Below are 56727 nucleotides of genomic sequence, written 5' to 3' on the forward strand. Positions count from 1 at the left end.
GCGGCTCGTCGACCCAGGTGCCGCGGCAATACGAACCGAAAAGCAGAATCTTTAAGATCCGGCCGCGCTTCTTGAAGGCGGCCGACGTCCCTGACAGCGCATCGGCGAACTCCTCATGGATGATCGAAACGACGCGGGCAAGCTCGCGTTGCTTTTCTTCCGGCAGATGTTCCAGGGACGATCGCATGGGTCCATCGATAGGCCAAAGACGATTCGCCGTCTACTACTGGAAACGGTAGGCGGTGCGGCCGCTCGCAAGCCGCCGAAATCTCCTTCGGCCTGCGGTGGAGCGGAATGATTCCTAGCTTTTTCAGGGGCGACCTGAAGATAGAGCACGTCCGCTGATCGCGGAATCGGAATCGTGATGACAGCGTCGCTCGTCGCCCACGAGAATTTTCTCGGACCGTCCGTCGGCTCCGCTCCGATGACTTTTCTGCCCCGCGCTTTTACCCGCTGGAGCGCTGGAACTGAAATCGCGGGAGTTGATCTGCGCCGTCTGCGCACTTGGCGATGAGGCGAAGCTGGCCTGTGCAGCGATCCAGACTCCTCCAACGGCGCGCCGCCAAAAAGCGAACAGAAATGAGTAGCTACTATGGCGTCAACCTATCTTGCGCTCGGCCTGTTCGCCCGCGTGTCGATGGGACAGCCTGCAGAGTGCGGAACAGTCACCATCGCTGCTATGAACTGATTGAGTGCCGAGGCTCTTTCGAGCGCCGCTGAGGTAATCCTTGCCTAGGGGCTACGGGTGACCGGATTTGATCACGGGCAGACGGCTCCAGAAACCGGCATATCGCGGCGGCGATCATCTTCGGGCATCCTAAACTCGCTGAATGGAGATCACGCTACCCTGCATAATCCGTGGAAAGGAAACGACAATGAGCAATAGCGACAGCAAAGAGTTCATTCTTGCAGGCGTCGTCATGAAGCGTCTGCTGTCTGGAGAACAGACCGCGGGGCAGTTCTGCCTCTTCGAAAACAACAGCGGTGGAAACACGCGGACGCCGATCCATGTCCACGCCAGGGACGACGAGACGGTTTACATCATCGAAGGCGAGCTGACTGCGGTGATCGGCGGCGAGCCTCGACGCCTAACCGCGGGCGAGAGCATCCTCCTGCCGCGCAGCATTCCGCACCAGCTTATGAACATGAGCGGCAATCCTTGCAGATACATCCTGATCGGGACGCCTGCGCTGTTCGACCGGTTTCTCGAGGAAGGTGGCCACGAACGTCAACCGGACGAAGTCGCAGGACCGCCGACACCCGAGGAGACCGAGCGTCTCCGCGAAGCTTCGCCAAGGTTCGGCATTACTTTGCTCGCGGATTGGCCGCCCCCCAAGTGACGCACACCCGTCCTCGCCTCGAGGGCCGCTGCGCTTTCGCCTCAGCGTGAGGGCTGGGGTTTGCGCTCTCCGCTCCGCTCCCAAGGGCGGTAGGCAATAGCTGTCAGTGGCTGTTGTAAAGCGGCGGCGACACATCTTCGGCAGCCAGATCGGGATAGAGCCTAAGCCTGATGCGTTCCAGCTCCTCCACGTTCCGCCGCTCCCGCTCCATCACCTCAATCGTTACATTGCGCCATGAAGCGCCGGCCGGCTGGTCCCACACCATTCCGCCGGATGCAATGAACTCGCAGAAGCTCCTGCCCGATCTGATGCGGCTGGTGATCTCTACGTAGTGGTTGAAACGGTGATCCATGGAAGCCTCTCAAGCTCGTCCATGCCGAACGGTCGCTCTTAAAAATGACGAGATGATGACGCCTGCGCGGACGCCGCTATTCGCCAATCAGCAACAGCTGCGCTTTTTGTCGCCATCCATGGTGCTCATCGCGGAAAACGGATCATCTGCGTCTCTTGCCGCCTCTCTGCAATCCCGCCTATTCCATCGGCACGGCGATGAACCGCAGATCGCCGTTTGCCGCGGCGATCATCAGCTGCGCGTTACGCCGGCCTTCCTGCTTCAGCGACTGCACCTTCGCCGCGACGGCATCCGGCGACTTCATGAATTCCTGGGCGACCTCGACGATGACATCGCCGGCCTTCAGCCCTTTTTCGGCAGCGGCCGAACCGGGCGCCACCTCCGTCACCACGACGCCGTCCACGCTTTCTGCAATGCCGAAGGTCTTGCGGATCTCGGGGCTGAGCTGCGACAGCGAGAGGCCGAGCACATCCTTCGGCGTCTTGGCATCGGGCGTCACCTGCCCCTGCTGACCGTTCTGGCCATTGCCGGGTGGCGACGGCGCCTGATCCTGATCCTGATCCGGCTCGTCCATATCGTCATTCTCGTCCGGATCCGGGTTGATCACGCCATCCGGCGAAGCGTCGTCGGAAGCAGCCTGATCGCTGTCCTCCAGACGGCCGAGCGTCACCTTGACAGTCTGCTCCTTGCCGTCGCGCATCACCACGACATCCACCGCCTTGCCGACAGGGCTTTCGGCCACGACGCGTGGCAGGTCGCGCATCTCGTTAACCGGCTTGCCGTCGAATTTCAGGATGACGTCGCCCGCCTTGATCGAACCGTTATCGACTGGCCCGCCCTTGATGACGCCGGCGACGAGCGCGCCTTTGGCGGTATCGAGACCCAGGCTGTCGGCCACGTCGTCGGTGACCGGCTGGATACGCACGCCGAGCCAGCCGCGGCGCGTTTCCCCAAATTCACGAAGCTGGTTGACCACGCCCGCAGCAAGCTCCGAGGGCACCGAAAAGCCAATACCGATCGAGCCGCCGCTCGGCGAAATGATTGCCGTATTAATGCCGATTACCTCGCCCTTCATGTTGAAGAGCGGGCCGCCGGAATTGCCCTTGTTGATCGCCGCATCCGTCTGGATGAAGTTGTCGTACGGGCCTGCGTTGATGTTGCGGCCGCGGCCCGAAATAATGCCGACGGTCACCGACCCGCCGAAGCCGAACGGATTGCCGATCGCCATGACCCAGTCGCCGATGCGCATGTCGGCGGAATCGCCGAATTTCACGGCCGTCAGCGGCGTCTTCGGCTCGACCTTCAGTACCGAAAGGTCGGTCTTCGTGTCCGTGCCGATCAGCTTCGCTTTCAGCTTGGTGCCATTGGCGAAATTCACCTCGATGTCGTCCGCGCCCTCGATCACGTGGTTGTTGGTGACGATGTAGCCCGATGGATCGATGACAAAGCCGGAGCCGAGCGAGCTCACATTATGGTTGCTGCCCTGGCCGCCTTGCTGCTTGTTGAAGAAGTCGTTGAAGAATTCCTGGAACGGTGAGCCGTCTGGTGCGCGCGGTGCCGGGCCGGCACCTTCGTCGCCCTTGACGTTCTGCGAGGTGGAGATGTTCACCACCGCATCGAGAAGCCCTTGAGCAAGATCGGCAACAGAGGCCGGACCATTCAACGGAGGCGCGCTCTGCGCTTCAGCAGCGCCGGTAAGACCAATATTTGCCAGAAGTGCAACCCCGGCCAGGAGCGCGAGCGATCGTCTGAAGGTCGGGCGTGTCGTGGGGGCCATCAAGCTTCCTCTATGCGGTCAAAGCGGCAGTCTGACCATCAACATAGGGCGGAATGATGGAGCGTGAAATCACCTTTTCGAGAAATCCCGTGCAATCTGCGTCAGTGTCTGACGAGCCAGACGAGCACGACGCCAAGCACCACGGCGCCAAGTCCGAAGATGCGAAGCTGGCGCTCGGGAACCATTGGAAGCAGCCGCGCCATCTCGACAAGAAAACGAGGGGCCAGTGCGTAGACCAGCCCCTCGATGATGAGAAAGAATGCGATTCCGGTCAGGAAATCCTGCATCCGTAACGTGTCAGTTTGACGGGGCCAAAGGGGCCGTCGTTTGAGGCGGAGCCGGAGGCGTCGTACCGGCCGGATTGTCGAAATAACGGAAGAATTCCGAATTCGGCGACAGCACCAGCGTCGTATCCTGGGACGACAGAGCTGCGGAATAAGCCGCCATCGAGCGGTAGAACTCGAAGAACGACGGATCCTTGCCGAAGGAGTCAGCGAAGATGCGGTTGCGTTCCGCATCTCCCTGACCGCGGATGATTTCCGCATCGCGCTGGGCTTCCGCCGTGATTTCGACCACCTGGCGATCGGCGATGGCGCGGCGGCGCTGGCCCTCTTCGGTGCCTTGCGCGCGAAGCAGCTCGGCCTCGGCAAGACGCTCGGCACGCATGCGGCCGTAGGTTTGTGGCGCCACCTGCTGCGTCAGATCGGTCCGGCGGATACGCACGTCCTGGATATTGATGCCGAGATTTTCGGCGTCGCCATGCAGGTCGTCGCGCACTTCGAGCATCATGGCCACGCGCTCGTCCGAAAGGGCGGCATCAAAGTCACGCAGACCGTAGACACGGCGGAGAGACGAATCGAGCTGGGTGCGAAGACGCGCTTCGGCGGCCTCGCGGTCGCCCGACACCGTCTCGCGGAACTTGCGTACGTCCTTGATGTCGTAGATCACGAAGGCATCGACGTCGAAGGTCGATCCACCGCGAACCTGGACGCGGATATTGTCGAGGTCGAAGCGCAGCGCCTGCTTCTCGACGATCTGAACGCGATCGGCATCCATGAAGGCTAAGGGCAGCTTGAAGTAGATGCCCGGCTCCGTCTTCACCGACTGGATCTGGCCGAAGCGCACGACGATTGCCTGCTCGCGCGCATTGACCACGAAGATCGAGGAATAAACGACGACAAGCACAACGGCGAGCAGAATGATGATAACGGGAAGTCTGTTCGAATTCATGGCTCAACCTCCCTGCCGTGCGGGTTTGCCAATCTCGTTGAGCGGCAGATAGGGAACGATCCCCTGCTTCTCATCGATCACGACTTTCTTGGAATTCTTCAACACCTGTTCCATCGTCTCGAGGAATAGCCGCTTTCGGGTCACTTCGGGAGCCTTCGAATATTCTTCGTTGATGGCAGTGAAGCGCTGCGCCTCACCGTCCGCTTCATTCACGACACGGTTCTTGTAGGCCGCTGCCGCTTCGCGAATCTGTGCCGCATCGCCTCGTGCTTGGCCGAGCTTCTGGTTGGCGTACTGGTTCGCCTCTTCGACGAGACGCTGCTTGTCCTGTTCGGCGCGCTGCACCTCTTCGAAGGCATCGGCGACATCGCGTGGTGGCGCTACGTCCTGAATGGTGACCGCGGTGACGGCAATGCCCGAGTTGTAGCGATCCATCGTGCCCTGCACGATAGCGGCAACTTCCGTCTCGATCGGCTGGCGGTTGTTGCGGAACGCATCCTGGGCCGGCCGTCGGCCGATGATTTCGCGCATGGCGCTTTCGGCGACCTGCTGCAGCGTTTCGGCCGGGTTTTCAACGTTGAAGAGATAGGCCTTGGGGTCGATCACGGTGAAGAAGACCGAGAACTCGACGTTCAGGATGTTCTGGTCGCCAGACAGCATGAGACCCGTCGAAGCCGAGGCGGAGGTCGAGCCGATATTCTGCTGCTGCACCGTTACCTTGACGATCTCGACGGTTTCCATCGGCCAGAAGTGGAAATGCAGACCGGGCGTCGAAATCTCTTCCTTCGGCTGGCCGAAGCGAAGCTCGACCCCGCGCTCGTCCGGCTGGACGATATAGATGCACTGGAAAAGCCAGAAGACGACGAGAACCGCAGCGATGATCACCGCAACGCCGCCGTTGAACCCGCCGGGGACGATGTTGCGCAGCTGATCCTGGCCGCGCCGGATGATGTCTTCGAGATCGGGAGGCCCGCCCCGGCCGCCGCGTGGACGCTTCGGTCCCTGCCCCCATGGTCCCTGATTGTTACCGCCGCCGCCGCCCCATGGGCCGCCGCCGCCATTCTGATTGCTCCAGGGCATCAAAACCTCGTTGTTTGTTAAACTCCCAATCACATCGTGCCCGCGGGGGCGGCAGGCCTTAAGCGATTGTGACCGTTATAGGTATCACCGCTGCCGCTTTCAACGCGGCATGAAGAAGTTGGCGATGTTTATTGATAAATATTTCGTTTTCAGGCGCTGCGACGCTCATAGATGACGAAGCGGGTCGGATAATTGTCCTTTTCCCCCGCAGGCACGTCGATTGCTTCAACCGCCATCCAGGCGGAGGGGTCGATTGCCGGGAAGGACGTGTCGCCCGCAACTTGGGTTTGCACGTGCGTGACGCACATGCGGTCCGCAAGCGCCATTGCCTGTGCATAGATTTCTCCGCCGCCGGCTATGACGATCTCGGTCTGGCCGGCCTGGCGTGCCAGCCTTTCGGCAATGCCGATCGCCTCGGGAAGAGAATGAGCCATCGTGACGTCCGGATGGTCGATCGTCGCGTGCCGGGAAATCACAACATGCGGGCGTCCTGGCAGCGGTTTCCCGAAACTCTCATATGTCTTACGCCCGACCACGAGCGGCTTGCCGAGCGTCAACGCCTTGAAGCGCTTGAGATCGGTCGAAAGCCGCCAGGGCATATCGCCGTCGCGGCCGATAACGCCGTTCTCGGCCACCGCAACGACAATGGTCTTTCTGATCTCGGACATGGACTTCCTGAGTGAAATAACGGCTTTGTCCACCGGGTCTACCGCGGGGCAGGCCAACAAGCAAGACAAGGCTCGACGAAATGCCGCCCACGCCTGCGGCACGTCTCAATGCGAGACATCGCATCGCAGCATAGGCATTTCGTAAACCACGCCGCATGTTTGGATTTTACTCCAGAAAATGCTACGTTAAGTTGAGATTTATGGGAGACAGATCAGCGCAGAACAATCGGCCGTGCCGCATCGACCTCGTTATCGTCGCGATGGCGGCGGGGCTTTTCGCGTGGGTTGTTACGGGCGGCAAGGCCGGCTCTCCGGTAACGACAGGTCTGGGCACGGCATTCGCCTGGCATTTTATGGGCTTTCCCATCATTCCCGTGAAATTCAGGGAACGGATGCTCGGGCGGCCCGGAAAGCGTCTGTTAACGGCTGTCGGCCTAATCCGGAAAGGATAATGAAAGGCTGGTGCGAATGACGAATGCGATACCTCGATTCGATGTCATCTGCGACCCGATGGACCGATGGATCGTCTGGGACCACGTCACGGAGTCACCGGCGTCGTTCGGCGGACGGATTCTCGACGGGCTGGACGAACAGGAGGCATCGAGGCTCGCGGAAGTCATGAACGAGCTTCAAAGACGTCAGCAGACACTTGGCGATCGCGCCGGCAAGCGTTCGGCGCGCTAGAACAAGCGTCCGTTAGACGGCGACCGGGGCGTCGATCCGGTCATGCGACTGATATCCTACGACCTCGAAATCGTCGATACGATAGCCGTCGATCCCGTCGGGCTCGCGCGTCAGCACCAGCTTGGGGAAAGGCATCGGCTTGCGCGCAAGCTGCTCTTTGGCCTGGTCGAGGTGGTTCAGATAGAGATGCGTATCGCCTCCGACCCAGATGAGTTCACCCCGATCCATCTGCACCTGCTGCGCGACCATCGCAAGGAGCGCCGCCTGCTGGCATATGTTGAAGGGCGCGCCGAGGAAAATATCGCAGGACCGCTGGTTCACAAGCATGGAAAGCTGGGGCCGGCCGCGGCCGCTCTGCAGTCCGGAAACGTGAAACTGATAGGTCATATGGCATGGCGGAAGCGCCATCTGATCTATCTCGCCGACATTCCAGGCGTGGAACAGCATGCGCCGGCTCGTGGGATTGGTCTTGAGGCTATGGATGAGCGCGCCGATCTGATCGTGCTCCACCCCGTTCCGGTCAAGCCACCGCCTCCACTGCTTGCCGTAGACCGGCCCGAGATCGCCCCATTTCGCTGCAAAGGCGTCGTCCTCGATAACGCGCTTCTCGAACGCGTCCTGGGGTATCTCCTCGCCGGTTGCCTTGCGGTATGCGGCAAGCGGCCAGTCCGTCCATATCTTGACGTTTTCCTTGAGCAGCGACTGAATGTTCGTCTGTCCGGTCAAAAACCAGAGCATCTCCTTCACCGCCGTCTTCCAGAAGACCTTCTTGGTGGTGAAGGCGGGAAAGCTGCCGTCCGAAAGATCAAAGCGCATCATCGCTCCGAACGTCGAAAGTGTGCCCTCGCCGGTGCGGTCCATCCGCCGGTCGCCCTTTTCCAGCAGATGGGCCATGATATCGAGATATTGATATTCAGGATGGCGAAGCATCTGTGTCTCCAATGTGCGGCTGCCTGGGTTGCAGAAAATCAACCCGGCCGCTGCCGATTCCGCTTGGACGAATTTAAGCGCTCCTGCCGCTCAAACCAACTGCGAAGAGGGCTTATCCCGATAATTCTGCTGCCACATGCAACGCTTTTGTGACGTATCCCCTTTCCATGCGCTTCGGAAAACACTATATCACCCTTGCCGGTTTTCGGACCGGCTATGGCGATAAATGAGCGATGTAATAAACCTATTGGACCCGGGGGCGGTACCCGGCGCCTCCACCAAAAACAGCCGGTTCACGACTGCTTTTGATGGGGGCGAAACAGGATCGACAAGGGTGTAAAGATCGACTTTTTGCTCGGCATGATACCGCCGTTATCGGGTCACAAGTGTAGTTGCAAACGACAACAACGCTAAGGAATACGCTCTCGCTGCCTAACGGCGGTGCGGGAATTCCGCTCTAAGTCCTTTTGGTTAGCACCTTAAGGCGGGGTCCGAAGGCACCTGGCAACAGAAGCCTTCACCTTCTCCCTGCCGCCCAAATCATGTATTGTTTGTGAAGATGACTCGGACACTTTGCCTTTCCCAAGGCCGCCGGACATGGCATATACCCTTGTGAAAAGACTTCCGAACCAAAGAAAGACAGGAAAAGTATGGGGCAGGACCACATCCGCTACGACATTTTGGCACAGGACGCGCTGCGTGGTGTGATCCGCAAGGTCTTGTCCGAAGTCGCGACGACGGGCCGCTTGCCCGGCGACCATCATTTCTTCATCACGTTTCTGACCGGCGCACCCGGCGTCCGCATCTCGCAGCATCTGAAATCCAAGTATCCGGAACAGATGACCATCGTGGTCCAGCACCAGTTCTGGGATCTGAAGATCACCGAATCGCTGTTCGAGATCGGCCTTTCCTTCTCCGACGTGCCCGAAAAGCTGGTCATCCCCTTCAATGCCATCCGCGGCTTCTATGATCCTTCGGTCAATTTCGAGCTCGAATTCGACGTGCCGCTGACGGACGGTGAGGAAGTCCCCGCGGGCGAAATCACCGCCTATCCGGTCGCACCCGAAAAAAGCGAAGAAACGCCTGCGGCAAAACCCGCCGAGGGCGACGAGAAGAAGCCGGGATCCGTCGTCTCGCTCGACGCCTTCCGCAAGAAGCAGTAATTGCCAAGGGAAGCATCTGCTTCCCTTTTTCATGTGCCCTTTTCCAAGCCGGATGGAGGTAAGCCATGAGCGCCGAGATCATCAATCTCCGCCAGTTCAAGAAAAAGCAGGCCCGTTCCGAAAAGGAAAAACAGGCCGAGCAGAATCGTGTCAGTTTCGGCCGAACCAAGACCGAAAAACAGCTGAGCAAAGCACTGAACGAGAAGGCCGAAAAAGCGCACCGCCAGGGCCGGATCGAAAAAGACGAAGGCGGCGAATGACGGCGCATCGAAGCCGAAAAGAACCCGCAATGAATCGCTTGGCGGCGCTTCCTCACTCAACTTATCAACTCCGCGAAACAGGCCTGCGGAAAGCCTGATGATCCGCAAACATTCCGCCAGCCTGCACGGGCACCGCACCAGCTTCTCGCTGGAAGACGAATTCTGGGCCGAGCTGAAGGCCATCGCCACAGCCCGCGCCATTCCGCTCGCGGCCCTCATATCCGAAATCGACGATAACCGTGCGCCGGAAAGCAACCTCTCCTCCGCGCTGCGCACCCATGTCTTGAGCTGGCTGAAAAACCGCAGCTAAGCGGGCTTTCACTGCGGCAACGGCACGCCCGGCAAGGCATCAAAATTCAATCGATTGCCCGTTATCGGTGGCGGCTGGTTGAGCTGCAGCGCGCGCCGCGCCGCCTCTTCCGCGGCTGCTTTCGCCTCGGCCTCCGCCCTTGCCTTGGCTTCAGCCTCCGCATTGGCTTTCGCTTCCGCCTCGGCCTTTTGCCGCGCAGCTTCCGCAGCGAGCGTCCGCAGGCGCTGCTCTTCGCCACTGCGCTGGGCCTCGATCGCTGCGGCTCTTGCGCGTTCCGCATCGTTGAACTTGTAAAGCGCCACCTCGCGACGCAGACGCTGCTTTTCCAGGACGTTCGACTGCAGACGCTCGACACGCCGGCGTTCGCGTTCAAATGCACGCAGCGACAGATATCCGGCAATATCGGTTACATCCATCGTCCGGCCGGGCGATGCAAGCAATCCGGAATAGTTGAGCCGCAGCGCGGGCTCCGCGCCCGCAAGCGCTTCCTCGCCCGGATTGAGAGCAATGTTCAGCGATGCGTTGATACGCTCTTGCGGGAGGCTCAACTGCGCATTGCCGGTGACCTTGGCGAGTTCGGTGGCAACGTTGACATTCTGGACGCGAAGCACGCCGTCGGTGATATTGAACGGAATGCCCGTCGGCGGAAGTTTCGCCTCGCCGTTGTTGAGCAGCGTCTCGACGATCGGATGTATCTTTCCGGCATTGAGCTGGTCCTGCATCGGATCCGTTGCCGCAAGCAGCGGTGGCAGGAGCGCGAGGTTCAGCCCGCGCACGCTGGTTTCGCCAAGCCGCATCTCGCCGGACCCGGTGAGCGAACTCAAGAGCTCCGTCATCGTCTTGCCGGAAGCTTCCATGCCTAGAGAAAGCCCAAACTTGCCGTTCGCAACCGGCGCACCGTCGCGTGGCCAGACGACGCCAGCAAGGTCGGAATCGGCCAGCGAAAGCTTTGTCTGAAAGAAGCCGGTGCCTTCGGCATTGGTGAAAAGCAGGTTACCGGAAAGCTGGCCGCCGTCCCAGCCGCCCTTCATGTCGTTGAGCTGCAGTTCGTCGCCCTTATAGACGACATTGGTGGTGAAGCCGGTCAGGGCCGCCGACCATCCCGGCCAGAGCTCCTTGGCCGAGAGCTTCAGGTTGACATCCATATCTTTGAAAACCGGCTGCCCGAGTGCAGCGGTTGAGAAGTTGCCCGTCGCCGCATCGGTCATCGGGCCATAGACGGCCTCACCCAGCCAGGTCGCATCGGCGCGGTCAAGCGCGAGCTCGCCGCTTGCCGTCGTCCTGTCCGTTTTGCGGTCGACCGTCAGCGCACCCGAAAACTGATTTTCTGCGGCATGACCCTTGAGGTCGGAAAAAACGATCTTGTCGCCATCGACGGTCGCCGTCGTCTGCAGCCCGAAGGGCAGCCCGGTGCCCATCTGCGGCAGCGCGATGCCGTTCATCACGAGATATGGATCGAGATCGGCGCTTTCGAGCGAGACGCCGATCTGGCCGTTCATGAAATTCCCAGGACGGACATCGACCTTCCCATTTGCGGTAAACGACGTCCGGTCCGTCGCAAAGGTCAGCGATGCATCGGCCGGATCGGTGCCGGTTGCCTGGACCTTCAGGGCGAGCCGGCCGTTGGCGTCAGCCTCGATCGGAAGGGGATCGAGACCCGCCTGCCCGAACAGGATCGAGGTCGTGCTGTTTTCGAGTGTCGCCTCCAGGCTCGTCGTGCCCGCGCCGGTCAGTGCCAGCAGGTCCGACATGCGGTAGTCGAGGTTCACACGGCTGCCGTTGGAAACGCCGGCGAGCGTCAGCGCAAGCCCGTCGCCCTCGTCACCGCCGAGAGTCAGCGCGCCGCGCAGCGCCGTGTTGGTGTACCAGGCAGCATTGCGCACCAGCCTGTCCATCACTGGATGCTGCGGCAGATGCTCCTTCAGCATCGTGAAGAAAGATCCCGGATCGGCGGACTTGAAGGTGATCTCGCCCGAGCCTTTGTAATCGAGCAAGGAGCCTTCGGCCCGGCCGGTGGCGGTGAGTTCCGCACCCGCCAGATTCTTGGCGACCAGCTTGTCGATGGCAAGCGCCCCGTCGGCGATCGTAAAGCTGGTCTCGACATTCTCCGCCTCGACGCCGAAGGCGCTGAACTTGTCCGCCTTCAGCTGCGCCGTGATCTTGTGGTCGAGCACGTTTTCGCCTGCGTCCTGGCCCGTGAACAGGCCTGTCAGTGCCCTCAATGCATCGAGGTCGAGCGCATCGCCGGCAAGGTCGACATTCAGGAGCAGCGGCTGGTTCTCCAGCGCCTGCCGCTCGAGCTTACCCTTCAGCGTAGCCGGACCGATGGCAATCTCCAAATTGTTGAAGCTCTGCCGCTGATGCGTCAAGCTGACGTCGGCGGAAAAGCCCGCCTGCTTCAATTGACGGATCGCAGGATCGACCGAGCCCGCAAGCCAGGAGGCAAGCCCTGAGGGCTGATTGGAGGCAACGGTAATCCGTCCATTGAACGAAGGTTCGCCCCTCAGCGTCAGCTGACCCTGACCCTCCACCTGGGTGCGCCCGGGCAGCGTTCCAACGGCATTGTCGATCGTCCAGCCGTTGCCGGCCGGCTGCAGATCGAGCTGCACGTCGCGGATCGTCGTGTCCCCGGCAACGATTGCCGGCAGCTTGACGCTTGCCTTGCCCGGCACCTGCGGTACGGGAATCTGTGCAATGATGCTAATCAGCGAATTGAGCCGCTGCCGGGCGGACTGGCCGGGATCACGCGCGGTCTTACCGCCGGCGCCTTGATTGCCGATCCTGTTCACGTCGATCTGCTGGCCATCGGCGATCAGCAGGAACTCGGGCGCGTTGCCAGTATCAAGCGTCGCCTCGCCGGTGATCACATACGGATCCTCCACCGAGCCGATCTCCATCCGGTATTCGGAAAGCCGGATGCGCTCGTTGGTCAGTTCGAAGCGGCCCTTGAGGCGCGGCGGCAGCACGTTGTTTTCGACGGATTTGGCCGTGCCGCGGTTCTCGACCGCAGCGGATATGAGACCCTGATAATTCGGCTTTCTGTCGATCAGCTTCAACTGGCCATCGAGATCGATTTTGACCGGACGCTGACTAGGTATCAATTGCGTCCTGACCTGCAGCGCACCGGTTTCATCGGGCTGTCCGCTGGAAATCGAAAAGCTGCCATGCTCGCCGTCGAGCGCGGCATCGCCTTCGATCCGCCAAGGGCCTGCCAGCGACCTCGCCGACATCTCCGCGTTCAACCCCGTAATGTGGCGGGCACGGCCAGACTGATCGTCGATGAACTGCACGTCGCCGCCGGTGACATGCACGCTTTCCAGAATGACTGTCTTTGCGGGAATTTCCGGCCGGCTGCCGCGCATCCAATCGAGTGTGCCGTCCTTGAGCAGCCGCAAGCGCAGCTTCGGGTTGACAACGCGCATATCGAAAATCAGCGCCTCGCCGGAAAGGAACGGCGCAAGTTCGGCATCCATGGCGAATTGTTCGATCTGCACGACCGGCTGACCGTCGGATTCCTGTCCGACACGAACGTCATGCAGCGTTACCGCAGGAAAAGGCAAAAGACGCGCATCGACTGTGCCATGCACCGTCACCTTCTTACCGATAATGCGGCTCGCCTGATCCTCGAAATTCATGCGGAAGTCTGTCCAGTCGATGAAAAGCGGCGCGAGCAGTGCCACGAAGAGCACTACGACGATCACTCCCCCCAGAAAGACGAGGAACCGGCCTATCAATTCAAGCATTCTCCATTCGGGATTCTGTTGCCGACACTACTGTCATTCATGCCGGGAGCAAAGCCGAAGATCATGAGATTGTTCCGTTTTCAGACAAGATGGAAAATCTTGCCCGGATTGAAGATATTGTCCGGATCGAGCGCTTGCTTGACCTGCCGCATAAGTCCTACGGCGCCGCCGAGTTCCTGCTCGAGAAACGCCATCTTTCCCTGTCCGATCCCATGCTCTCCGGTGCACGTTCCATCCATCGCAAGAGCCCGCTGATTGAGCCGCGTCACGAAAGTCTCCGCAACGGCGACACCTTCCATCGTCTTGTCGTCGAACAGGAGAAGCACATGGAAATTGCCATCTCCTGCGTGACCGACGATCGGCGCCAGCAGCCCATGTTCCCGGATATCAGCCTGCGTCTCGGCAACGCAATCCGCAAGTCGTGATATCGGAACACAAACATCGGTCGAAAGTGCGGCAAGCCCCGGCGCCAGCGCGCGGCAGGCCCAATAAGCATCGTGCCGCGCCTTCCAGAGCTTGTTGCGCTCCTCTGCATTTGCCGTCCAAAGGAATTCGCCGCCACCGCATTCGGCCGCGATCTCGGCAAACTGCGCCGATTGAAGTTCGACGGTTTCGTCGGTTCCGTGGAATTCGAGGAAGAGCGTCGGGCTTTCGGCGTAAGCCAGACCTGAATAGGCGTTGCATGCCTGCATCTGCACGTCGTCCAGCAATTCGATGCGCGCGACCGGAATGCCCATCTGGATCGTCATGATGACCGCATCGCAGGCGGCTTTGATCGTCGGGAACGAGCAAGCCCCGCCCGCGATCTTCTGGGGAATTCCCTGCAGCTTGAGCGTCACCGAGGTCAGAATCCCGAGCGTGCCCTCGGCGCCCACGAAAAGCCGCGTCAGATCGTAGCCCGCCGAGGATTTGCGTGCCCGGCGCGCGGTGCGGATTTCCTCGCCATTGGCCGTCACGGCCGTGACCGAGAGCACATTGTCCTTCATCGTGCCGTAACGCACGGCGTTGGTTCCGGAGGCCCGCGTCGAAGCCATGCCGCCGATCGAGGCATTCGCACCGGGGTCGATCGGAAAGAAGAGCCCGGTGTCACGGAGATAGACATTCAGTTCCTCGCGCGTGATACCCGGCTCGACGGTGCAATCGAGATCTTCGGCATTCACTTCGAGAACCCGGTTCATCCGGCTGAAATCGATCGAAATCCCGCCGTTCGGGGCATTCACCTGTCCCTCCAGCGAAGAGCCGGTGCCGAAGCCGATGACCGGCACCTTGTGCTCGGCACAGACCCTGACGGCGGCCTTCACGTCATCGGCCGTCTCTGCAAACAGCACGCCGTCCGGCAGCTGTGCAGGAATGTATGTGGTCGTATGCGCATGCTGGGCGCGGAAGGATTCGCCGGTCTGGAAGCGCTCGCCGAAGCTCTGCTTCAATATTCCAACCGCTGCGGAAATGCCCGCCTCGTTGCGTTTTCCAGCCTTCGCGTCCCTGAGCGCCATCCTGTTGATCTCCCATGCATTCCACCATTACAGGCAGGCTGGTATGAGACAACGGATGGCGCCTGTCCAGTCAAGAGTCTCAGCCGGCGGCTCAAACGAGAGGTGGATTGAGCCGCGCGAAGCCTTCCTGTCTCCTGTACGGGAAATAAGGGTAAGGCGCCGGCACAGCGCTGACCTTATTGAGCCTCTCGACCTGCTCCTTCGTCAGCGACCAGCCGACGGCACCGAGATTCTGGCGCAGCTGCTCCTCATTGCGGGCCCCGATGATGACGCTGGACACAGTCGGCCGGGCGGTCAGCCAATTGATGGCGATCTGCGGCACCGTTTTACCGGTCTCCGCGGCAATCTCATCAAGAACGTCGACGATGTTGAAAAGCGTCTCGTCATCGACCGGCGGGCCGTACTCCGCCGTCTGGTGCAGCCGGCTTCCTTCCGGCAGCGGCTGGCCGCGGCGGATCCTGCCGGTGAACCTGCCCCAGGCGAGCGGGCTCCAGACCAGCGCGCCAACGCCCTGATCGGCAGCAAGCGGCATCAGCTCCCATTCGTAATCGCGGCCCGCCAGCGAATAATAGACCTGGTGCGCCACGTGACGCGCGTAGCCGTGTCTCTCAGAGACAGCGAGCGACTTCATCAACTCCCAGCCGGCAAAATTCGACGCGCCGATATAGCGGAGCTTGCCGGCAGCAACGAGACGATCAAGCGTCGAAAGCACCTCCTCGACCGGCGTCGAGGCATCAAAGGCATGAAGCTGCAGCAGATCGATATAATCGGTACCGAGACGGCGAAGCGCCTCGTCCACGGATTTGATCAGCCGCGAGCGCGAGCTTCCCCAATCCGCCGGCCGATCGCCCATCGGCAATGCCGTCTTCGTGGAGATGAGCACGGCGTCCCGCTTTCCGCGAATCGCCTGCCCCAGAACCTCCTCCGACGCGCCCGCCGAATAGACGTCGGCTGTATCGAAGAGATTGACTCCCGTCTCAAGGCAGATGTCGACCAGGCGCCGGGCCTCCGCCGCATCCGTATTGCCCCATGCGCCGAACAGCGGGCCGCTGCCACCGAAGGTGCCTGCGCCGAAACTCAACACCGGTACCCTGAGGCCGGATGCGCCGAGATTTCTGTATTCCATGGCTTGTCTCTCCTGTTGTCTGTGGACAGATAGACAGTCACTGAAGCGCGATATAGATTGCCTGAAAGAAAATCATTTATGATTTGAATTCATCATGAGCCGTCAAGACATCAATCGCTCCGGCGAAATGGAAGTGTTCGTCCGCGCCGTCGAGCTCGGCGGCTTTACAGCCGCGGCATCCGCCTGCCGGATGACCCCATCGGCCGTGAGCAAGCTCGTCGCCCGGCTCGAAGCCCGGCTTGGCACACGTCTCATCAACCGCTCGACGCGGCGCCTGCTGCTCACGCCGGAGGGCTGCGCATTCTACGACAGAAGCGTTTCCATACTTGCCGATATCGCCGAGGCCGAACGCTATGCGTCAGCAGGCGAGCAGGCGGCGGGGCCGATCCGCATCAATACCAGCGCGTCTTTTGGCAATCATGTGCTCGCGCCGCTTCTGCCCTCTTTCATGACGCTTCATCCGGCCGTGACGCTCGACATTTCCTACACGGACAAGATCGTCGATCTCATGGAGGAGCGCACCGACGTCGCTATCCGCGCCGGCCCGTTGAAAAACTCCAGCCTGATTGCCCGCAAGCTCGGGTCGGCCCGCAAGTTGATCGTCGCTTCGGCGGACTACCTTCGCCGCCATGGCGAGCCAAAGTCGATCGCCGATCTCGATAAACACTGCCGCATCGGCGTTTCCTATTCCCGCGCCATCCAGGGATGGCCGCTTCTCGATCAGGGTGAAAGCATACTTGTCCCAGTCGCGCCGGGCGTCCAGGTCGGCGATGGCGAAGGGATGCGCCATATGGCACTTTCCGGCGCCGGCCTTGCGCGCCTTGCCGTCTTCACCGTCCGCGCCGACATCGCCGCAGGAAGGCTCGTGCCCGTCCTCGAAGACCTGAACCCCGGCGACATCGAGGAATTCTATGCCGTCTATATCGGCCAGGGCGGTCCGTTGCCCGCCCGCGTCCGCGCACTGCTCGATCTTCTCGCGGCTAACGTTCGTCTCTGAACCGAAAGTCCCCGCCAGGGCCAGATTTCGCAATTGACCCCAGCGGGTGCTGACAAATATACCGGCCATGCGTCTTCGGCTGACTTGGCCGGTCCTTTCGTTTTCGCGAATACTTCCCCTTCTTGCCGGATCGCGGCCTTCCTCCTGCATTGGTCAAAAAGATACCGTTCGATGCCGTTTAAAGCCGCAAGCCGAGCCTTGCAGAAAGCCAGCCTGCCGAGATGGCTGCTACTGCTTAGCCTCTCCACCGCCCTCGTTGTCGTGCTCGAACTTTTCGCCCTTCCGGCATCGCTGCTCGTGGGGCCGATGATCGCGGCAATCTTTCTCGCTTTGGTCGTCGGCAAGGGCCAGATGCGCGTGCCTTATTGGCCCGTGCAGTTCGGTCAGGCCTTGGTCGGGCTGATGATGGCGCGCGCCATCACGCCGGACATTCTCGCCACGATGGCCAAGGACGCGCCGCTCTTCATGCTGGTCATCGTCTCGGTGATCGCCGTCGCAGCCGTGCTCGGCTATCTCCTAACTCGGCTGCAGGTGCTGCCCGGCACCACCGCCGTTTGGGGCTCGTCCCCTGGCGGAGCCTCGGCCATGGTCATTATGTCGGAGGCGTATGGCGCCGACGCCAGGCTCGTTGCCTTCATGCAATATCTGCGGGTCGTCTTCGTCTGCGTTGCCGCTTCCGGCGTCTCGCGCCTCTGGGTCGCCGCAGACGGCGGCGAGCCGCCACCGCTCATTCTCTTTCCGCCGATCGACTGGCCGGCCTTTGCCACAACCGTGCTGCTTGCCTGCTGTTGCATCTACGCCACCTTCCGTTTCCGCGTGCAAGGCGGCACCATCATCCTGCCGCTTCTCGCAGGCTCCCTGCTGCAGGGTTTCGGCCTCTTGACGATCGAGCTGCCGATGTGGCTCCTTGCGATCAGCTACGCCCTGATCGGCTGGAGCATCGGACTGCGCTTCACCCGCTCGATCCTGAAGCATGCCGCCCGCGCGCTGCCGCGCGTCTCCGCCTCCATCCTGCTTTTGATGTCGATCTGCGGGCTGATGGCCGTGGCGCTGCATAAATTTGCGGGCGTCGATCCCCTGACGGCCTATCTCGCCACCAGTCCCGGCGGCGCGGATTCAGTTGCCATCATTGCCGCCTCCAGCGATGTCGACCTGCCCTTCGTCATGGCGATGCAGGTGGGGCGCTTCGTGATGATCCTGCTGACCGGACCGATGCTCGCGCGCTTCATCGCGCGAAAGAGCGGCCTGGCTGAGAACCCCGCCTGAGCGCGGCCCACTGGCCGGGCGTCATGCCATAGGCTTTTTTGAAATGCCGGTTCAGATGGCTCTGATCGGCAAAGCCGGTGGCAAAGGCGACTTCGGATAACTCCCCGCCCTCGCCGATCATCGCCCGCGCTTGCTGTAGCCGTCGCATCAGGAGATAACGATGCGGACTGGTCGCGAATGCGGCCCGGAAATGCCGCGACAATGTAAATCGATCGAGTCCCGTCACGGACTCAAGCTCGCCGGAACGCACCGTTCGCGTCGCGTGTTCTTCAAGGTAGTCGCGGGCGCAACGAGCCTGGTTCCAGGCAACGCTCGCCGGCAGCCTGCGCAACGCCTTCGCATGCCTTATGAGCCCGTCCGCCACGCGCATCAGGAAATCGTCGACGAAGAGCTCGTCAAGTTCGTGATTGAGGTCGGTCAGCGCGCCGAGCAGGACATTGGCAAGATCCGCATCGCTGATAACCGGCTGATCGACAAAGGGGAGCCCGAGTTTCTCCGCTTCGAGGCATTCGGCAAGCAGCGAGGGTTCAAGGTAAAGGATGCGGTATTGCAGCCCGTCATCGGTGCCTGCCCCGCCGTCATGCTCCTCGTCCGGATGCAGCACGATCACCTGACCGGGCATGCTGAAGCGCCTTTCGCCGCGATAGGAGAACGTCTGCACGCCCTTCAGCGTCACACCAAGCGCGTAGGTGTCGTGCCGGTGCGGTTCGAAGGCGTTTCCACTGAATTTCGCCTCGATGCGTTCGATCCCAGGAAACGCAGGCGCTGCCACGATGCCGTCGCCGCCCTGCGGCACGCACAAACGTTCAAGACCTTCGAAAACCTGCGGCATTACATCCTGGCTCAACGCGACCTCGAAACGCATGAAAGAGACTGGAATGTTTGATACCAAAATCGCGATCGTCCTGCGAAACAATCTTGCGTCATGGCAAAAGCTGAATGTGACCGCCTTCCTGATGAGCGGCATCGCCGGCCGGAATGCGGAGATCATCGGCGAGCCCTACAGGGACCGCGCAGGCAACATCTACAATGCCATGTCCATCCAGCCGATCATCGTGCTTTCCGCCGATGAGGCGACGATCGCGGCGATCCATCGGCGAACTCTGGAGCGCGAGATCCCATCCTCGCTGTTCATCGAGGAGATGTTCGCGACCGGCCATGACGCAGCCAATCGCACCGTCTTCGCCGAATACGCGCCGGACGATGCCAAGGTCGTGGGCATCGCCTTGCGCGCCGAAAAGAAGACTGTCGACAAGATCACCAAGGGCGCAACGATGCATGCCTGAACCGAAAACAGCCGGGCGATTGCCCGGCTGCCGGATTTAGCGCAGTCGAGATCAGCTCTCCGTGATCGGCGCGATCTGAATTTCGACGCGGCGGTTCTGTGCGCGTCCTGCTTCCGTCGCGTTCGGCGCGACCGGCTGCGACGGGCCGAAGCCGACGGCGGAGACGCGGCGCTGGTCGATGCCCTGTCCGCCGAGGTAGCCGGCAACCGAAAGGGCGCGGCGCTGCGACAGATCCTGGTTATGCTGCAGGCTGCCGGTGGAATCCGTATGGCCGTTCACATCGATCAATGTGCGGTTGAATTTCCTGAGAACGACCGCCACCGAATTCAGCGTCGGGTAGAAGCCCGGCTTCACGGCATCCTGGTCGATGTCGAAAGTGATGTTCGACGGCATGTTCAGGATGATGTTGTCGCCGTTACGCGTCACCGAGATACCGGTTCCCTGCAGCTGGGCGCGGAGTTCCGCTTCCTGCTGGTCCATGTAGTTGCCAATCGCACCGCCTGCGAGCGCGCCGAGACCGGCGCCAATCAGCGCCGCGTTGCGGCGTCCGTGCGCGGAACCGCCGACGGCTAGACCGACAAGCGCGCCACCCACGGCGCCGAGTGTAGCACCGCCAGCCGTATTGGAGACTTTCTGCTGCCCCGTATAGGGGTCGGTCGTCGTGCAGGCGGTCAGGTAGCTGGCGGCGACCGCCAGAAGTATGAATTTCTTGATCATGGACAGAAAGCTCTCCGTTCGAAGCTGATCCGAGCAAATATTATGGAATGCGGCAACAAGATGAACGCGTACCCTCCGATAAGACAAAATCAGTGGATTGGACACGTCTCGCTTGCACAAATCCCGGGGATATCGCCAATTTGCCACAACAGCCTCAACAGTCACGGTCATATCGAGGCAGGAGGGATCGCAGACCGCTCAGAAGTTTTGGAAGAGCTGCCTTACGGTGTCGTAGCTGGCATTGGCGATCGAGAGCGCTTGCAGGCCCAGTTGCCGCTGCGTCTGCAACGCCGTGAGCTTGCTCGATTCCTCTTCCATATTGGCATCGACCAGACGTCCGATGCCTGAGCTGTACGCGTCGAAGAGCGTTTTCGCGAACTCGTTCTGCAGCTCGATGCGCTTCTCCAGCGCACCAAAAGCCGAGCCCACAGTAGTCATCTGTCTCAGTATGCCATCAACAACGCTGATCATTTCATCGACCTGATCTTTTGTCGTTGAGGACGAAAGCCCGATCTCGACCTGTCCGGTGGTATTGCCCGCCTTGCTCAAAATCATGACGTAATTCTGAGAAGCGCCGATTTCGGTCGCGAAATAGGATGATGTCAGAGCGCCGTATTCGCCGCTCCCGCCGGAACGGTCGTCGACGAGGTAGCGGGCATCCTTCGATGTGGTGACGCCTGTCGACGGCAGATCGATGTGATAGGTCAACGTTCCGATCGAAACGGTGCCGTCGGCATTGCGGATATAGGATGCCGGAATCTGCTTCGGCTGGGTGGGATTGTCTTCATCCGTCAGGACGACCCAGTTGTCGCTGTTGAAGGCTGCGGCTTCGGCCACGGAGCGCAACTGCGCCTTCAGTTGCGTCAGCTCGTCATTGATCTTTTCCTTGTCGACGCCCTGCTCTGTCGCCGCGACAAGTTTCGCCTTGATCTCGGAAACGACATCGACGGCGCTGGCAACGCCCGTATACGCCGTGCCCATCGTGGCGGCCGCCATGCCGAGCGCATCCTGGATGGCCGCATGCGCCTTGTTGTCGGAGCGGGCCGTCGTCGCAACCGACCAGTAGGCGGCATTGTCGCGGGCCTGTTCGACGCGAAAACCGGACGAGACCCGGTTTTGCGTCCGCGTCAGGCTGCGATTGATATCGCGAAGCGTATGCAGCGCCGCATCGACAGATGTGCGTTGAAAAATACTCACGGGAACGGAACTCCGAACATAACTATACGCAAACTACAAACAGTGAACCGTGTCCGCGAAACGTCATGTTCGGGCGCTGAAATCAGCGGGTGACAAGCCTCCGAAACGCTGGAGGCCTTTGATCGGTTACGGGAAGATCATTGCGTTTTATGCTTAAGAAACATCTAACGTTCAGAAGAAATTTATCATGTTTTGCAACCGTTCATTGACTATGAAAACGCCTGTGGCTTTTACTTTGTCATTGCAAATGGGAAAATGTCATACGCCCGTAAGGTTTAGCCGATAAATGAAGGACGATTTTCCGCTAACGATTTTACTGAAACGCCCCTTTGCCAAAACGATTTCAAGATCGAACACCGCCGTCGTCGACTCGCACGATTGCGGGGGAGCAGTGGTCGACGGCACGTCACATTGCTCGCGAGTTGGACAAGATACTCGATGGCAGCGATCCGAGGAAGGTCTTCATCAAATACCAGCGTCGACGCGACCGATTTAGGGTCAATCTGACGAAGGCCCCGGGGCTGTAGGGACCTTATCCCCCAGCATACGTGCGAGCATATTTCTGATGTGGTCCTGCGCGCCGTAGAAAATAGCCGCGACAATGATTGTGCGGCTATGTTCTACCGGTAGAAACCAAATAGCCGCCTTGTCTCGCCGAAGAAACGTCATCCCGGGATGAGTATCGGGCCTCAGGGTCCCGATATAGCGCGTATCAACGAGACGATCGATTTCGACACGCAATTTGCGGATCCGTTCAGCGGTACGCTCCACAGCCTCGTCCGGCGAGTCCACGAGTTCGACATAGGCGTCGAACAGATGATCGAAGATCAACTCGAAATCGCGTTCGGCATCCTCAGAATATTTAAGGGTCCACACGAACAACCCGTCGCTTCCGCTCAATCATCGCCGCGACGCGGCTTTCCATTTCCGTCGCAGAAATCATCGGTCCGTTCAATCGCCGCCGGACCAATTCGCGAAGCGCTGCCGTTTCGACGGTCTCGGTTTCCGTCTTTTGGCGAAGCAGTTCTAGGCCCTGCTGAAGAACGGAACTCATGCTGGAATACCGGCCGCTCTCCACCAGCGAACGGGCAAACGCATCCTGCTGGTCGGTCAGCGAGATCGACGATTTGACACTCATCGGTTTAACTCCTTTGGGCCTAAGTTGCTACTCAGTAGCACATTTGTCAATCTGACGAGATGATCCGGCAGGGCGACGTCGGACCGGATCGTCTCAATGACCAGGAGGTGGCGCATTTAGTCGAGCGAACGGCGATTGCCGCCGGCGCGGGTGGCTGCCCCGCCGAGGTCGAGCGAGGACTTAAATTCTCTGGCCACTCGCTGCGCTCGGGTCTAGCGTCTTCGGCGCAGGTCGACGAGCGATATGTGCAAAAGCAGCTGGGGCACGTTTCGGCCGAAATGACGCGCAAGTATCGCGCGGACGCGACCGCTTCCACACCAATCTTACAAAGGCGTCGGGGCTTAAGAGCACCCTCCCCTGCTCCCGGCGTGAAATCGTTAGGTCAAAATTTAGGGCTGGGTTTTCAGCTTAGCGCTGCAATTGAAATCGGGAAGTAAAAGCCACAACGCCGCCGCGACAGAGGCGGCGTTTAAGCAGACGGAATCAAATCTATTCCGCGGCCTGCAGATGCTTCGGATCGGGTACCGGCTTCGGCCGCGCGGCAACCGCCATCTCCTCGTGCAGGCGGGCTTCCTCATGCGCATGCGGCTTGGCAAAGCGTGCGACCAGCAGATAGGCGACCGGCGTGATGAGCAGCGTCACCAGCGTTGCGAAACCCAGTCCGCCGACGATCACCCAGCCGAGCGCAATGCGCGCTTCCGCGCCTGCGCCTTGCGCGAAGACGAGCGGAACGCCGCCGAGGATGGTGGCGATCATCGTCATCATGACTGGGCGAAGGCGCAGCGCGCAGGCGCGTTCGATTGCCTCGCGCACTTCTATCCCGCGGTCGCGGAGCTGGTTGGCGAACTCGACGATCAGGATGCCGTTCTTCGCCATGACGCCCACAAGCAATACAAGGCCGATCTGGCTGTAGATGTTGAGGCTCGATCCGGTGATGATGAGCGCGAAGACGGCGCAGGCAAGCCCGAGCGGCACCGTCGACATGATGATCAGCGACGACAGCACGCTTTCAAACTGCGCTGCCAAGACCAGGAAGATGATCACGATCGCAAAGCCGAAGGTGAGCGCCATGCCGCTGGAATTCTCTTCGAGGGTCGCCGCTTCGGCAAGTGGAACAAGACGTGTGCCCGGCGGCAGGATCGGCTCGGCAAGCTCCGTCACCTGCTTGACAGCATCGCCGAGCGACATACCCTCCTTGAGGCCTGCCGTGATCGCCACGGATGCGAGCTGCGATTCACGGTTCAGCTGCGGCGCGACCGCACCTTCCTTCAGCGAAGCGATAACCGACATCGGCACGATCTTGCCCTCCCCGGTCTTCAGGAAGACGTTTTCGAGATCGGTTGGATCGTCGATCGGTCGCATGGTCGAGGTAAGCAGAACCGGATAGGCATCGCCATTGACGAAAACATCGACGACGGAACGCCCCTCAAGCAGCGATTGCATCGCCGTCGAAAGCCCGGTGATATCGATGCCGAGATCAGAAGCCCGCTCGCGGTCGATCGTCACCGAAACCTGCGCCTGCGTCGGTTCGTTGGTGAGGCGCGGCGTATCATACTGCCCGGTCGCATCCAGCGCCTGCACCAGCTTGACGGCGGCAGCCGTCAGCTTCTCATAGTCGTTTCCGACGAGAGCCATCTGCAGGCCGCTGCCGGCGCCGCGAATGCGCAGGCTGTTCGAGGATATCGCATTGCCGCGGAGCGCCGGCACGCGGGATGCCGCCCGGTTGATATCCTGGACGATCTCCGCTTGCGTGCGGTCACGCTCGCCCCAGGGCGCGAGCGTGAGCACCATGAAGCCGCTATTGGCCGAGCCGCCCTGCCCGGAGATCGAAAAGACGTTCCGGATGTCGCCGCTGTCGACCAGCGGCTGCAGGTATTCTTCGACGAGCTGCAGCTTGTCGCGCGTATATTCAAGGCTTGATCCCTGCGGCGCGGTGAGCCGCATCATCACCATCGCGCGGTCCTCGTTCGGCGTGAGCTCACTCTTGACGGTCGAGAAGGCGACGAGTGCTGCCCCCGCAAACAAAACCGATGCGACGATGACAACGAAGGGCGCGTTGAGGCAGCGCTGCAAGGCCCATCGGTAAACGTTCGCAAAAGCGCCGCCGAACCGGCCAAGGGCGCCGTGATCCTCCAGCATCGGCTTCGTCAGCATGCGCGAGGCGAGCATCGGACATAGCGTCAGCGCGACAATCGACGAAAGCCCGACCGAGAAGGCCAGCACGAAGCCGAATTCGCGGAAGAGACCGCCTACCTGCCCCGGCAGGAACGACAGCGGAATGAAGACGGCGGCAAGCGTTGCCGTGGTCGCGATGACCGCAAAGAACACCTCGCGCGTGCCGAGGACGGCCGCCGCCCGCGGTCCCATGCCTTCGGCGCGCCGCCGCACGATATTTTCGAGCACTACGATGGCGTCGTCGACGACGAGACCCGTCGCCAGGACGATCGCGAGCAGCGTCAGGATATTGATCGAAAAGCCCACCAGATAGATCGCCGCCAGCGTGCCGATCAATGCCACCGGCATGCTGACCGCCGGGATCAGGGTTGCCCGCCAGTCGCGCAGGAAGAGGTAGATGACGCCGGTGACGATGACGCCGGCAAGGATCAGCGCCAGCACGACCTCATGGATCGCTCCCTGGATGAACACGGCGTCATCGCTGGTGATGGCGACCTTTGTGCCTTCCGGCAGCGTCTTCGACAGCTGCTCGACAACCGCCTTGATGCCGCTCGAAATATTGAGTGTGTTCGATTGCGCCTGGCGGATGACGCCGAGGCCGATGCCGCGGTTGCCGTTGGAGCGCAGCGCCGTATCGCCGTCGCGCGGCCCGAGCGTCACTGTTGCGACATCGCCGAGCCGCACGCGATCCTGCAGGATGACATTGGCGAAATCCTCCGGCTTCTGCAGGCTCGCCGTCGCGCGCACGACAATGTCCTGCGTCGTGCTCTTCAGCGATCCGGCCGGCACGTCGAGGGCGGAATTGTCGAGCGCCTCCGTCAGATCGCCGACCGTCAGCCCGCGGCTTGCGAGAGCGCCCTGATCGACATCGACGCGGAAGATCTTTTCCTGGTCGCCATATTGCTCGACATCGGCAACGCCATCGACGGACGCCAGCCGGTCGACGATCTCGTTTTCGACGAGCAGCGTCAGGTCGTCCATGTTGAGGTTGGTCGAGGTGACTGCAAGACGCATGATCGGCTGCGAATCGGCATCCGCCTTGACGATCTGCGGCGCATCCGCATCGTCCGGAAGCTGCTCCATGATGCGGCCGATCGCGTCACGCACGTCGTTTGCGGCAACGGCAAGATCGACGGAATCGGAAAACTCCAGCGTCACGCGGCTTTGGCCGAACTGCGACTGCGAGGAGATCGACTTCAGGCCGCTGACGCGGGCAACCGCGCCTTCGATGACTTTCGTCAGCTCCTGATCGATCGTCTGCGGCGCAGCGCCGTCGAACATGGTGCGCACGGTCACGACCGGGCGGTCGACATCCGGCAGCTCGCGCACCTCCACCCCGGCATAGGCAGCAAGACCCGCCACCACCATTAGCGTATTGAACACCAGCGCCAGGATCGGGCGGCGCACGAAGAGCGCCGTAAAGGTCTGCTTGCCGGAGGCTCTGTCGGGAAGGTCGGTCACGCTTATGTTCATTGTGTCGCGACCCCGTTGTTCGAGGCCACTTCATTGGCTACCCGCACTGGCCCGCCCTCGCGGACGCGCTGCAGGCCCTGCGTCACGATGGCATCGCCATCCTTGATGCCGGCCCTCACCAGCACGAAATCCGGATTGCGCTGCACGATGGTGACGCGCACCTTGTGCGATTTGCCGTCGACTACCTGCCAGACGAAGGAGCCCTGCGAATCCCACTGGACGGAAACCGGATCGACCGCCGGATATTTGTCGCCTGCAAATTTCATGCTGACGTTGAAGGACATGCCGGCGCGGAGTTCATCCGCGCTGTTGTCGATCCGGGCGCGGATGCGCAGCGTCCGGCTTGCCGCGTCGAGACGGTTGTCCACCGCGTGCACTTCGCCGGAAAAAACCTGTCCCGCCCGCGCGACCGACGTTGCTTCCACCGGCTGGCCGACGGAAACCGTGTTGGCGAAGCGCTCCGGCACCCAGTAGTCGACCAGGATTTCCGAGCGGTCGTCGAGCGTCACGATCGGCGTGCCGGTGGTGACGTTGTCGCCGATGTTGACGGGGACGATGCCGACGATGCCGTCGATCGGTGCGACGATATTGCGCCGGGCGAGATTGAGCTCTGCTGCCTGCAGCTGCAGCCGCGCGCCCTGCTCGGCGATCTCGGCATCGAACACATCCATGCGTGCGACGCTGGATTTGATGTTGTGATAGAGATTGGATTTCTCGATCGCGCTCTTCAGCGCCACCTCGGCCTGCCCCTTGGCGATTACCTGCTCTTCGCCGTCGAGCTTGGCGAGCACCTGGCCCTGCTTGACCTTGTCGCCGGACTTGATGAGGATTTCGCGGATCGTGCCGGTTGCCTGCGGCGTCACCGCAACCGAGCGGATCGCGTCGCCGGTGCCGATCGCGTTCAGCCGGTCGTTGACGATACCCTGAACGACGGCCTGCGTGACGACCAGAACGGCGCCGTTGCGCCCGCCGCCATTGCGTCCTCCGCCGCCCTGACCGCCCTCGCCTTGCGCGGACGCACCGCCACCGGCTGTCTCAACGGCAGGAGCCAGTTTGGCGACAATGCTTTCCGGAACACCGGCATTTCTCAAAGTATCAGCCGCGCCCGGCACAAGGAAAATCCATCCGGCAAAGCCGGCAGCAATAACGATTACAGAAAGAATAAACTGCTTCCAAAAAGCCATTCACGTCTCCGAAAAAGCCATTCACGTCTCCGAAAAAGCCATTCACGTCTCCGAAGGGCCTCAGGGTCCGTCGAAAGAGGCGCACGCAGGACAGAATTCCTACCTGACTGCGGCAATATCGCCCCTTTACAAGCCCTCATCAAGCGCAAGTGCCGGTCATTACAGAATTGTAATCTCCATCCGAACGGAAGCATGTCACTTTTGCTTGAGCGGAAGCGTATTTCTCACCGCCATATTACCAGTCACTTCTTCAGCGATCTAGGAGACTGCTGGCGCGTCATAACTGCCCCACAAGATGGACAATCGACTTTCATAAGAAGAGCCCATGCACCGGCCCCTGGAACCGTGGGAATGAAAGCAGAACATCTTTTCTGGCCTTTCCATCCCGAATCACTACATTACGCGCCATGAGCAATAGTTTCGACGATATCCCCTTCTTCGACGAAGAGCCGGGTGAAGCGCCGCGCAAGCCGCAGGCACCAGCCCCTACAGCCGGAGGGATCGCCGCCCGCGCCATGGCCGCCCGCGACGGCAGCAAGCGGCCAGATTACCTCGCAGGCCTAAACCCCGAGCAGACCGAAGCCGTCGAAACGTTGGAAGGCCCGGTCCTCGTGCTGGCGGGCGCCGGCACCGGCAAGACCCGCGTGCTGACGACCCGCATCGCGCATATCCTGAGCACCGGCCGTGCCTTCCCCTCGCAAATCCTCGCCGTCACCTTCACCAACAAGGCGGCCCGCGAGATGAAGGAGCGCGTCGCGCTGCTCGTTGGCGGCGCTGTCGAAGGCATGCCCTGGCTCGGCACCTTCCACTCGATCGGCGTCAAGCTGCTGCGCCGCCATGCCGAGCTCGTTAACCTGCGTTCCGACTTCACCATCCTCGACACCGACGATGTCGTGCGCCTGATCAAGCAGCTGATCCAGGCCGAGGGGCTGGACGACAAGCGCTGGCCCGCCAAGCAGTTCGCCGGAATGATCGACACGTGGAAGAACAAGGGCCTCGGCCCGGCCGACATTCCCGAAGGTGACGCCCGCGCCTTTGCAAACGGCAAGGGCCGGGAACTTTATTTCGCCTATCAGGCGCGATTGATGACCTTGAACGCCTGCGATTTCGGCGACTTGCTGATGCATCCGATCGCCATCTTCCGCAAGAACCCGGACCTGCTCAAGGAATACCACCAGCGCTTCCGCTATATCCTCGTCGACGAGTACCAGGACACCAACACCGCGCAGTATATGTGGCTACGGCTGTTGGCACAGCGGCCGAGCAGCAAGCCGATCTCTCCCCATCTGGGGGAGATGCCGGCCAGGGCAGAGGGGGGTATCCCCTCTGACACCGGCGCGAGAACACCCCTTTCTGTCGGCTCCGCCGACATCTCCCCTACAAGGGGGGAGATCAGGGGCACTACCATCAACATCTGCTGCGTCGGCGACGACGACCAGTCGATCTATGGCTGGCGCGGCGCGGAGGTGGACAACATCCTGCGCTTCGAGAAGGACTTCCCGGGTGCCAAAGTCATCAAGCTGGAGCGCAACTATCGCTCGACCGAGCATATCCTCGGCGCCGCCGCGCATCTGATCGCCCACAACGAAGGCCGCCTCGGCAAGACGCTCTTCACCGATCGCGCCGACCCGGAGGACGTGAAGGTCCAGGTGCACGCCTCCTGGGACAGCGAAGAGGAAGCCCGCGCCATCGGCGAGGAGATCGAGGCGCTGCAGCGCAAGCAACATAACCTCAACGACATGGCGATCCTCGTGCGCGCGTCCTTTCAGATGCGCGAATTCGAAGACCGCTTCGTCACGCTTGGTCTCAACTACCGCGTCATCGGCGGCCCGCGCTTTTACGAGCGTCTCGAAATCCGCGATGCCATGGCCTATTTCCGCCTGGTCGCCCAGCCCGCCGACGATCTCGCCTTTGAGCGCATCATCAACACGCCGAAGCGCGGCCTCGGGGACACCACCGTCCGCGCGCTGCACGATTACGCCCGCGCCCGCGACATCCCGATGCTGGCCGCAGCGGCCGACGTTATCGAAACCGACGAGTTGAAGCCGAAGGCCCGCAAGGCGCTCTTCGACGTGGTTCAATCTTTCCGCCGCTGGCAAGGGCTGCTCGAAAACACGCCGCACACCGAACTTGCCGAGCAGATTCTCGACGAGTCCGGCTATACGGACATGTGGAAGGTCGACAAGACCGCCGAAGCGCCCGGACGGCTGGAAAACCTCAAGGAACTCATCCGCTCGATGGAGAGCTTCGAGTCGTTGCGCGGTTTCCTGGAGCACGTCGCGCTGGTCATGGATGCCGAGCAGAACGAAAACCTCGACGCCGTTTCGATCATGACGCTGCATTCAGCCAAGGGGCTGGAATTCGACACCGTCTTCCTGCCTGGCTGGGAAGAAGGCCTCTTCCCGCACCAGCGCTCGCTGGACGAAAGCGGCCGCGCCGGCCTCGAGGAGGAACGCCGCCTCGCTTATGTCGGCATCACCCGCGCCAAGCACCGCTGCCACATCTGGTTCGTCTCCAACCGCCGCATCCACGGCCTCTGGCAATCGACGATCCCGTCGCGCTTCCTCGACGAACTGCCGGAAACCCATGTGGAAGTCGCTGAAGTCGAACAGAGCTACGGCGGTTACGGCCGCGGCGGCTATGGCCAGTCGCGCTTCGACAAGGCCGAGCCCTTCGCCAATTCCTATTCGACGCCCGGCTGGAAGCGCGCCCAAGCCAACAAGACCGACGCCACCCGCGACAACTGGGGCACCCGCTCCGGCCATGCCGTCGAACGCATCGGCTACGGCGAAAGCGGCCCCAAGGGCCGAACCATCGAAGGCGAACTCGTCGCCAAATCCACCTCCGCCGAACCCTCCCGCTTCCAGATGGGCGAGCGCGTCTTCCACCTGAAATTCGGCAATGGGAATATTACGGGGATCGAGGGGAACAAGCTGACGATCGATTTCGATCGGGCGGGGCAGAAACGCGTGCTGGATGGGTTTGTGGAAAGGGTTTAGCTAGCGCCCGTCCATAAACACCTGTTTTTCTGGGTTTTTCAGGTTGTCTGCCGGCTTGCCAACGAAAGTATCAATTTCGCGTTTTAAAAAGCGCAATCCATGCAAGCGCGATGGACTGCGACCCCGGCAAAAGCTGTGGATTCACTCGTGTGTTACCTCACCCATTCGTGACTTCCCCCTCCACCCTCCTCTCCCCCATACTTCCTCTGGGCTGGAATAGGAGGATGCAGATGAAACGCTATTCGCTATCGGTGATTGGTCTGTCTCTGGTGATTGCCGTTCTCAGCAATCCGGGCATTGCACTGGCAGCTTGCAACAAGCTGATCGGGACCTGACCTCTTCAAACATCCATGCGGACGGCAGCGTGACAGCGCCGCGGCCAAGGCAAAGCCTGACGGCCCGGTAGAGGCGCGCCGAATGCCTTGTGGAGCGGGCGTGAATGAATGCCCGCTCACCCCAGCATCGGCATCTTGCCCATCCCCAGAATGTCGTTGACGAGCGCGATCGCGATGCCGATGGCGACGATGCTCAATCCGATCAGGAAGAGCCGCCGCGACCGGTCGTATTTGGCGGCGATGAGCGAGTCCCGCGCCAAAAGGTCGGCGAAGACCTTCACCTGCAACGCGATGCCGACGGTCAAAAGCAGCATCGGCAGGATGTCGATCCGGCTCCAGTCATTCGGGTTGGAGACCCAGCGGCTGATGAAGCTCAGCGAAAAGCCAAGGATAATGCCCGCCGCCGTCAGCGAGCCGTTGCGGAAAGTGGCGTCGATTTTCTCTTCTGGCCCTGGCTCGGTCATGGCTTGCTCCCGCCTGCTCTTCTGGCCCAAGGAAGGCAGAAATAACCGGGATCGGCAAGAGCGCGCATCCCCGCCGCCTAGGAGCAGGCCTCCGCCCTGAGCCGCGCTCCGCGCTCCGCAAGAAGCCCGCGCAGCAGGCTACGGTGGCAGCGGCTTTCGTTTTCGCAGTAGCAGCCGACGGCAAAGTTGGCGGTGTGGGAAAGCGCTGCCAGCGTGTCGAGGACCCGGCTGGTGTCGGCTGCGGCCATTTCCTTGAGATAGGCGCGAGAAAAGGCCTTCCACTCGGCTTCGGTCTGCGCTGCCTTCGCCTCGGCCACCAGCTCCTGGCTCGGCGCCAGCATCGGCAGCCAGACGTCGTAATAGTCGCGGCTCGCAAACTCCTCCTTCGGCACGCCGCGCGGCGGGCGGCGCACTGTGCCGATGCGCAGGCCCTCGTCCTTGCCCCGTGGCGAGCCCAACTGCACGATGCTGATTGCCATTGTGGTCTCCTCGCCTGGCCGGACGAATATCTAGCGCGGCGACTGCGCTTTCGCCAGTAGACAAGGCACATCCGTGGACGCATGAGCCGCTGCCGGCGTCCAATCCGCTTGCGGACCGAGGCGCGCAGACAAGGATTGCAAAACCTTCATTTTAAAATCATGTTTTGTCCTTGCAAAGCCACCGGCTGGCCGTTAGACACGAGACATATGCCGCATCACCAACGCGGCACGTAGGCGTTAACGTCAACCAACGCGCTGATCGAACCCGAGCCGGGTTGCGAGCGGCGCGGCATGTCTGCGTCCCATGCGCCCCGGTTCCGAACAAAGGAACCATCGATGACGGCAGATACCGCCTCCAAGATCACCGAAAGCCGCCACCGGATCGAACGCGTCCGCCACGACATCAAGCGGCGCGTGCTGACCGTCCGCCGTGTTGCAAGACTGACGCCGCAAATGCTGCGCATCACGCTGACCGGATCGGATCTTCACGATTTCGTCAGCCTCGGCCATGACGATCACGTGAAGATCCTCGTTCCGCGCCCTGGCGAAGAGCCGGTCTTTCCGGACATGAGTCCCGGAGGCAGGCTTCTCATCGATCCGGCCAACAGGCCCGCGCTGCGCGATTACACGCCCCGGCGCTTCGACCCGGTGACGGGCGAACTCGATCTCGACTTCGCGCTCCACGAGGCAGGCCCTGCAACCGAATGGGCCTTGCGCGCGCAGCCCGGCGACAAGCTCGGCGTCGGCGGCCCGCGCGGCTCCTTCGTGGTTGCGACCGACTTCGACTGGTATCTGCTTGCCGGCGACGAAACCGCCCTTCCCGCGATCGGCCGCCGCCTCGAAGAACTGCCGGCCTCGGCCCGGGCGCTTGTCGTCGCCGAGGTTGCAGGACCCAAAGAGGAGCAGGCGCTGGAAAGCAAGGCCGAGCTGACGACGCTTTGGCTTCATCGGGGTTTGGCACCGGCCGGCACCACGGATCAGCTCGACCCGGCATTGCGCGGCCTCACGCTTCCCACCGGCGACGGCTATGTCTGGATCGCCTGCGAAACTCTCGTCGCCAAGCGCCTGCGCGCCGTCATGTCGATGAGCGCCAGCATCCGAAAGCCTGGATCAAGGCGGCCGGCTACTGGAAGCGCGGCCAGGCCGACTTCCACGAAACGCACGGCGACTGAGTCGCCGCCCCGTGGATAGACATGGTCGCGGGGAGCCCGCCGCGCGCCCGCGGCACATTCGTGCTTCCTCCAAAAAAAGCTTGCGCTTAACCACCTGCGAATCCACTAGTTGATAGCGGCGTATCCGCTTGGCATGCTGCACCGCAAACGTATGGAGTCGCCTGATGAAAGCGTTATTGCTGGTCGACATTCAGAATGGCTTTTGTCCCGGCGGCAATCTCCCGGTGCCGGAGGGTGATCAGGTGGTGCCGGTCGCAAACCGTCTGATCGACAGCGGCAAATACGATCTGATCGTCGCCTCGCAGGACTGGCATCCGCCTGGCCATGGAAGCTTCGCCTCCTCCCATCCCGGCAAGAAGCCTTTCGAGATGGGCGAGCTGTCCGGCAAGCCGCAAATGATGTGGCCGGATCACTGCGTGAAATACACCCTCGATGCCGAGTTTCATCCGGCGCTCAAATCCGAAGAGATCGACCTTATTCAGCAGAAGGGCGAGAATCCGCTGGTGGACAGCTATTCAGCATTCCGCGACAACGATCAGGATGCCTCAACAGGTCTTTCCGACTTCCTTCAGGACCAGGGCGTGACCGAGATCGACATCTGCGGCCTAGCGACGGATTATTGCGTCAAGTTCTCGGCGCTCGATGCGCTGGCGATGATGCCCGGCATCAAGGTCCGGTTCATCGAGGATGCAAGCCGCGGCATCACACCGGAAGGGGTGGCTGCTGCCATCGATGAGATGCGCGCACGCGGCATCGAGATCATCGACAGCCAAAAGGTTCTCGCCGGCTGAACCTCAGTCCCGCGCCGCCTGCTCCAGCCCGTAGATATCGTCCGCAAGGTCGTCGGCGCGCTTAAGAAATGCAGCATGCGCATCCTGCAGGCCCTGTTTGTAATAAGCGGCGCCGATCTCCTTGGCGAAGAAATCGAGGACCAGTTCCGACTTGAGCAGCCCGACTGGCTGATCCAGTTCCTTGTCGAAGAAGTGCTGGATGCGCGCAATCAGCGCCGCCTTGTCTTCCTTGGAAAAGTCTATCGGCTTCATCGTCTCGTCTCCCGCCATTGTCTGAGGTTCCGACCGTTCAGCGAAATCGATCGGTCGATCAAGGAAATTCGATTGCGGCCAAGGCGCTGGGCACATAGAGCAGGGTCGTTTTGAAGGAGGACAGGTGCCGATGAGTCGCGCGGATTTTGCCGAGGGATTGCGGGGCGGCTTTGCCGTCGCCGTGGCGGCCGCGCCTTTCGGCGCCCTGTTCGGCGCGCTTGCCGTGGATAACGGCATGTCGCTCGGCGAACTGACACTGATGAGCGCCACGATCTACGCGGGTGCGAGCCAGATGGTCGGCATCGAGCTTTTCGGCCACAACGTCCAGGCCTGGCTGATCGTCGCCTCCATCCTCGCCGTCAACTTCCGCCATGTCCTCTATTCGGCGGCGATCGCGCGCTACGTCCGCCAGTTCACGCCGCTGCAGAAGTTCTTCACCTTCTTCCTGCTCGTCGACCCGCAGTTCGCTGCAATGGCGAAACGCGGCGAGGAGGGAAAGCCGGTCACCTTCATCTGGTATCTCGGCTTCGGAATCATCATCTACGTGCCCTGGGTGCTGATCAGCCTCCTCGGCGGGCTGCTCGGCAGCTTCATCGGCGACCCGAAGGCGCTCGGCCTCGATATCCTGCTGCCCGCCTATTTCCTCGGCATCGTGCTCGGCTTCCGCAACCGCGACAACTTCCTGCCCGTCGCCTTTGTCAGCGCGGTCGCCTCGGCGATCGCCTATCACTATGTCGGCTCGCCCTGGCATGTCAGCCTGGGGGCTGCGGTCGGCATCATCCTGGCTGCGCTGATGCCGCTGCCTGCCGTCCACAAGCCCGAACCCGAAAACGAACCGCACGAGGTCTGACATGGAATTCGATCTCCAGATGGTCCTCGTGATCCTCGCATCGGCTGTTGCGACTTATGCGACGCGCATTGGCGGCTATGTGCTCATCACCACGATGAAACGCATCCCTCCGCGCATGGAGGCAGCCCTCAACGCCGTCCCTGCCGCCGTGCTGACGACCATCGTCGCGCCGGCCTTCTTCGACGGCGGCTGGGATGCCAAGCTGGCGCTTGTCGTCGCTCTCATCGTCGGCCTCAAGGTATCGCATACCTGGATGCTGGTCGCGGCCTGGCTCATCGTCATGGCTTGGCGCCGCACGATCGGATTCTAGGCCGCGCGGCACTTGAACCTCAATATTCCAGCGGCAGCGTCGCATTCTCCAGCCACGCCTTGACGTCCTTGTCGTGGATCAGCGGCATCAACGCCTCGCGGGTGCGGGCGTGGTAGTCGTTGAACCAGTGCAGCTCGTCATGCGTCAGCAATTCGGGGATGACGATGGTGCGGTCGATCGGGCAGAAGGTCAGCGTCTCGAAACCGAGCATCGGCATGTCGCCGCCTTCGATGTCCTCCGCCTCCCGCACATAGATCAGGTTCTCGATGCGGATGCCGAAGCTGCCCGGCCGGTAATAGCCCGGTTCGTTGGAAAGGATCATGCCGGGCAGCAGTTCCTGCGTCGAAATCCTCGAAATGCGTTGCGGCCCCTCGTGCACCGAAAGATAGGAGCCGACGCCGTGGCCGGTCCCATGCCCGAAGTCGACGCCTGCCCGCCAGAGCGCGATGCGCGCCAGCGGATCGAGATCGCAGCCGCGCGTGCCCTTCGGAAAGCGCACCGTGCTGATCTGGATCATGCCCTTCAGCACCAGCGTGAAGAAGCGCTTCTGCTCCTCCGAAACCGCCCCGATGCCGACGGTGCGGGTGATATCCGTGGTACCATTGATGTATTGCGCGCCGGAATCGATGAGGAAAAGCTCGCCGGCATTGATCGTCCGGTTGGTATCGACTGTCACGCGGTAATGCATGATCGCGGCATGCTCGCCGGCCCCGGAAATCGTGTCAAAGGAGATATCCTTGAGCGGGTTCTGCATGTTCTGGCCGACGCCGGCACGTACTGCCTCCAGCTTCTCGGCCGCGGCAATTTCCGTCACCGTGCCCGGCTTTTCCTGCGATAGCCAGTAAAGGAACTCGACCATGGCCGCACCGTCCTGCAGGTGCGCCGCCGCCGAGCCGTTGAGCTCGACGCTGTTCTTCACCGCCCGCGGCAGCTTGGCGGGATCGGTGCCCTCCACCACCTCGCCGCCCGCCTTGCGGATGATGTCGGCAAGCGCATAGGAAGCGATATCCGGATCGATCATCACCCGGCCGCCATCCTTTGACACGGCAGCGAGCCGCTCGTCGAGCGAAGATGGCGGCAGCTGCACGCATATCTGCGCAAGATAGGCTTCCGGCTCGATGCCGGTCTTGCGCTTGTCGAGGAACAGTTCCGCCTTGCCGTCGGCATGGATGATAGCGCGAGCCAGCGGATGCGGCGTATGTGGAACGTCGGCACCGCGAATGTTGAAGATCCATGCGATCGAAGACGGGTCGGCAATCAGCACGGCTGCGGCATTCTTCTTGGCGAGATCGGCGGCAACCGTCGCGATCTTGTCCTTCGCCAGCATGCCGGCCTGAGCGACATTCTGGATGACCACAGCGCCGAGCGGTTCGGCCGGGCGATCCGTCCAGAGCCTGTCGAGCGGATTGTGCGGTAGCATCACCAATGTGCCGCCGATCTCGGCAAGCGCCTTTTCAAGACGGCGCACGTCGGCACCGGAATGCAGCCACGGATCGATGCCGAGCCGCATACCCTGCTTACCGTTCTCGGGTATCCAGACATGCGGTGGCTCGTTGACGAGATCGCCGCCGGTAAAGACCGAGCCGTCGACCTGCTCGGCGAGCTGCGTCACATAGCGGCCATCGACGAAAATGATCGCCTGGCTATGGGTGATGAGCGCAATGCCCGCTGATCCGGTGAAGCCGGTGAGCCAAGACAGGCGCTCCGCGCATGCCGGCACATATTCGCCGTTGTACTCATCGGCTCGCGGCACGAGGAAGGCATCAATGCCAAGCCCATCGAAACTTGCGCGCAGTCGCCCAACCCGATCGCGGCCGAATTGTGGCGTGGAGGTGACCTCAAAAGACTGGAACATGCTGAAAACCCAATGGCTATATCCGAATCCGCCGAAAAGCGTGCGGCCCATGTTATCGAAAAATCAGGGCAAGTGGAGAAAAAGCAGCCACTTTGCCCCAGGTCAGGCCGCTCAATATTTTGGCAGAAATGTGACAGCAGAATCGAAACTGGCACGCTTTATGCGTTCCACGCATGGCTCCCATGAGCGAAACCCTCTGCCTAAGGATTTGGGAATAGCTATATACGGCGCATCAAACGGGTTCGGAATCGAGCCTGCAACGAAAAGGAAATGAAAATGACTGCCTCTCTGTCGCGCTTCGCTTACAGCAGCCCGGTGCAGGCTGGCGAACGCCAGACTGTGCATCATGTCATCGGTGCCCGCCGTCCGCTCAATGGAGATAGCCTCAAGATGCTCGGCACGGGCCACAAGGTTACGCACCACAAGGGTGTACCCAGCTACGCGTTCTGAGCTATTTGCCGCTTCGTTTCTCCTCCTCCCTCAACGGACCGGCAATCAGAACTGTAGAGCCCGCTCGAGCGCTCCTCCTCCTTCGAGCTCGCGGGCATGGCCGTTTAACGGTCGAAGGCGGTGCCGTTTGGCACCGCCTTCTTTTTTTGCCGATAGCTTACGGACGGTCGAGATGGATCGTCACCCAGCCGTTTCGCCAGATGGTGCGGACGTGGCGGAGCTTTGCGCCATTATAGGCCGAAAGCACCTTCCAGCGCTGTTGCGCAAGAATGCCGGACAGGATCACCGAGCCGGAAGGCGCCAGGTGCTCGGCCAGTTTCGGCGCCATCTTGATCAGCGGCCGCGCCAGAATATTGGCGATGATGAGGTCGAACGGCCCGTATTCCGCAAAGGCCGTCGAATGAAAGCCTGGCGCAGTCTTCGCAATGATCCCGGACGCAATGCCGTTCCGCCGCACGTTCTCGGCTGCGACACGCGTGGCGATCGGATCGATATCGGTCGCGAGAACCGGGATATTCTTGAGCTTGCGCACCGCAATCGCCAATACGCCGCTGCCCGTCCCGAGGTCCAACGCATTACCGACCGGCCGCGAACGCAACACGCTGTCGATCACCTCTAGGCAGCCGGCCGTCGTGCCGTGATGGCCGGTGCCGAAGGCCTGCCCTGCATCGATCTCGATACCGATATCGCCGGGGCGTACCTTGGCGCGGTCATGCGAACCATGCACGAGAAAGCGCCCTGCCCGCACCGGCTTCAGACCTTCAAGAGATTTCGCCACCCAATCGATATCGGGAATGACTTCGCGCGCGACCTTCAGGTCTGGAAACGGAACCTTCAGCGCCTCCTCGATGCGAAGGCGAACCGCGTTTTCGTCCTCCCGCATCATGTAGACGGAGGCTTCCCAGATGTCCTTCTTCTCATCGATCTCGGTCGTCGCGATCGCGATGTCCTCTTCACCGAAGACCTCGGTCAGAAGATCAAGGACTTGCCCGGCCTTCTTTTCGGTCGTCGTCACGTACAGGCGAATTTCACTCACTCGAACTTTTCCTATTCTTATTGCGCGTCGTCGATCCAGACCGGCGGCGGCGTATCATAACCGGCAACGCTGCGCAGTATCCGCCGGGTAATTCCCGGGATGCGGATCAGCAGCGGTGCGAAAAAATTGCGAAGGCCGGTCGCAACCGGATGATGCATGGTCACCAGCCTCGTCAGCCCATAGGTCTGCTTCAGCACCATTTTGACCGCCGGCATCCGAAGGCCCGAATAATCCTGTTCTCGGCCTTCCGAAATCAGATAGGCAACCCAGCAGGCATCCTCGATGCCGAGATTCATGCCGCGGGCACCAGCCGGCGAATGGATATGCGCCGCATCGCCGGCGAGAAAGACGTTACCGTTTGACATGCGCTCGACATGTCGGAAATGGATGCGGAAATTCGCAGCCCACACCAATTCGCCGCCGGGCACCGGATGCTCGATATGGCTCTCGAAATCCGGAAGCGTCGAGATGTATCGCACCGTATCGCGGGAAACCGGAATCCTGCCGACCATGCCGGGATTGAACAGGCTGATCTCGACGTAATGTGCGTCGATCGGCTGCGGATAGCGATAGTCCACAAGATGGAAAGACTCTTCGAGAGCGTCGCCCGGAAAGGCGAAACCTGCAGCCTTGCGCACGGCCGAGTGCGCACCATCCGCGCCGATCAGGATGTCGGGGTCGAGTTCCTCGCGGGAGCCGTCCGCGCGGCGCAGCGTCACATGCGGCTTGTCCATCGTGCCGCTGATGCTTTCAAGCACGGTCTGCCACTCCGGCTCGACTTCATAGTCGGAAAGCTTGCCGAGCAGCAGCCGTTCCGTATGGCCCTGGGCAAGTGCCTGGATGGCCGGAAAGCGGCCGCCGATTTTGGAAGGATCGATCTCGAAAAGCACTTTCCCGCCTGACCGCACCCGAAAGCGGTCGATCCTATGGCCTTCCTGCTGGATCGTGTCTGCGACACGGGATGGCGAAAGCAAGGTGAGCGTGCGGGCATTGATGCCGAGCGCCCGGCTTTCGGTCAGCGGCACCGGGCCCGCATCGCTGTCGATGATACGTGGACGAAAGCCTCGCCGGGCAAGTTCCACCGCTGCCGCAAGACCCGTCGCGCCGGCACCGGCGATCAGGATGCTGCGATGCCCGGCCCCCATGGTTTCATCCCTTGCTGATCAAATTCTCCAGCTTCTTTACCGCCGTGTCCGGGTTTTCGCCATAGGCGATCGTGCCGGCAAAACGGCCCTCGGAATCAAAGAGGAAGACCGATGCGGTGTGGTCCATCGTGTAATCGCCATTCGGATCCTTCTCGTCGACCGGCACCTTCTTGGCGTAGACGCGAAAGCCCTTGACGACGTCGGCGACCTTCTCCGGCGGACCGGAGATGCCGGTGATGCGCTTCGAAACGTTCGAGACGTACTGGTTCATGATTTCCGGAGTATCGCGCTCCGGATCGACGGTGACGAAATAGGCCTGCAGTTTGTCGCCCGCCGGATCGACTTTCTCCATCCAGCCATTGAGTTCGAAGAGTGTCGTGGGGCAAACCTCGGGGCAATGCGTGAAGCCGAAGAAGACGGCGCTCGGCTTGCCGCGAAGCGCCTGCTCGGTGATCGGCTGGCCGTTTTGCGCAACGAGCGTGAACGGAACGCCGAACGGCCCCTCGGCGAGCGGGATATCCCTCGTCTTCGTGATGTTCAGCGTCAGGAAGCCGAGCACGGCCGCGACAATGATGACGGCAACCCAAACGGCGACACGGAAATTCTTCATGTCTACGACCCCTGAAAGCAAGCGGACGGCGCAGCCCGCGACTGCGCGCCTGATACCTCTTCTGCGGAGCGCACGCAATTCAACATCCCGTTTTCTCACCCGTGATTAATTGCCTCACCGGGTATGCGCAGAAATGGCAGCGCCGGAAATCGATCTTAAGAGAAAAACTTGTTACTACAAATACTTGACCGGCAAACAGGAAGATGCCGGCAAGAAATACATCGTTAGCAAAGACTTAAGCGGTCAACCCTATATTTTATAGGGCGTCCGGCGCCCTCCGCGCCGCTCCGACATGATGTCTATGGCGTGTCGTCAGACACGGGTGTTTGCATGCAACTGCACGAATACTTCAATCCGGCATCTGAGGCAGGACGATTTCTCTATGACGAATGCGACAATACGCAAGACCCTTTCGGTGAACCAGAGACTGTGGACGCTCGGGCGCCGCCCTCCTCGGTTTCAGCTCGATGCTCGCTGTCGGCTGGTTTGAAGGCGCCCGTGTCGAGAGTGCGCTGGATCGAGCAAACAGCATCCAGCAGAGCGTCGAACGCCGGTGTCGAAGCGGCCCGCGCCGGCGAAGCCGGAAAGGGCTTTGCGGTCGTAGCACAGGAAGTGCGCGAACTTGCCGGGCGCGCAGCGGGCGCGGCCAAGGATATCAAGGCCTTGATCTCCAAATCGGGCGCCGAAGTAAAGACAGGCGGAGAACTGGTGACAAAAGCCGGCGAAGCGCTGCGCGAGATCGGCGAAGATGTTTTGCGCATCGACGAGCACGTTAAATCAATCGTAACCTCTGCGCGCGAACAATCCGTTGGACTGAACGAAATCAATGCGGCCATCAGCCAGATGGACCAGGCCACGCAGAAGAATGCGGCCATGGTCGAAGAGACGAACGCCGCGAGCCACATGCTTGCTGCCGACGCCGAAAATCTGATCCGGCTCGTTGGACAGTTCAAGACCGGCGAGGGCATGAATGCCCGTCACGCGCCGCGAGAAGCAACCGCCGCCTCGCATCCGAAACCCTCACCCGCACGGAGCCTGATCGGCAAGGTCGCGGACGCATTCAGTGGCGGCGCCGCCGCCAAAGCCGTGGCCGCTTCGGCCAGAGACAACTGGGAAGAATTCTGATCATGACAAGCGCCGTTATCACACAGGCCGGTTCCCACCTCGAAATCGTTTCCTTTCATCTCGCGGAACAGGAATTCTGCATCGACATCATGGCAATCCGCGAAATCCGCGGATGGGCGCCGGTGACCCCGATGCCGCACACGCCGCCCTACGTACTCGGCCTCATCAACCTTCGCGGCGCGGTGATCCCGGTCATCGACATGGCCTGCCGCCTCGGCATGAAGATGACGGAGCCGTCGGAGCGGTCCGCGATCATCGTCACCGACATCGCCGGCAAGCTGGTTGGTCTCCTGGTCGAACAGGTTTCGGACATGATGACGATCAAAAGCGAAGACCTGCAGCCGCCGCCGGAAATCATTCCGGAAGCCCAGCGCGCCTTCTGCCGCGGCATCGTGGCACGGGAAAAGACCATGGTCTGTTTCCTCAACCTCGACACGGTCATCGCCGACGAACTGACACGGGAAGCCGCCTGAACTCCGGCACTGTCGGAATCGAAAGGGCCTGGCGAAAACCAGGCCTCCTTTTCATTGCGGCTTGCCGTTCTTCCAGGTGACGTTCTGGCCATAAAGCGGGATCGTCGAGATCGACATCTTCGCCGAGCCATCGGTCAGTTCGCGGGAATGGGCGAGATAGATCAGCGTGTCATTGGTCTTGTCGTAGATGCGATTGACGACCAGCTTCTTCCAGATGAGCGACATGCCCGCTTTGAACACCTCGTCGCCGTCCTTCGAGAGATTGATGTCGCCGATTTCGATCGGTCCCGTCTGACGGCACGCGATCGAATTGTTCGAGGGATCCTCGAACCAATTGCCGTTCTTCACCCGGTCTATGATGCTGCGGTCGAAATAGGTGACATGGCACGTCACGCCCTTCACCTCCGGATCGGGGATCGCATCGACGATGATATCGTTGCCGATCCAGTCGACCCCGACCTTGCCGACGACTTCGGCAGACGCGGCACCGGCGCCCAGCGCGGCAACCGAAGCGGCGGAAAGAACAAGCTTATGCAACGAGGACATCGCGGCTCCCTGAATAATCCGCTTCACTAGATAAGTACGGCCGCCGTCAAAACAAGAAAGCGCGAACTATGCCTTTCGGCAAGTGCAGGGCTCGTAGCCGCTTGCGGTGAGTCTGCCGGGCGTCATGCCAATCGCCGCGGGAATGGCATGCACGGCCGCCGCCTTGACCGCCCTCGCCATCTCGATCGCCGCACGCGCGCACACGGCAGCGTCCTCCGCGGCATTGTGGTGGGAAAAGCGCAGGCCGAGATGCTCGGCAATTACGTTCAATCTGTGCGACAGGAACTGTGGCCAGATGCGCTGTGCCATCTTAAGGCTGCAGAGATAGGTGAGTTCCGGATAGGACTGGCGATAAAGATCGAGCGAAGCGCGCCAGACGCTGAAATCGAAGGCGGCATTGTGCGCGATCATCGTCGCGCCCTGAAAATCATCGTGGAACTCGTCCATGACTTCCGGAAATTCCGGCGCATCTTCCACATGCTCGGGCCGGATGCCGTGGATTGCGATATTCATCCCGGAAAAACGCATATCCTTCGGTCGGATCAGCCGCTCCTCGACACGAGTGACCGTGCCCTCCTCGATCCAGGCAAGGCCGACCGAACAGGCGCTGCCGCGCTGCTCATTGGCCGTTTCGAAATCGATGGCGATGGTCTTCAAGGCTGCTCCGCGATTCTGCCGTCCACGACAGGCTTAACCCGCCGGTGCAGCCAGGCAAATGCCGCAGGTTGACTTTCCGGAAAAGATCAACGACTTTTTGCTCATGATCGGAACGAGCATCATTCTTACGGCCATGCATATGACCACGACCCATGCAGGGTGCGGGGCAGTTTTGGCGCGTTAATCATCCAATCAGCCCGAAACCCTGCCGAGGCGAGCAGGGTTTCGAAGTCTGCTCTCCTCTTTAAATTCAAGGAGAGCATTTTGAAAACGTTAGAAAACAATCCATCCGAACACCCGCCAGCGACGGCGGGGCTGATCATTCGTACGTTGCGCGCCTCCGATATCGAGGCGGTGACGGCACTCATCAACCTGCCCGGCTTCCGCTTCGGCACGCTGCGCCTGCCCTATCAAACCGTCGAGGAAACGCGCAAACGCTTCGAAAACGCCGGCCCCGGCCATGTCAGCCTCGTCGCCGAGTTGAATGGCCAAGTTGTCGGCGACGCAGGCATGACGCGCTATCACGGACGGCGCGGCCATGTGGCAAGCCTCGGCATGGGCGTGCATGACGATTTCGCCGGCAAAGGCATCGGCAGCGCCCTGCTCGCCGAACTCATCGATACGGCGGACAATTGGCTGAACATCAAACGGTTGGAGTTGACCGTCTATACCGACAATGCCGCCGCCATCGCGCTCTACAAGAAATTCGGCTTCGAACAGGAAGGCGTGCTCAAAGCCTTTGCCTTCCGAGCTGGCAGCTATGTCGACGCCTATACGATGGCACGGGTGCGCATTTAGCCGCTCTAGGCCACGGCCAGCTTGTAAGGCTTTAAGAGGCAATCGCCCGGAATGCCCCATGCCTCGTTGAGCTTAAAGATCATTTCCACCGTAAGCGCGCGCTTGCGGTGGAGAATCTCGGAGGCCCGGGAACGGGAACCCAGAACATTGCCGAGGTCGGCCTGCGTGCGGCCGGTCATTTCCATGAAGGCGTAAAGAAAATCGACCGGTTCCAATTCAACTGCCGGAAAGTGCCGGCTTTCATAGGCTTCGATCAGATCGGAAAGCACATCAAATCGATCAGCGTCCGCGCTGCCGTGCGCCGGAGGCGCATCGAAATAAGGCGTGACTTCGCCGATCGCCCAAGCGAGATCAGCATCATTTCTAATCGGTCTGACTTCCATCACACAGTCTCCGGATCGATTCTGTCATATTCCGCATGCGTCCCGATAAACTTGATCAGCACGCGGCCATAACCATACGCGACATGCACGATCAGCCGGTACTTGTTACCGCCGATGTCGAAGATCACTCTGTTATCGCCGACGAAGTCGACATTGGTGCCGAATGTCTTCTTGATATCGGACGGCCCTGTCCAGTTCGCCTTGCTGACAATCGAATGCCAAACGCTTAAAGGCACCTTCGCCTGAGGATGCCGCTCCCAAAAGGCACGCAACGTCGACTTGGCGATGATTTGCATAAACGGTAAGATATTCCCAAAACGGGAACAAATCAAGGGAGCCTATCTGCCGATCAGCGCCAGCCACTCGTCCTCATCCATGGTCTCGACGCCAAGCTCGCGTGCCTTGTCGAGCTTCGAGCCCGCGCCTGGTCCGGCAACGACGATATCGGTGTTCTTGGAGACCGAGCCTGCCACCTTTGCGCCGAGGCTCTCCGCTTTGGCTTTGGCCTCGTCGCGGGTGAACTTCTCCAGCGAGCCGGTGAAGACAACCGTCTTGCCTGCAACCGGACTGCCGGAGGTGACCGGCTGCTCCGCCCCCTGCGGCGTCACTTCCGAAAGCAGCGCCGAGATCACCTCGACGTTGCGCGGCTCCTTATAGAACTCCACGATGGCGCGGGCGACGACCTCGCCGATGCCTTCGATGGCGTTCAGGTCGTTCCAGGCGTCGCCGGAAAGTGGCGCGGCCTCCTTCATCGCCGAGGCAAAAGCCTCATAGGTGCCGTAGGAGCGCGCCAGCAGCTTCGCCGTTGTCTCGCCGATATGGCGGATGCCGAGCGCATAGATGAAGCGGTGAAGCGCGATGCTGCGCCGTTCGTTGATCGCCGCATAGAGCTTGCCGACGCTGACCTTGCCGAAACCTTCGATATTTTCGAGCTTCGTCAACGAATTCTGCTGTCGCCGCTCCAGCGTGAAGATTTCCGGCGCCGTGCGGATCTTCAGCGCGTCCTCCTCGCTTTCGAAGAAGAAGTCGATCTGCTTCGAACCCAGGCCCTCGATGTCAAAGGCGTTGCGCGAGACGAAGTGCTTGAGATGCTCTGTTGCCTGCGCGCGGCACACGAAGCCGCCGGTGCAGCGCGTAACGGAATCGAGCTTTCCCGTCTTCTCGTTTCTTTCGCGCACAGCATGCGAACCGCAGACCGGGCAGCGCTTCGGAAACGCGTAAGGCACCGCGTCCGTCGGCCGCTTTTCGAGCACCACATCGAGTACCTGCGGAATGACGTCGCCGGCCCGCTGCACGATCACCGTATCGCCGATCCGAATATCGTGCTCCTCGTCGCGGATGGGCTCGCCGAAATTGCCTAGGCCCTTGATGTAGTCTTCGTTGTGGAGGGTCGCGTTGGTCACCACCACGCCGCCGACAGTGACGGGCGTAAGCCGCGCGACCGGCGTCAACGCGCCGGTGCGGCCGACCTGAATGTCGATGTTTTCGACCGTGGTGAACGCCTGTTCTGCCGGAAACTTGTGAGCCGTCGCCCAGCGCGGGCTGCGCGAGCGGAAGCCGAGGCGCTGCTGGAGTTCAAGGCTGTCAACTTTGTAGACGACACCGTCGATGTCGTAGTCGAGGTCGGGGCGCTTCAGGCCGATCTCGTCGTAGTGGATGAGAATATCGGCGACGGAATTCAGCCGCTTCATCAGCGGATTGACCGGGAAGCCCCAATCCCTGAAGAGCTGAACCATGTCGAACTGTGTATTGGCCGGCACCTCCGACATCTCGCCCCAGGCATAGGCGAAGAATTTCAGCTTGCGGCTCGCCGTCACCTTCGCATCGAGCTGGCGCAGCGATCCGGCTGCCGTGTTGCGCGGGTTGACGTAGGTCTGCTTTCCCTCGGCCTCCATCTGCTTGTTGAGCGCCATAAAATCGCTCTTCGCCATGTAGACCTCACCGCGTATTTCCACGACGGCGGGAACGCCCTTGGGCAGTTCATTCGGAATTTCCTTGATGGTGCGGATATTGGCCGTGACATTCTCGCCCGTCGTCCCGTCGCCGCGCGTTGCGGCCGTGACCAGCCTGCCGTTCTCGTAACGGATCGACATGGAGAGCCCATCGATCTTCGGTTCGGCGGTAAAGGCGATCGACTGGTCCGGCAGGCGCCCCAGGAAGCGATAAACACCAGCGACGAAATCCTGCACGTCCTCCTGCGAAAACGTATTGTCGAGCGACAGCATCGGGCGGGCGTGGACGACCGGCGCAAATGTGACGGAGGGTGCAGCACCCACCCGGCGCGACGGGCTGTCTTCGCGGATCAGTTCCGGAAACCGCGCCTCGATCGCATCGTTGCGCCGCTTCAGCGCGTCATAGTCCGCGTCCGAAATCTCCGGCTGATCCTTGCCATGATAAAGCGCGTCGTGATGGGCGACCTCTTTCGCCAGCCGCGCAAGCTCGGTGGCGGCATCATCGATCGTCAGGTCTTCAACGGCAACGGACTCGGTCGGCATGTGGGATCACTCCAGAGAATCTGGAGTCGTTTTAGAGCAAAAATCGGCGTTGGGAAGAAGCAGGAAAACCGGAACTCCTTCTCCCCAGCGGGAGAAGGAGCCCGACGGGCGGATAAGGGGACGTTGCAAGATGTCCTTCGCTCCCGCTTCGGCCATTCGCGTCTGGCGACGCGGCCCCCCTCATCGCCTCGCTATGCTCGGCTCCCAGCGGGGGAGAAGAGAGGTCAAGCATTCCCTGCCAACAGCCGGGCCGCAGCCGCCCTTGCCTCTTCCGTCACGGAAGCTCCGGCAAGCATGCGGGCGATTTCTTCGGTGCGATCCTTGTGTGCCATTGTCGCGACACGCGTGGCGATCTTCTCGGAGCCGTCGGAGACTGGACCCTTGGAAATGAGCAGATGCGTTGCCGCCCGTGCGGCCACTTGCGGGGCGTGGGTGACGGAGAGCACCTGCACGCGATCGGAAAGCCGTTTCAGGCGCTGACCGATTGCATCGGCAACGGCACCGCCGACGCCGGTATCGATTTCGTCAAAGACGAGCGTCGGCGCCGAGCCGCGATCGGCAAGCGCCACTTTCAAAGCGAGCAGGAAGCGCGAGAGCTCGCCACCCGATGCCACCTTCATGATTGAACCCGGACGCGTGCCGGGGTTGGTCTGAACGTGAAACTCGACGACATCGATGCCTTCGGCCGTTGCGTCTGCCGCATCGGTCGCGATCTCGACCATGAAGCGCGCGCGCTCCAGCTTCAGCGCCGGAAGTTCCGCCATAACCGCGGCAGCCAGCGCTTCGCCTGCATGATGACGCTTGTCTGAAAGCGAGCGGGCAGCGGCATCGTAATTCGCCTTGGCCGCGCCGACTTCTGCTTCGAGCTTCTCCAGTCGCTCCTCGCCGGCATCGAGATCGGCAAGGTCGGTGATCATCCGCACGGCAAGCGCCGGAAGCTCGGTCACAGGCACGGAGTATTTGCGGGACGCGGCGCGGAGTGCGAAGAGACGCTCCTCGACGCGCTCCAATTCCTTCGGATCATATTCCGTCTTTCGAAGCGCCGCCTCCACTTCCATCTGCGCGTTGGAAAGCTGGTCCAGAGCCGCATCAAGCAGCGCCACGGTGTCTTCCAGCAGTCCGGGCGCCTCGTGGCTCTTCCGCTCCAGGCGGCGCACGAGCGAGGCGATATGCGGCACCGGAGAGGCATTGCCGTTCAGAAACTCGGAGGCTTCGGCGATGTCGCCGGCAATACGCTCCGCCTTCATCATCTTCTGGCGGCGATCAGCAAGCTCCTCCTCTTCGCCGTCCTGCGGCGAGAGCTTTTCCAACTCGTCAACGGAGGACCGGAGATAGTCGGCTTCGCGGGCTGCGTTCTCCACCTTTTCGCGATGTTTTTTCAGCGTCCGCTCTGCGTTGCGCCAGATCCGGTAAAGCTCCGAGACAGAGGCCGCGTCCTCGTTGATGCCCGCGAAGGCATCGAGCAGAAGCCGGTGCGCATGCGTGTCGACGAGCGCGCGGTCATCGTGCTGACCGTGGATTTCGACCAGCATCTGTCCGGCCTGGCGCATGAGTTGCACGCTCACCGGCTGATCGTTGACATAGGCCTTGGTGCGTCCGTCGGCCGATTGCTGCCGCCGGAAGATAAGGTCGCCTTCGTCGTCGATGCTATTCTCGCGCAGAAGTTGGCGGACACCGTGGTCCATCGGCACGTCGAAGACGGCCGTCACTTGCCCCTTGTCCTCGCCGTGACGCACAAGGTCGCCGTCGCCGCGCCCACCGAGCGCCAGCGACAGACTGTCGAGGAGAATGGATTTGCCGGCACCGGTTTCGCCTGTCAGAACCGAGAGCCCGGTTTCGAAGGCAAGATCCAGCCGCTCGATCAGAACGATATCGCGGATCGAAAGCTGGATCAGCATTGCGTGTCAGGCCTCACGAGCCGAGCAGCAGCTTCCTGCCGGCTGCGGAAATCCAGGAGCCCTTGTTCTCCCGGGGTTCTGCACCGCCCGACTGCAGCAGCTTGAAGGAATCGGCGTACCACTGGCTATCCGGATAGTTGTGACCGAGAACAGCGGCTGCCGTCTGCGCCTCTTCCACGATACCCATCGCGTAATAGGCCTCGACGAGGCGCGCCAGCGCTTCTTCGATCTGATTCGTGTTCGGATACTTCTCGACCACGATACGGAAGCGGGAGATGGCTGCAAGATATTCCTTGCGCTCGAGGTAATAACGGCCGACCTGCATTTCCTTGCCGGCGAGCTGGTCACGGGCGTAGCGGATCTTCGCCTGCGCGTCGTCGACATATTCAGAGTCGGGGTAGTTGTCGATGACGGCCTGCATGGCTTCGATGGTCTTGGAGGAAGCCCGCTGATCCTGCGTCACGTCGGAAATCTGCTTCGAATAGCTGAGACCGATCAGGTACTGAACGTATGCCGCGTCTTCGGACTTCGGATACTGCGCCATATAGCGGTTGCCTGAAGCGAGAGCATCGTCGATCTTGCCCTGGCGGTACTTCACGAAGGTGCTCATGACGAGAGCCTTGCGCGCCCATTCGGAGAACGGGTTTTCGCGGTCGATCGCGTCGAACTTGCGCGCGGCTTCGACCATGTTGCCTGCCTTCATGTTGGCAAGCGCCTGACCGTAGAGGACGTCCGGCGGATCGTTGTTGACGCCGAGCTTGGTGATGTCGATATCAGGGTCCGATTGGCAACCGGAAACCAAGGCGCCTGCACTCAAAATCACGAGCGATGCGAGCAAAGCGCGCGCTGTCTTCATCATACCTTCAGACCTTGCATAACCCATAAAAGAATCCCAACTGCCGCTACCCCAACCCTGCGGCAGCCACACCTCGCCGGCGTTTCTAGCCACAAATGTGTGGCGAGAGCAACGCAATGATGAGCCATTAACGCATTTTTGTGGCAGCAAGCGTCAGAATATCCCGGTTTTTAACTTTAATCGGGCCTGTTGCTCCTAAGCATATGTTGGAGAACAGTTATCGGCTTACGGAAGTACTAAAAAAAACCGCCTCCCGAAGGAGGCGGCCCTGGCCTGAAATTTGGTGTGGAGGTCATGCCGACCAGGGGGCGAATCCGGGAGCGTTAACAGCGACGAAATCGCGGGGTGTAACGCGCGGGCGCGCAGCAGAAGTCTCGACAACTTCGTAGGCAGTTGTGTCGCTGAGCAGCGCCTTCAAAGCATTGGCATTCATCTTGTGGCCACCGCGGTAGGAGCGATAGCAGCCGATGAAGGGAGCGCCGGCAAGCGCCAGGTCGCCGACCGCATCGAGCGCCTTGTGACGCACGAACTCGTCCTTTGCGTAGCGCAAGCCTTCGATGTTGATGACGGTATTATCGTCGGAGATGACGACAGAATTTTCAAGCGACGAACCCAGCGCATGACCCGACGCCCAGAGGCGCTCCACGTCGCGCATGAAGCCGAAGGTGCGTGCGCGCGACAGTTCGGACTTGAAGTTCGCGGCCGTCAGGTTGCCTTCCCATTTCTGGCGTCCGATCAGCGGGCAATCGAAATCAATCTCGACTTCGAAGCGCGTGCCGTCATACGGACGGAATTCGCTCCACGAGCCGCCATGTTCGATGCGAACCGGCTTGGTGATGCGGATATAGCGACGCTTGATGCCAAGCGAGACGAGGCCAACCTGCTCGATCGCCTCGATAAAGGGCGCAGAACTGCCATCCATGATCGGCATTTCGGCGCCGTGAACCTCGATCACGACGTTGTCGAGGCCGAGTGCGTAGAGCGCGGCCATGACATGTTCGATCGTCGCAACCGAATGAACGGGGGAAAAACCGAGGACAGTGCAGAGATCGGTGTTGCCGACCTGGGCGGAGACGGCACGCAATTCGGTGACGCTGCCGTCTTCATGCATACGATGGAAAACGACGCCGGTATCGACTTCAGCCGGATTGAAAGTGATAGTGACTTCCGCGCCGGAATGGACGCCGGTGCCCGAAAGCGTCACCGGGCGCGAGACCGTCGTCTGGAAGCCAAGCATGCCAATAACCATAAAATTCTGCCTTCATTACCTTTTACGGTCCGTAGCGCCAAAAGCACCGAAAACAAACCGCCAACTTATCTTGCCCACCGCCGAATTGTCGCCATGAAGGCGGCAAGGCACGGTCCCATGACGTCATACATACGTGCGGCAGGGCTCCAATCCAAATCACTGTTCGTTTCGTTTTGTTACGAAACCATCCGCTTGAAATGATTTAGGAATCATCAACTTATATGACGCTTTGAAACAGCAGCGCCCGGGACTGTGATCCCGGGCACATGCGTGGCGATTCTGTGTCCGCTCAGTTCGACTGGCGGCGCAGGAACGCAGGAATCTCGAGCTGATCGTCTTCCTGCATCATGCGGGCCTGCGGAACACTGCGGCCCTGGTCGTCGAGATTCCCGCGGCGCGGCGCATAAAGGCTCGCCTCAGGCGAAAGCGGGCGGCGCTGCTGCGAAGCGGCGGCAGGCGCTGCCGTCATCTCGGGAGCAACTTCCTCTTCGCGGCGGCCGAGCGAATTGGTGATTCGCTTCAGCAGACCCATCGGGCCGCGCTCCTCATGCGCCTGTGCCGCAGCCGGCTGGGCGCGGTGGTCCATCTCGGCCTGAACGACCGGCGGGAAGTCCTCGACCTTCGGCATGCGGACCGGCTGCTGCATGGCAGGTTCTTGGCGAACTGGCTGCTGCTGCATGACCGGCTGCTGCACCGGCTGGCTCATGACAGGTGCCGGAGCAGGCTGCATCGGGCGAGCAGCCGGAGCTTCTTGAGCGGCTGCGAAGATGCGGCTCTGCGGACGGAACGTGTCCTGAGCAACAGGCTGCTGAACCGGAGCTGCAGGGCGCGGAGCCGGGATTTCGAGCTCGCGTTCCATTTCGGCTTCCGCCATGCGGATGGTCTGCGCGATCGGATCGGCTGGCTTCGGTGCCTGCATGACTGGCGCAGGCTGAACTGCGGCCGGTGCCGGAGCAACGGCCGCGGAAGGACGGATCATCGGCTTGGCGGCAGCCTGGAAGTTCTTGGCAGCAGCCTCGTTCATCGCACGGTCGATGCCGGTCGCAACGACGGAAACGCGGATGATGCCTTCGAGCGATTCGTCGAAGGTCGCACCGAGGATGATGTTGGCATCCGGATCGACTTCCTCGCGGATGCGGGTCGCAGCCTCGTCGACTTCAAAGAGCGTCAGGTCGCGGCCGCCGGTGATGGAGATCAGCAGGCCCTGAGCGCCCTTCATCGAGGTTTCATCAAGCAGCGGGTTGGCGATTGCAGCTTCGGCAGCCTGCATCGCGCGGCCCTGACCGGATGCTTCGCCGGTGCCCATCATCGCGCGGCCCATTTCGCGCATAACCGAGCGGACGTCGGCGAAATCGAGGTTGATGAGACCTTCCTTCACCATCAGGTCAGTGATGCAGGCAACGCCCGAATAAAGAACCTGGTCGGCCATCGCGAAAGCGTCGGCGAAGGTCGTCTTGTCGTTTGCGATGCGGAAGAGGTTCTGGTTCGGAATGACGATCAGCGTGTCGACCGACTTCTGCAGTTCCTCGATGCCGGATTCGGCAAGACGCATCCGTCGGCCGCCTTCGAAGTGGAACGGCTTGGTGACGACGCCGACAGTCAGGATGCCCTTGTTGCGGGCGGCCTGTGCCACGACCGGCGCGGCCCCCGTGCCCGTGCCGCCGCCCATGCCGGCGGTGACGAAGCACATATGCGTGCCGTTGAGGTGATCGATGATCTCATCGATGCACTCTTCGGCAGCTGCACGGCCGACTTCCGGCTGCGAACCGGCACCGAGACCCTCGGTGACATTGGCGCCGAGCTGGATGATGCGTTCGGCCTTCGTCATGGTCAGCGCCTGGGCGTCCGTATTGGCAACGACGAAGTCGACGCCCTGGAGACCGGCAGAAATCATGTTGTTGACAGCATTGCCGCCGCCGCCGCCGACACCGAACACGGTGATACGCGGCTTCAGCTCAGTGATATCCGGCTTTTGCAGCTTGATAGTCATGGTACCCGTTCCTTCTCTCTATGGCCGCATCGCCACGCCGGCCAATTCACTCAATTTCAGAAGCTTTCCTTCAGCCACTGGCCCATGCGGGCGATGCGGCTGTTATTACCCCCAAGCGACATGAGCAGACCGCTCTGTGACGCATGTGTTTCCATGTCCGCGACCTGCGGATAGATCATCAGGCCGACCGCCGTCGAAAAGGCCGGACCCTTGGCTGCCGTCGGCAGGCCCGAGACACCCATCGGACGGCCGATGCGGACGTTGCGCGCAAGAATGCGCCGCGCCACTTCCGCAAGGCCGGTGAGCTGGCTTGCGCCGCCTGTCAGCACGACGCGCTTGCCGACGATCGGGCTGAAGCCTGAACGCTGGATCCGGTCGCGGATCAATTCCATCGTTTCCTCGATGCGTGCACCAACGATGCGCGAAACGAGCGCGCGCGGCACCTGCGTCGGCTGATCGCGCTCGTCTTCGCCGATCGGCGGGATCGAGATGAGCTCGCGTTCGTCGGAGGAGTTCGAGAACGCCGAAGCGTGAACCACCTTCAGGCGCTCTGCGTCTTCGATGCGGGTCGAAAGGCCGCGCGCCAGATCGGTCGTGACATGAAGGCCCCCAAGACCGACGGCATCCGTGTGAACGAGCTTGCCTTCGGCAAAGACCGAGATCGTCGTCGCCCCGCCGCCCATATCGATCGCACAGCAGCCGAGTTCGACCTCGTCGTCGACGAGTGCTGCAAGACCGGAAGCATAAGGCGTAGCAACAATGCCCTCGACGGAGAGATGCGCGCGATTGACGCTGAGCTCGAGGTTCTTCAACGCTGCGCGTTCGGCAGTCACGACATGCATGTCGACGCCAAGCTCATCGCCGTACATCGCCAGCGGGTCGCGGATGCCGCGTTCGCCGTCGAGCGAGAAGCCGGTTGCGAGAGAATGCAGCACAGCGCGATCCTGGCGCAGCGACTGCTGGCAGGCTGCGGCAAGCACTTTCTTGAGATCGTTAAGCTCGACTTCCTGGCCGCCGAGATCGATCGTCGCCGTATAGATGTCGCTGCCGAGACGGCCGGCCGTCAGATTGACGATCAGGCTTTCGACGGTCAGGCCCGCCATACGCTCGGCCGCATCGACGGCGAGCCTGATAACGCCTTCGAGCGCATCGAGATCGGCGATGACGCCGGTCTTGATGCCGCGGGAGCGCTGGTGGCCGATGCCGATGATTTCGATATCGTGCGTGCGGCCCGGAAGGATTTCGCTCTCTTCGCGAGGCGTCAGGCGGCCGATCATGCAAACGACCTTAGTCGAGCCGATATCGAGCACCGAAACGATGTGCGACCGCTTCGACGAAAGCGGTTTCAGGCGCGGCAATCCAAAATGGGACGAACCGAACAAGCTCATATATTCTGCCCCGCCTTCTTCAAATCCTTGGCCCGCTGATCGAGAACGACCTGCCGGCGCGCCATGGCATCCGGGGTCAGTTGGATCGCAGTCCTGTCCACCAGCCTGAGATCGACGGCTGCGATGTCGCGCGCCAGAAGATCCTGTTCCTTGTTGAATTTCGAGAGCCTGGCGAGCGCCTGATCGAGATCCTCGGACGGCAGCTTCACGACCACGCCGTTATCCATATGCAGGTCCCAGCGGCGGCCGGAGACCCAGACGTAGGCTTTGACGCGCGACGTAATGTCGGGCCATTTCGAAAACTCGCCCTCGAGCGAAGCCGCAGCACTTTCTGCATCGCGGCCGACAACGAGCGGCAGCGTCGAAAACTTGTTGTCGCGAAGCGGCGCAATGACGCTGCCATTCCTTTCGATCAGCGAAAGCTCCTGTCCGTGCTGCCAGATCGCATAGGCTTGGCGCTCCTTGAGCTTAACCTCGATCGTCTTCGGATAAATCTTCCGGACCTCGACGCTTTCGACCCAGGGAAGCTTGACGATCTTCCGGCGCGCAGCATCGACATCGAGCGCCACCAGCGACGTCGTTCCGTCTAGGCCAAGGAGTTCAAAGATTTCGATCTCGGAGGTTTCCGAATTGCCGGAAACCTTCACATCCTCGATCGCGAAACCGGCAGCTGTGGTCGCCGCCTGCGCGACCGTTTCCGTATGGCCGCCGAGCGACATGCCGTAGAGACCGGTCGCCGCAAAGAATGCGAGCGCAGAAATCGTCCCGGTATGCGCGGGAATGTGGATACGGCCAGTTCCGAGACTGACGAGGAAGCGCACGACGCGGCGCAGCGGACGCGGGAGAATCATCCGCCCATCGCCCTCAGCAAGAGCGATGCTCGGTTGACGGCTCGGGCGCCCCATCCTTTTGACCGTCAACGAGAACAAGAAGCGTCCTCCACCATCCAACGCAAGAATTCACCAAAGGAATAACCGGCATGGCCGGCCATTTCAGGCACAAGTGAGGTTGGCGTCATGCCTGGCTGAGTATTCACTTCCAGCCAGATAACTTCACCATCTTCAGAGAACCGGTCGTCATAACGGAAGTCGGACCGACTAACCCCGCGACAACCAATTGCTTGATGCGCCCTTAGTGCCAATGTTTGTATTTTTTGGTAAATATTCGGTGAAATTTTCGCCGGGATGACATGTTTTGAGCCGCCGGCAGCGTACTTCGCGTCATAGTCATAGAAGTTGTGGCCCTGCGGCACCACTTCGGTCACGCCGAGAGCTTTGTCGCCCATGACGCCGCATGTGAGCTCCCGCCCATAGACATACCGCTCGACGATGACCTCCTCGCCATAGCGCCACTCAGGTGAGCTGATGATCTGCGGCGGATGCGCCTGATCCTCCTGAACGATCACGACACCGAAGCTGGAGCCTTCTCGGACAGGCTTCACCACATAAGGCGGCTTCATCGGGTGCTCGGCCGGAAAGGCGAAACGATTGATGACTTCCGATTGCGCCACAGGAATGCCGGCCGCTGCAGCAACCCCCTTGGCCTTGCCCTTGTCCATCGCAAGCGCCGAGGCAAGAACGCCGGAATGCGTATAGGGAATTTCGAGATATTCGAGGATGCCCTGAATGGTGCCATCCTCGCCGAAGGGGCCATGCAACGCATTGAAGGCGACATCGGGACGAAGCGCCGCGAGCTTCGCGGAAATATCGCGATCGACATCGATCCGCGTAACCTGGAAGCCCTCACCTTCGAGAGCGTCCGCGCAAGCCGTTCCCGAAGACAGGCTCACCGGCCGCTCCGAGGAAAATCCGCCCATCAGGACAGCAACATGCTTGCGACTCATACATACCCCCAAAATAAATCTCAGCCTGATTTTCGAGGCTTGCACCAAGCTTGCCCGCGAATCCGCTTCGCTTCAGACATGGGAGGGATATGACAACATTATGGTTAATGAAGTGTTTACTTTTATTAACCGAAGCCTCTTGGAGAGTTCTCGACCTCTTCCTGGAGCCAGCGGCGCGGAGGAGTTTGCGAGTCCAACCAGCACGTTGCGGCAACATGCTGAAGTTCGTTCACAGCATGAAAAAACCCGCACAGATGGTCCGTGCGGGTTTGCTGGGTAGACGGTGAAGGCCGCCCTCAGTCGTCCTTGTCGAGCAGTTTCCAGACAAGCCCTCCAAGCGCGCCGCCGACAATCGGCGCCAGCCAGAAGAGCCAAAGCTGCTGCAGAGCCCAACCGCCGACGAATAGAGCCTGACCAGTCGAACGCGCAGGATTGACGGAGGTGTTCGTCACCGGGATCGAGATCAGGTGGATCAACGTCAGCGCCAGGCCGATCGCAAGCGGTGCGAAGCCCGCAGGTGCCCTGACATGCGTCGAACCCAGGATGACGATCAGGAAGAACAGCGTCAGCACGACTTCGATGACCAATGCCGAGATCAGTGAATAGCCGCCCGGAGAATGCTCGCCATAACCGTTCGAGGCAAAGCCTCCCAATTCAAAGCCGGCCTTGCCGCTCGCAACGAGATAGAG

The 56727-nt window shown here is 61.0% G+C and carries 52 protein-coding genes, 1 other RNA gene and 5 pseudogenes (1 of these 58 only partly in view); 20 read left to right on the top strand and 38 right to left on the bottom strand.

The window, feature by feature from the left end; all coding sequences use genetic code 11:
- Nucleotides 1–187 (bottom strand): annotated as a pseudogene (locus tag BN1800_RS03645) (nucleotidyltransferase); the annotation flags it as partial.
- A gap of 688 nt (nt 188–875) precedes the next feature.
- On the opposite strand from BN1800_RS03645, the gene BN1800_RS03650 reads away from it, so the two are divergent.
- Entirely contained in the window at nt 876–1340 is a 465-nt protein-coding gene (locus BN1800_RS03650) for a cupin domain-containing protein (protein WP_086994527.1), read from the top strand.
- Between the two features lie 103 nt (nt 1341–1443).
- Here BN1800_RS03650 and BN1800_RS03655 read toward each other — a convergent pair whose 3' ends face one another.
- The 6 genes from BN1800_RS03655 to BN1800_RS03680 all read right to left on the bottom strand — a co-directional run bounded on the left by BN1800_RS03655 (nt 1444) and on the right by BN1800_RS03680 (nt 6447).
- Nucleotides 1444–1692 carry a hypothetical protein gene (locus BN1800_RS03655; protein WP_086994530.1) on the bottom strand — a complete coding sequence of 83 codons (249 nt, stop codon included), beginning with the start codon at nt 1690–1692 and terminating at the stop codon, nt 1444–1446.
- Nucleotides 1693–1870: 178 nt separating this feature from the next.
- On the bottom strand, nt 1871–3469 hold the full coding sequence (locus BN1800_RS03660; protein ID WP_086994533.1) for a DegQ family serine endoprotease: 1599 nt from the start codon (nt 3467–3469) through the stop codon (nt 1871–1873).
- A gap of 101 nt (nt 3470–3570) precedes the next feature.
- On the bottom strand, nt 3571–3756 hold the full coding sequence (locus BN1800_RS03665; protein WP_086994536.1) for a DUF2065 domain-containing protein: 186 nt from the start codon (nt 3754–3756) through the stop codon (nt 3571–3573).
- Nucleotides 3757–3766: 10 nt separating this feature from the next.
- Nucleotides 3767–4699, bottom strand: coding sequence for a protease modulator HflC (hflC, locus tag BN1800_RS03670; RefSeq protein ID WP_086994539.1), 933 nt, complete (start codon nt 4697–4699; stop codon nt 3767–3769).
- 3 nt (nt 4700–4702) lie between these two features.
- The gene (gene hflK / locus BN1800_RS03675; RefSeq protein ID WP_086994543.1) at nt 4703–5779 is read right to left on the bottom strand and encodes an FtsH protease activity modulator HflK; all 1077 of its coding nucleotides are present in this window, start codon (nt 5777–5779) and stop codon (nt 4703–4705) included.
- 149 nt (nt 5780–5928) lie between these two features.
- The gene (locus BN1800_RS03680) at nt 5929–6447 is read right to left on the bottom strand and encodes a dihydrofolate reductase (RefSeq protein WP_086994546.1); all 519 of its coding nucleotides are present in this window, start codon (nt 6445–6447) and stop codon (nt 5929–5931) included.
- A 468-nt stretch (nt 6448–6915) separates the two neighbouring features.
- Here BN1800_RS03680 and BN1800_RS03690 point away from each other — a divergent pair, with 468 nt between their 5' ends.
- Complete coding sequence (locus BN1800_RS03690) at nt 6916–7131, top strand: hypothetical protein (protein ID WP_086994552.1); 216 nt, start codon at nt 6916–6918, stop codon at nt 7129–7131.
- Between the two features lie 12 nt (nt 7132–7143).
- Here BN1800_RS03690 and thyA read toward each other — a convergent pair whose 3' ends face one another.
- A complete protein-coding gene (gene thyA / locus BN1800_RS03695) occupies nt 7144–8061 on the bottom strand; it encodes a thymidylate synthase (RefSeq protein WP_086994556.1) in 918 nt (305 codons plus the stop codon).
- A gap of 158 nt (nt 8062–8219) precedes the next feature.
- On the opposite strand from thyA, the gene ssrA reads away from it, so the two are divergent.
- The 4 genes from ssrA (at nt 8220) to BN1800_RS03715 (ending at nt 9794) form a co-directional block, all read left to right on the top strand.
- Nucleotides 8220–8583: a transfer-messenger RNA gene (ssrA, locus tag BN1800_RS03700) on the top strand.
- A 128-nt stretch (nt 8584–8711) separates the two neighbouring features.
- Nucleotides 8712–9224, top strand: coding sequence for an SspB family protein (locus tag BN1800_RS03705; RefSeq protein WP_086994559.1), 513 nt, complete (start codon nt 8712–8714; stop codon nt 9222–9224).
- Nucleotides 9225–9289: 65 nt separating this feature from the next.
- Nucleotides 9290–9484, top strand: coding sequence for a DUF4169 family protein (locus tag BN1800_RS03710; RefSeq protein ID WP_086994562.1), 195 nt, complete (start codon nt 9290–9292; stop codon nt 9482–9484).
- 97 nt (nt 9485–9581) lie between these two features.
- Entirely contained in the window at nt 9582–9794 is a 213-nt protein-coding gene (locus tag BN1800_RS03715; RefSeq protein ID WP_086994565.1) for a ribbon-helix-helix domain-containing protein, read from the top strand.
- 8 nt (nt 9795–9802) lie between these two features.
- Here BN1800_RS03715 and BN1800_RS03720 read toward each other — a convergent pair whose 3' ends face one another.
- The 3 genes from BN1800_RS03720 to BN1800_RS03730 form a co-directional block, all read right to left on the bottom strand.
- Nucleotides 9803–13528, bottom strand: a complete 3726-nt coding sequence (locus tag BN1800_RS03720; protein WP_086994956.1) for an AsmA family protein — start codon at nt 13526–13528, stop codon at nt 9803–9805.
- 89 nt (nt 13529–13617) lie between these two features.
- A complete protein-coding gene (locus tag BN1800_RS03725) occupies nt 13618–15030 on the bottom strand; it encodes an FAD-binding oxidoreductase (protein ID WP_086994568.1) in 1413 nt (470 codons plus the stop codon).
- Nucleotides 15031–15121: 91 nt separating this feature from the next.
- On the bottom strand, nt 15122–16156 hold the full coding sequence (locus BN1800_RS03730) for an aldo/keto reductase (RefSeq protein WP_086994571.1): 1035 nt from the start codon (nt 16154–16156) through the stop codon (nt 15122–15124).
- Nucleotides 16157–16250: 94 nt separating this feature from the next.
- Here BN1800_RS03730 and BN1800_RS03735 point away from each other — a divergent pair, with 94 nt between their 5' ends.
- Both BN1800_RS03735 and BN1800_RS03740 read left to right on the top strand, forming a co-directional pair.
- Nucleotides 16251–17153, top strand: coding sequence for a LysR family transcriptional regulator (locus tag BN1800_RS03735; protein ID WP_086994574.1), 903 nt, complete (start codon nt 16251–16253; stop codon nt 17151–17153).
- Nucleotides 17154–17324: 171 nt separating this feature from the next.
- Nucleotides 17325–18419 (top strand): AbrB family transcriptional regulator, encoded by a 1095-nt coding sequence (locus tag BN1800_RS03740; RefSeq protein WP_086994579.1) that lies wholly within the window; start codon nt 17325–17327, stop codon nt 18417–18419.
- Here the strand turns inward: BN1800_RS03740 and BN1800_RS03745 are convergent.
- Nucleotides 18379–19266, bottom strand: a complete 888-nt coding sequence (locus tag BN1800_RS03745) for an AraC family transcriptional regulator (RefSeq protein ID WP_086994958.1) — start codon at nt 19264–19266, stop codon at nt 18379–18381. The genes BN1800_RS03740 and BN1800_RS03745 overlap by 41 nt on opposite strands.
- A 31-nt stretch (nt 19267–19297) precedes the next feature.
- Here BN1800_RS03745 and BN1800_RS03750 point away from each other — a divergent pair, with 31 nt between their 5' ends.
- Nucleotides 19298–19705 (top strand): DUF2000 family protein, encoded by a 408-nt coding sequence (locus BN1800_RS03750; RefSeq protein ID WP_086994582.1) that lies wholly within the window; start codon nt 19298–19300, stop codon nt 19703–19705.
- Nucleotides 19706–19756: 51 nt separating this feature from the next.
- Here the strand turns inward: BN1800_RS03750 and BN1800_RS03755 are convergent, their stop codons facing one another.
- The 4 genes from BN1800_RS03755 to BN1800_RS03770 all read right to left on the bottom strand — a co-directional run bounded on the left by BN1800_RS03755 (nt 19757) and on the right by BN1800_RS03770 (nt 22757).
- Complete coding sequence (locus BN1800_RS03755) at nt 19757–20422, bottom strand: YiaD family glycine zipper/OmpA-like lipoprotein (protein ID WP_086994585.1); 666 nt, start codon at nt 20420–20422, stop codon at nt 19757–19759.
- Between the two features lie 198 nt (nt 20423–20620).
- The gene (locus BN1800_RS03760) at nt 20621–21619 is read right to left on the bottom strand and encodes a flagellin N-terminal helical domain-containing protein (protein WP_086994587.1); all 999 of its coding nucleotides are present in this window, start codon (nt 21617–21619) and stop codon (nt 20621–20623) included.
- 498 nt (nt 21620–22117) lie between these two features.
- Nucleotides 22118–22501, bottom strand: a complete 384-nt coding sequence (locus BN1800_RS03765) for a type II toxin-antitoxin system RelE/ParE family toxin (protein WP_179213742.1) — start codon at nt 22499–22501, stop codon at nt 22118–22120.
- Entirely contained in the window at nt 22482–22757 is a 276-nt protein-coding gene (locus BN1800_RS03770; protein WP_027508768.1) for a type II toxin-antitoxin system ParD family antitoxin, read from the bottom strand. The genes BN1800_RS03765 and BN1800_RS03770 overlap by 20 nt, the downstream gene beginning before the upstream one ends.
- Before the next feature lie 77 nt (nt 22758–22834).
- On the opposite strand from BN1800_RS03770, the pseudogene BN1800_RS03775 reads away from it, so the two are divergent.
- A pseudogene (locus tag BN1800_RS03775) lies at nt 22835–23100 on the top strand (tyrosine-type recombinase/integrase); the annotation flags it as partial.
- Nucleotides 23101–23246: 146 nt separating this feature from the next.
- On the opposite strand, the gene BN1800_RS03780 reads toward BN1800_RS03775, so the two are convergent.
- Nucleotides 23247–26399 (bottom strand): efflux RND transporter permease subunit, encoded by a 3153-nt coding sequence (locus BN1800_RS03780; protein WP_086994962.1) that lies wholly within the window; start codon nt 26397–26399, stop codon nt 23247–23249.
- Nucleotides 26400–26401: 2 nt separating this feature from the next.
- On the bottom strand, nt 26402–27589 hold the full coding sequence (locus tag BN1800_RS03785; RefSeq protein WP_086994592.1) for an efflux RND transporter periplasmic adaptor subunit: 1188 nt from the start codon (nt 27587–27589) through the stop codon (nt 26402–26404).
- Between the two features lie 407 nt (nt 27590–27996).
- On the opposite strand from BN1800_RS03785, the pseudogene BN1800_RS43590 reads away from it, so the two are divergent.
- Both BN1800_RS43590 and BN1800_RS43595 read left to right on the top strand, forming a co-directional pair.
- Nucleotides 27997–28863: pseudogene (locus BN1800_RS43590) on the top strand (ATP-dependent helicase); the annotation flags it as partial.
- Nucleotides 28864–28995: 132 nt separating this feature from the next.
- A pseudogene (locus tag BN1800_RS43595) lies at nt 28996–30588 on the top strand (ATP-dependent helicase); the annotation flags it as partial.
- Between the two features lie 451 nt (nt 30589–31039).
- On the opposite strand, the gene BN1800_RS03800 reads toward BN1800_RS43595, so the two are convergent.
- Complete coding sequence (locus tag BN1800_RS03800; RefSeq protein WP_027508763.1) at nt 31040–31387, bottom strand: hypothetical protein; 348 nt, start codon at nt 31385–31387, stop codon at nt 31040–31042.
- Between the two features lie 77 nt (nt 31388–31464).
- Nucleotides 31465–31866: a DUF488 domain-containing protein gene (locus BN1800_RS03805; protein WP_086994596.1), complete on the bottom strand. Its 402-nt coding sequence runs from the start codon at nt 31864–31866 to the stop codon at nt 31465–31467.
- 336 nt (nt 31867–32202) lie between these two features.
- Here BN1800_RS03805 and BN1800_RS03810 point away from each other — a divergent pair, with 336 nt between their 5' ends.
- Nucleotides 32203–33057, top strand: a complete 855-nt coding sequence (locus BN1800_RS03810; protein ID WP_342210296.1) for a siderophore-interacting protein — start codon at nt 32203–32205, stop codon at nt 33055–33057.
- 145 nt (nt 33058–33202) lie between these two features.
- Nucleotides 33203–33829 (top strand): bifunctional nicotinamidase/pyrazinamidase, encoded by a 627-nt coding sequence (gene pncA, locus BN1800_RS03815; RefSeq protein WP_086994599.1) that lies wholly within the window; start codon nt 33203–33205, stop codon nt 33827–33829.
- A gap of 3 nt (nt 33830–33832) precedes the next feature.
- Here the strand turns inward: pncA and BN1800_RS03820 are convergent, their stop codons facing one another.
- Nucleotides 33833–34081 carry a DUF2164 domain-containing protein gene (locus BN1800_RS03820; RefSeq protein ID WP_086994965.1) on the bottom strand — a complete coding sequence of 83 codons (249 nt, stop codon included), beginning with the start codon at nt 34079–34081 and terminating at the stop codon, nt 33833–33835.
- A gap of 130 nt (nt 34082–34211) precedes the next feature.
- On the opposite strand from BN1800_RS03820, the gene BN1800_RS03825 reads away from it, so the two are divergent.
- Entirely contained in the window at nt 34212–34931 is a 720-nt protein-coding gene (locus BN1800_RS03825) for an AzlC family ABC transporter permease (protein ID WP_086994602.1), read from the top strand.
- 1 nt (nt 34932) lies between these two features.
- Nucleotides 34933–35241, top strand: a complete 309-nt coding sequence (locus BN1800_RS03830; RefSeq protein ID WP_086994605.1) for an AzlD family protein — start codon at nt 34933–34935, stop codon at nt 35239–35241.
- A gap of 19 nt (nt 35242–35260) precedes the next feature.
- Here BN1800_RS03830 and BN1800_RS03835 read toward each other — a convergent pair whose 3' ends face one another.
- Nucleotides 35261–37096 (bottom strand): aminopeptidase P family protein, encoded by a 1836-nt coding sequence (locus tag BN1800_RS03835; RefSeq protein ID WP_086994968.1) that lies wholly within the window; start codon nt 37094–37096, stop codon nt 35261–35263.
- 276 nt (nt 37097–37372) lie between these two features.
- Here BN1800_RS03835 and BN1800_RS41240 point away from each other — a divergent pair, with 276 nt between their 5' ends.
- A complete protein-coding gene (locus BN1800_RS41240) occupies nt 37373–37546 on the top strand; it encodes a hypothetical protein (RefSeq protein WP_165918524.1) in 174 nt (57 codons plus the stop codon).
- 157 nt (nt 37547–37703) lie between these two features.
- On the opposite strand, the gene BN1800_RS03845 is transcribed toward BN1800_RS41240, so the two are convergent.
- Genes BN1800_RS03845 through BN1800_RS03855 form a run of 3 tightly spaced genes read right to left on the bottom strand, consistent with a single transcriptional unit; the run spans nt 37704 to nt 40337 of the window.
- A complete protein-coding gene (locus BN1800_RS03845; RefSeq protein WP_086994607.1) occupies nt 37704–38582 on the bottom strand; it encodes a 50S ribosomal protein L11 methyltransferase in 879 nt (292 codons plus the stop codon).
- Nucleotides 38583–38599: 17 nt separating this feature from the next.
- Nucleotides 38600–39727 carry an FAD-dependent oxidoreductase gene (locus tag BN1800_RS03850; protein WP_086994610.1) on the bottom strand — a complete coding sequence of 376 codons (1128 nt, stop codon included), beginning with the start codon at nt 39725–39727 and terminating at the stop codon, nt 38600–38602.
- Between the two features lie 4 nt (nt 39728–39731).
- Nucleotides 39732–40337 (bottom strand): SCO family protein, encoded by a 606-nt coding sequence (locus BN1800_RS03855; protein WP_027508753.1) that lies wholly within the window; start codon nt 40335–40337, stop codon nt 39732–39734.
- Nucleotides 40338–40877: 540 nt separating this feature from the next.
- Between BN1800_RS03855 and BN1800_RS03860 the strand changes: the two are divergent.
- Both BN1800_RS03860 and BN1800_RS03865 read left to right on the top strand, forming a co-directional pair.
- Nucleotides 40878–41462, top strand: a pseudogene (locus BN1800_RS03860) (methyl-accepting chemotaxis protein); the annotation flags it as partial.
- A gap of 2 nt (nt 41463–41464) precedes the next feature.
- On the top strand, nt 41465–41935 hold the full coding sequence (locus tag BN1800_RS03865; protein WP_086994613.1) for a chemotaxis protein CheW: 471 nt from the start codon (nt 41465–41467) through the stop codon (nt 41933–41935).
- Nucleotides 41936–41986: 51 nt separating this feature from the next.
- On the opposite strand, the gene BN1800_RS03870 is transcribed toward BN1800_RS03865, so the two are convergent.
- Both BN1800_RS03870 and BN1800_RS03875 read right to left on the bottom strand, forming a co-directional pair.
- Nucleotides 41987–42481 carry a CreA family protein gene (locus BN1800_RS03870; RefSeq protein ID WP_086994616.1) on the bottom strand — a complete coding sequence of 165 codons (495 nt, stop codon included), beginning with the start codon at nt 42479–42481 and terminating at the stop codon, nt 41987–41989.
- Nucleotides 42482–42547: 66 nt separating this feature from the next.
- The gene (locus BN1800_RS03875) at nt 42548–43138 is read right to left on the bottom strand and encodes a 3'-5' exonuclease (protein WP_086994619.1); all 591 of its coding nucleotides are present in this window, start codon (nt 43136–43138) and stop codon (nt 42548–42550) included.
- A gap of 261 nt (nt 43139–43399) precedes the next feature.
- Here BN1800_RS03875 and BN1800_RS03880 point away from each other — a divergent pair, with 261 nt between their 5' ends.
- On the top strand, nt 43400–43936 hold the full coding sequence (locus tag BN1800_RS03880) for a GNAT family N-acetyltransferase (protein ID WP_425298961.1): 537 nt from the start codon (nt 43400–43402) through the stop codon (nt 43934–43936).
- Between the two features lie 5 nt (nt 43937–43941).
- Here the strand turns inward: BN1800_RS03880 and BN1800_RS03885 are convergent, their stop codons facing one another.
- The 11 genes from BN1800_RS03885 to aqpZ all read right to left on the bottom strand — a co-directional run.
- Nucleotides 43942–44319 (bottom strand): helix-turn-helix domain-containing protein, encoded by a 378-nt coding sequence (locus tag BN1800_RS03885; RefSeq protein WP_086994625.1) that lies wholly within the window; start codon nt 44317–44319, stop codon nt 43942–43944.
- Entirely contained in the window at nt 44319–44615 is a 297-nt protein-coding gene (locus BN1800_RS03890) for a type II toxin-antitoxin system HigB family toxin (protein WP_086994628.1), read from the bottom strand. The genes BN1800_RS03885 and BN1800_RS03890 overlap by 1 nt, the downstream gene beginning before the upstream one ends.
- A 42-nt stretch (nt 44616–44657) precedes the next feature.
- Nucleotides 44658–46814 (bottom strand): NAD-dependent DNA ligase LigA, encoded by a 2157-nt coding sequence (ligA, locus tag BN1800_RS03895; RefSeq protein WP_086994631.1) that lies wholly within the window; start codon nt 46812–46814, stop codon nt 44658–44660.
- 224 nt (nt 46815–47038) lie between these two features.
- Nucleotides 47039–48712: a DNA repair protein RecN gene (gene recN / locus BN1800_RS03900; protein ID WP_086994634.1), complete on the bottom strand. Its 1674-nt coding sequence runs from the start codon at nt 48710–48712 to the stop codon at nt 47039–47041.
- Between the two features lie 13 nt (nt 48713–48725).
- On the bottom strand, nt 48726–49595 hold the full coding sequence (locus BN1800_RS03905; RefSeq protein WP_179213744.1) for an outer membrane protein assembly factor BamD: 870 nt from the start codon (nt 49593–49595) through the stop codon (nt 48726–48728).
- Nucleotides 49596–49860: 265 nt separating this feature from the next.
- Complete coding sequence (gene lpxC, locus BN1800_RS03910; RefSeq protein WP_086994639.1) at nt 49861–50817, bottom strand: UDP-3-O-acyl-N-acetylglucosamine deacetylase; 957 nt, start codon at nt 50815–50817, stop codon at nt 49861–49863.
- A gap of 289 nt (nt 50818–51106) precedes the next feature.
- A complete protein-coding gene (gene ftsZ / locus BN1800_RS03915; protein ID WP_086994642.1) occupies nt 51107–52807 on the bottom strand; it encodes a cell division protein FtsZ in 1701 nt (566 codons plus the stop codon).
- A gap of 56 nt (nt 52808–52863) precedes the next feature.
- On the bottom strand, nt 52864–54195 hold the full coding sequence (gene ftsA / locus BN1800_RS03920; RefSeq protein WP_086994645.1) for a cell division protein FtsA: 1332 nt from the start codon (nt 54193–54195) through the stop codon (nt 52864–52866).
- Nucleotides 54192–55124 (bottom strand): cell division protein FtsQ/DivIB, encoded by a 933-nt coding sequence (locus BN1800_RS03925; protein ID WP_086994647.1) that lies wholly within the window; start codon nt 55122–55124, stop codon nt 54192–54194. Before BN1800_RS03925 ends, ftsA begins: the two co-directional genes overlap by 4 nt.
- Nucleotides 55112–56038 carry a D-alanine--D-alanine ligase gene (locus BN1800_RS03930; protein ID WP_086994650.1) on the bottom strand — a complete coding sequence of 309 codons (927 nt, stop codon included), beginning with the start codon at nt 56036–56038 and terminating at the stop codon, nt 55112–55114. Before BN1800_RS03930 ends, BN1800_RS03925 begins: the two co-directional genes overlap by 13 nt.
- A 296-nt stretch (nt 56039–56334) precedes the next feature.
- Nucleotides 56335–56727, bottom strand: partial view of an aquaporin Z gene (gene aqpZ, locus BN1800_RS03935; RefSeq protein WP_086994653.1) — the 3' portion only. It continues 294 nt past the right edge of the window; only the last 393 of its 687 coding nucleotides appear in the window; its start codon lies off the right edge, out of view; its stop codon occupies nt 56335–56337.

This window comes from Rhizobium sullae (assembly GCF_900169785.1).
Taxonomy (GTDB): domain Bacteria; phylum Pseudomonadota; class Alphaproteobacteria; order Rhizobiales; family Rhizobiaceae; genus Rhizobium; species Rhizobium sullae.

Coding starts and splice junctions, on each gene's coding strand:
- BN1800_RS03650 (WP_086994527.1), top strand. CDS start 876: ATGAGCAATAGCGACAGCAAAGAGTTCATTCTTGCAGGCGTCGTCATG.
- BN1800_RS03655 (WP_086994530.1), bottom strand. CDS start 1,692: ATGGATCACCGTTTCAACCACTACGTAGAGATCACCAGCCGCATCAGA.
- BN1800_RS03660 (WP_086994533.1), bottom strand. CDS start 3,469: ATGGCCCCCACGACACGCCCGACCTTCAGACGATCGCTCGCGCTCCTG.
- BN1800_RS03665 (WP_086994536.1), bottom strand. CDS start 3,756: ATGCAGGATTTCCTGACCGGAATCGCATTCTTTCTCATCATCGAGGGG.
- hflC (WP_086994539.1), bottom strand. CDS start 4,699: ATGAATTCGAACAGACTTCCCGTTATCATCATTCTGCTCGCCGTTGTG.
- hflK (WP_086994543.1), bottom strand. CDS start 5,779: ATGCCCTGGAGCAATCAGAATGGCGGCGGCGGCCCATGGGGCGGCGGC.
- BN1800_RS03680 (WP_086994546.1), bottom strand. CDS start 6,447: ATGTCCGAGATCAGAAAGACCATTGTCGTTGCGGTGGCCGAGAACGGC.
- BN1800_RS03690 (WP_086994552.1), top strand. CDS start 6,916: ATGACGAATGCGATACCTCGATTCGATGTCATCTGCGACCCGATGGAC.
- thyA (WP_086994556.1), bottom strand. CDS start 8,061: ATGCTTCGCCATCCTGAATATCAATATCTCGATATCATGGCCCATCTG.
- BN1800_RS03705 (WP_086994559.1), top strand. CDS start 8,712: ATGGGGCAGGACCACATCCGCTACGACATTTTGGCACAGGACGCGCTG.
- BN1800_RS03710 (WP_086994562.1), top strand. CDS start 9,290: ATGAGCGCCGAGATCATCAATCTCCGCCAGTTCAAGAAAAAGCAGGCC.
- BN1800_RS03715 (WP_086994565.1), top strand. CDS start 9,582: ATGATCCGCAAACATTCCGCCAGCCTGCACGGGCACCGCACCAGCTTC.
- BN1800_RS03725 (WP_086994568.1), bottom strand. CDS start 15,030: ATGGCGCTCAGGGACGCGAAGGCTGGAAAACGCAACGAGGCGGGCATT.
- BN1800_RS03730 (WP_086994571.1), bottom strand. CDS start 16,156: ATGGAATACAGAAATCTCGGCGCATCCGGCCTCAGGGTACCGGTGTTG.
- BN1800_RS03735 (WP_086994574.1), top strand. CDS start 16,251: ATGAGCCGTCAAGACATCAATCGCTCCGGCGAAATGGAAGTGTTCGTC.
- BN1800_RS03740 (WP_086994579.1), top strand. CDS start 17,325: ATGCCGTTTAAAGCCGCAAGCCGAGCCTTGCAGAAAGCCAGCCTGCCG.
- BN1800_RS03750 (WP_086994582.1), top strand. CDS start 19,298: ATGTTTGATACCAAAATCGCGATCGTCCTGCGAAACAATCTTGCGTCA.
- BN1800_RS03755 (WP_086994585.1), bottom strand. CDS start 20,422: ATGATCAAGAAATTCATACTTCTGGCGGTCGCCGCCAGCTACCTGACC.
- BN1800_RS03770 (WP_027508768.1), bottom strand. CDS start 22,757: ATGAGTGTCAAATCGTCGATCTCGCTGACCGACCAGCAGGATGCGTTT.
- BN1800_RS03785 (WP_086994592.1), bottom strand. CDS start 27,589: ATGGCTTTTTGGAAGCAGTTTATTCTTTCTGTAATCGTTATTGCTGCC.
- BN1800_RS03800 (WP_027508763.1), bottom strand. CDS start 31,387: ATGACCGAGCCAGGGCCAGAAGAGAAAATCGACGCCACTTTCCGCAAC.
- BN1800_RS03805 (WP_086994596.1), bottom strand. CDS start 31,866: ATGGCAATCAGCATCGTGCAGTTGGGCTCGCCACGGGGCAAGGACGAG.
- BN1800_RS03810 (WP_342210296.1), top strand. CDS start 32,203: ATGACGGCAGATACCGCCTCCAAGATCACCGAAAGCCGCCACCGGATC.
- pncA (WP_086994599.1), top strand. CDS start 33,203: ATGAAAGCGTTATTGCTGGTCGACATTCAGAATGGCTTTTGTCCCGGC.
- BN1800_RS03820 (WP_086994965.1), bottom strand. CDS start 34,081: ATGAAGCCGATAGACTTTTCCAAGGAAGACAAGGCGGCGCTGATTGCG.
- BN1800_RS03825 (WP_086994602.1), top strand. CDS start 34,212: ATGAGTCGCGCGGATTTTGCCGAGGGATTGCGGGGCGGCTTTGCCGTC.
- BN1800_RS03830 (WP_086994605.1), top strand. CDS start 34,933: ATGGAATTCGATCTCCAGATGGTCCTCGTGATCCTCGCATCGGCTGTT.
- BN1800_RS03835 (WP_086994968.1), bottom strand. CDS start 37,096: ATGTTCCAGTCTTTTGAGGTCACCTCCACGCCACAATTCGGCCGCGAT.
- BN1800_RS41240 (WP_165918524.1), top strand. CDS start 37,373: ATGACTGCCTCTCTGTCGCGCTTCGCTTACAGCAGCCCGGTGCAGGCT.
- BN1800_RS03850 (WP_086994610.1), bottom strand. CDS start 39,727: ATGGGGGCCGGGCATCGCAGCATCCTGATCGCCGGTGCCGGCGCGACG.
- BN1800_RS03855 (WP_027508753.1), bottom strand. CDS start 40,337: ATGAAGAATTTCCGTGTCGCCGTTTGGGTTGCCGTCATCATTGTCGCG.
- BN1800_RS03865 (WP_086994613.1), top strand. CDS start 41,465: ATGACAAGCGCCGTTATCACACAGGCCGGTTCCCACCTCGAAATCGTT.
- BN1800_RS03870 (WP_086994616.1), bottom strand. CDS start 42,481: ATGTCCTCGTTGCATAAGCTTGTTCTTTCCGCCGCTTCGGTTGCCGCG.
- BN1800_RS03885 (WP_086994625.1), bottom strand. CDS start 44,319: ATGGAAGTCAGACCGATTAGAAATGATGCTGATCTCGCTTGGGCGATC.
- BN1800_RS03890 (WP_086994628.1), bottom strand. CDS start 44,615: ATGCAAATCATCGCCAAGTCGACGTTGCGTGCCTTTTGGGAGCGGCAT.
- ligA (WP_086994631.1), bottom strand. CDS start 46,814: ATGCCGACCGAGTCCGTTGCCGTTGAAGACCTGACGATCGATGATGCC.
- recN (WP_086994634.1), bottom strand. CDS start 48,712: ATGCTGATCCAGCTTTCGATCCGCGATATCGTTCTGATCGAGCGGCTG.
- BN1800_RS03905 (WP_179213744.1), bottom strand. CDS start 49,595: ATGGGTTATGCAAGGTCTGAAGGTATGATGAAGACAGCGCGCGCTTTG.
- lpxC (WP_086994639.1), bottom strand. CDS start 50,817: ATGGTTATTGGCATGCTTGGCTTCCAGACGACGGTCTCGCGCCCGGTG.
- ftsZ (WP_086994642.1), bottom strand. CDS start 52,807: ATGACTATCAAGCTGCAAAAGCCGGATATCACTGAGCTGAAGCCGCGT.
- ftsA (WP_086994645.1), bottom strand. CDS start 54,195: ATGAGCTTGTTCGGTTCGTCCCATTTTGGATTGCCGCGCCTGAAACCG.
- BN1800_RS03930 (WP_086994650.1), bottom strand. CDS start 56,038: ATGAGTCGCAAGCATGTTGCTGTCCTGATGGGCGGATTTTCCTCGGAG.